The 53402-nt window shown below is 63.5% G+C and carries 60 protein-coding genes, 5 pseudogenes and 1 riboswitch (2 of these 66 only partly in view); of the genes and pseudogenes, 40 read left to right on the top strand and 25 right to left on the bottom strand.

Annotation, left to right across the window (positions count from 1 at the left end):
* A protein-coding gene (locus QA640_RS11935) for a DUF983 domain-containing protein (RefSeq protein WP_283040819.1) crosses the window boundary here: on the bottom strand, positions 1–10 show its 5' end (the start). 431 nt of this gene lie to the left of the window's left edge; the window shows 10 of its 441 coding nt (coding positions 1–10); the start codon lies at positions 8–10; the stop codon falls past the left edge of the window.
* 78 nt (positions 11–88) lie between these two features.
* On the opposite strand from QA640_RS11935, the gene QA640_RS11930 reads away from it, so the two are divergent.
* Entirely contained in the window at positions 89–1465 is a 1377-nt protein-coding gene (locus tag QA640_RS11930) for a PLP-dependent aminotransferase family protein (protein WP_283040818.1), read from the top strand.
* 30 nt (positions 1466–1495) lie between these two features.
* Positions 1496–2233 carry a sulfite exporter TauE/SafE family protein gene (locus QA640_RS11925; protein ID WP_283040817.1) on the top strand — a complete coding sequence of 246 codons (738 nt, stop codon included), beginning with the start codon at positions 1496–1498 and terminating at the stop codon, positions 2231–2233.
* A gap of 346 nt (positions 2234–2579) precedes the next feature.
* Here QA640_RS11925 and QA640_RS11920 read toward each other — a convergent pair.
* The 3 genes and pseudogenes from QA640_RS11920 to QA640_RS11910 all read right to left on the bottom strand — a co-directional run.
* Positions 2580–3770, bottom strand: a pseudogene (locus tag QA640_RS11920) (ATP-binding cassette domain-containing protein); the annotation flags it as partial.
* A gap of 7 nt (positions 3771–3777) precedes the next feature.
* Positions 3778–5361 (bottom strand): DHA2 family efflux MFS transporter permease subunit, encoded by a 1584-nt coding sequence (locus tag QA640_RS11915; RefSeq protein WP_283040816.1) that lies wholly within the window; start codon positions 5359–5361, stop codon positions 3778–3780.
* Positions 5362–5553: 192 nt separating this feature from the next.
* Positions 5554–6879 (bottom strand): HlyD family secretion protein, encoded by a 1326-nt coding sequence (locus tag QA640_RS11910; protein WP_283040815.1) that lies wholly within the window; start codon positions 6877–6879, stop codon positions 5554–5556.
* Between the two features lie 183 nt (positions 6880–7062).
* Here QA640_RS11910 and QA640_RS11905 point away from each other — a divergent pair, with 183 nt between their 5' ends.
* From QA640_RS11905 to QA640_RS11885, 5 genes are all read left to right on the top strand, one after another.
* Positions 7063–7698, top strand: a complete 636-nt coding sequence (locus QA640_RS11905) for a TetR/AcrR family transcriptional regulator (RefSeq protein WP_283040814.1) — start codon at positions 7063–7065, stop codon at positions 7696–7698.
* A 176-nt stretch (positions 7699–7874) separates the two neighbouring features.
* Positions 7875–8234, top strand: a complete 360-nt coding sequence (locus QA640_RS11900; protein WP_283040813.1) for a DUF6665 family protein — start codon at positions 7875–7877, stop codon at positions 8232–8234.
* A 226-nt stretch (positions 8235–8460) separates the two neighbouring features.
* Positions 8461–8655, top strand: a complete 195-nt coding sequence (locus QA640_RS11895; RefSeq protein WP_283040812.1) for a lanthionine synthetase LanC family protein — start codon at positions 8461–8463, stop codon at positions 8653–8655.
* Positions 8612–8758: a hypothetical protein gene (locus QA640_RS11890; protein WP_283043151.1), complete on the top strand. Its 147-nt coding sequence runs from the start codon at positions 8612–8614 to the stop codon at positions 8756–8758. Before QA640_RS11895 ends, QA640_RS11890 begins: the two co-directional genes overlap by 44 nt.
* Before the next feature lie 805 nt (positions 8759–9563).
* Positions 9564–9758 (top strand): hypothetical protein, encoded by a 195-nt coding sequence (locus QA640_RS11885; protein WP_283040811.1) that lies wholly within the window; start codon positions 9564–9566, stop codon positions 9756–9758.
* 28 nt (positions 9759–9786) lie between these two features.
* Here the strand turns inward: QA640_RS11885 and QA640_RS11880 are convergent, their stop codons facing one another.
* From QA640_RS11880 to QA640_RS11870, 3 genes are all read right to left on the bottom strand, one after another.
* Positions 9787–11007, bottom strand: a complete 1221-nt coding sequence (locus QA640_RS11880; protein ID WP_283040810.1) for an extensin family protein — start codon at positions 11005–11007, stop codon at positions 9787–9789.
* Positions 11008–11055: 48 nt separating this feature from the next.
* The gene (locus QA640_RS11875) at positions 11056–11376 is read right to left on the bottom strand and encodes a hypothetical protein (protein WP_283040809.1); all 321 of its coding nucleotides are present in this window, start codon (positions 11374–11376) and stop codon (positions 11056–11058) included.
* A gap of 64 nt (positions 11377–11440) precedes the next feature.
* Positions 11441–11578, bottom strand: coding sequence for a hypothetical protein (locus QA640_RS11870; RefSeq protein WP_283040808.1), 138 nt, complete (start codon positions 11576–11578; stop codon positions 11441–11443).
* Positions 11579–11801: 223 nt separating this feature from the next.
* Here QA640_RS11870 and QA640_RS11865 point away from each other — a divergent pair, with 223 nt between their 5' ends.
* Both QA640_RS11865 and QA640_RS11860 read left to right on the top strand, forming a co-directional pair.
* Positions 11802–12572, top strand: coding sequence for a DUF2147 domain-containing protein (locus tag QA640_RS11865; protein WP_283040807.1), 771 nt, complete (start codon positions 11802–11804; stop codon positions 12570–12572).
* A 53-nt stretch (positions 12573–12625) separates the two neighbouring features.
* Positions 12626–13675, top strand: a pseudogene (locus QA640_RS11860) (iron dicitrate transport regulator FecR); the annotation flags it as partial.
* Positions 13676–13870: 195 nt separating this feature from the next.
* Here the strand turns inward: QA640_RS11860 and QA640_RS11855 are convergent.
* Together QA640_RS11855 and asd are read right to left on the bottom strand one after the other, a co-directional pair.
* A complete protein-coding gene (locus QA640_RS11855; RefSeq protein WP_283040806.1) occupies positions 13871–14434 on the bottom strand; it encodes an NUDIX hydrolase in 564 nt (187 codons plus the stop codon).
* A gap of 72 nt (positions 14435–14506) precedes the next feature.
* Entirely contained in the window at positions 14507–15370 is an 864-nt protein-coding gene (gene asd / locus QA640_RS11850; protein ID WP_283040805.1) for an archaetidylserine decarboxylase, read from the bottom strand.
* Positions 15371–15405: 35 nt separating this feature from the next.
* On the opposite strand from asd, the gene QA640_RS11845 reads away from it, so the two are divergent.
* Positions 15406–17070, top strand: a complete 1665-nt coding sequence (locus QA640_RS11845; protein ID WP_283040804.1) for an aminotransferase class III-fold pyridoxal phosphate-dependent enzyme — start codon at positions 15406–15408, stop codon at positions 17068–17070.
* 275 nt (positions 17071–17345) lie between these two features.
* Here the strand turns inward: QA640_RS11845 and QA640_RS11840 are convergent, their stop codons facing one another.
* The 3 genes from QA640_RS11840 to QA640_RS11830 all read right to left on the bottom strand — a co-directional run bounded on the left by QA640_RS11840 (position 17346) and on the right by QA640_RS11830 (position 20024).
* Complete coding sequence (locus QA640_RS11840) at positions 17346–18005, bottom strand: hypothetical protein (RefSeq protein ID WP_283040803.1); 660 nt, start codon at positions 18003–18005, stop codon at positions 17346–17348.
* Positions 18006–18247: 242 nt separating this feature from the next.
* Positions 18248–18937: a methyltransferase domain-containing protein gene (locus QA640_RS11835; protein WP_283040802.1), complete on the bottom strand. Its 690-nt coding sequence runs from the start codon at positions 18935–18937 to the stop codon at positions 18248–18250.
* 34 nt (positions 18938–18971) lie between these two features.
* Positions 18972–20024: a glycosyltransferase family 1 protein gene (locus QA640_RS11830; RefSeq protein WP_283040801.1), complete on the bottom strand. Its 1053-nt coding sequence runs from the start codon at positions 20022–20024 to the stop codon at positions 18972–18974.
* A gap of 264 nt (positions 20025–20288) precedes the next feature.
* On the opposite strand from QA640_RS11830, the gene QA640_RS11825 reads away from it, so the two are divergent.
* Positions 20289–21008, top strand: a complete 720-nt coding sequence (locus QA640_RS11825; protein ID WP_283040800.1) for a L,D-transpeptidase — start codon at positions 20289–20291, stop codon at positions 21006–21008.
* A 306-nt stretch (positions 21009–21314) separates the two neighbouring features.
* Here QA640_RS11825 and QA640_RS11820 read toward each other — a convergent pair whose 3' ends face one another.
* Positions 21315–22646 (bottom strand): IS1182 family transposase, encoded by a 1332-nt coding sequence (locus QA640_RS11820; RefSeq protein WP_283035864.1) that lies wholly within the window; start codon positions 22644–22646, stop codon positions 21315–21317.
* A 612-nt stretch (positions 22647–23258) separates the two neighbouring features.
* Positions 23259–24614, bottom strand: a complete 1356-nt coding sequence (pcaB, locus tag QA640_RS11810) for a 3-carboxy-cis,cis-muconate cycloisomerase (RefSeq protein ID WP_283040799.1) — start codon at positions 24612–24614, stop codon at positions 23259–23261.
* Between the two features lie 98 nt (positions 24615–24712).
* Here pcaB and QA640_RS11805 point away from each other — a divergent pair, with 98 nt between their 5' ends.
* From QA640_RS11805 to QA640_RS11795, 3 genes are all read left to right on the top strand, one after another.
* On the top strand, positions 24713–25078 hold the full coding sequence (locus QA640_RS11805; protein WP_283040798.1) for a hypothetical protein: 366 nt from the start codon (positions 24713–24715) through the stop codon (positions 25076–25078).
* 113 nt (positions 25079–25191) lie between these two features.
* A complete protein-coding gene (locus QA640_RS11800) occupies positions 25192–26760 on the top strand; it encodes a DUF4403 family protein (protein WP_283040797.1) in 1569 nt (522 codons plus the stop codon).
* 82 nt (positions 26761–26842) lie between these two features.
* Positions 26843–27232: a response regulator gene (locus QA640_RS11795; protein ID WP_283042772.1), complete on the top strand. Its 390-nt coding sequence runs from the start codon at positions 26843–26845 to the stop codon at positions 27230–27232.
* Between the two features lie 389 nt (positions 27233–27621).
* Here the strand turns inward: QA640_RS11795 and QA640_RS11790 are convergent, their stop codons facing one another.
* A complete protein-coding gene (locus tag QA640_RS11790) occupies positions 27622–28332 on the bottom strand; it encodes a Crp/Fnr family transcriptional regulator (protein WP_283040796.1) in 711 nt (236 codons plus the stop codon).
* Positions 28333–28489: 157 nt separating this feature from the next.
* On the opposite strand from QA640_RS11790, the gene QA640_RS11785 reads away from it, so the two are divergent.
* Positions 28490–29764, top strand: coding sequence for an IS256 family transposase (locus QA640_RS11785; protein ID WP_283037679.1), 1275 nt, complete (start codon positions 28490–28492; stop codon positions 29762–29764).
* Between the two features lie 325 nt (positions 29765–30089).
* Positions 30090–30455, top strand: a complete 366-nt coding sequence (locus QA640_RS11780) for a PRC-barrel domain-containing protein (protein WP_283040795.1) — start codon at positions 30090–30092, stop codon at positions 30453–30455.
* 69 nt (positions 30456–30524) lie between these two features.
* Here QA640_RS11780 and QA640_RS11775 read toward each other — a convergent pair whose 3' ends face one another.
* On the bottom strand, positions 30525–30716 hold the full coding sequence (locus QA640_RS11775; RefSeq protein WP_283040794.1) for a hypothetical protein: 192 nt from the start codon (positions 30714–30716) through the stop codon (positions 30525–30527).
* A gap of 291 nt (positions 30717–31007) precedes the next feature.
* Between QA640_RS11775 and QA640_RS11770 the strand changes: the two genes are divergently transcribed.
* Together QA640_RS11770 and QA640_RS11765 are read left to right on the top strand one after the other, a co-directional pair.
* Entirely contained in the window at positions 31008–31478 is a 471-nt protein-coding gene (locus tag QA640_RS11770) for a DNA ligase (RefSeq protein WP_349253713.1), read from the top strand.
* A gap of 845 nt (positions 31479–32323) precedes the next feature.
* Positions 32324–32836 (top strand): MOSC domain-containing protein, encoded by a 513-nt coding sequence (locus QA640_RS11765; RefSeq protein WP_283040793.1) that lies wholly within the window; start codon positions 32324–32326, stop codon positions 32834–32836.
* Between the two features lie 256 nt (positions 32837–33092).
* On the opposite strand, the gene QA640_RS11760 is transcribed toward QA640_RS11765, so the two are convergent.
* Positions 33093–33956, bottom strand: a complete 864-nt coding sequence (locus tag QA640_RS11760; protein WP_283040792.1) for a hypothetical protein — start codon at positions 33954–33956, stop codon at positions 33093–33095.
* Between the two features lie 160 nt (positions 33957–34116).
* Between QA640_RS11760 and QA640_RS11755 the strand changes: the two genes are divergently transcribed.
* The 6 genes and pseudogenes from QA640_RS11755 (at position 34117) to QA640_RS11730 (ending at position 38408) form a co-directional block, all read left to right on the top strand.
* On the top strand, positions 34117–34329 hold the full coding sequence (locus QA640_RS11755) for a hypothetical protein (protein ID WP_283043150.1): 213 nt from the start codon (positions 34117–34119) through the stop codon (positions 34327–34329).
* Positions 34283–34416 (top strand): annotated as a pseudogene (locus QA640_RS11750) (SOS response-associated peptidase); the annotation flags it as partial. The gene QA640_RS11755 and the pseudogene QA640_RS11750, both read left to right, overlap by 47 nt.
* Before the next feature lie 488 nt (positions 34417–34904).
* Entirely contained in the window at positions 34905–35105 is a 201-nt protein-coding gene (locus QA640_RS11745) for a hypothetical protein (RefSeq protein ID WP_283040791.1), read from the top strand.
* Positions 35106–35582: 477 nt separating this feature from the next.
* Complete coding sequence (locus QA640_RS11740) at positions 35583–36053, top strand: GreA/GreB family elongation factor (protein ID WP_283040790.1); 471 nt, start codon at positions 35583–35585, stop codon at positions 36051–36053.
* A gap of 16 nt (positions 36054–36069) precedes the next feature.
* Entirely contained in the window at positions 36070–36483 is a 414-nt protein-coding gene (rnk, locus tag QA640_RS11735; protein WP_283040789.1) for a nucleoside diphosphate kinase regulator, read from the top strand.
* A 713-nt stretch (positions 36484–37196) separates the two neighbouring features.
* Complete coding sequence (locus QA640_RS11730; RefSeq protein ID WP_283040788.1) at positions 37197–38408, top strand: ABC transporter substrate-binding protein; 1212 nt, start codon at positions 37197–37199, stop codon at positions 38406–38408.
* 91 nt (positions 38409–38499) lie between these two features.
* Here the strand turns inward: QA640_RS11730 and QA640_RS11725 are convergent, their stop codons facing one another.
* On the bottom strand, positions 38500–39027 hold the full coding sequence (locus tag QA640_RS11725; protein WP_283040787.1) for a PRC-barrel domain-containing protein: 528 nt from the start codon (positions 39025–39027) through the stop codon (positions 38500–38502).
* Between the two features lie 300 nt (positions 39028–39327).
* Here QA640_RS11725 and QA640_RS11720 point away from each other — a divergent pair.
* Positions 39328–39826: pseudogene (locus tag QA640_RS11720) on the top strand (ATP-binding protein); the annotation flags it as partial.
* 25 nt (positions 39827–39851) lie between these two features.
* Here QA640_RS11720 and QA640_RS11715 read toward each other — a convergent pair.
* Complete coding sequence (locus QA640_RS11715; protein WP_283040786.1) at positions 39852–40079, bottom strand: hypothetical protein; 228 nt, start codon at positions 40077–40079, stop codon at positions 39852–39854.
* Between the two features lie 240 nt (positions 40080–40319).
* On the opposite strand from QA640_RS11715, the gene QA640_RS11710 reads away from it, so the two are divergent.
* The 8 genes and pseudogenes from QA640_RS11710 to QA640_RS11675 all read left to right on the top strand — a co-directional run.
* Complete coding sequence (locus tag QA640_RS11710; RefSeq protein ID WP_283040785.1) at positions 40320–40853, top strand: transglycosylase SLT domain-containing protein; 534 nt, start codon at positions 40320–40322, stop codon at positions 40851–40853.
* Between the two features lie 157 nt (positions 40854–41010).
* A riboswitch (TPP riboswitch) is annotated at positions 41011–41139 on the top strand.
* A complete protein-coding gene (locus QA640_RS11705; RefSeq protein ID WP_283040784.1) occupies positions 41127–42137 on the top strand; it encodes an FAD-dependent oxidoreductase in 1011 nt (336 codons plus the stop codon). (Overlaps the previous riboswitch by 13 nt.)
* A gap of 7 nt (positions 42138–42144) precedes the next feature.
* Positions 42145–42342 carry a sulfur carrier protein ThiS gene (gene thiS, locus QA640_RS11700; RefSeq protein ID WP_283040783.1) on the top strand — a complete coding sequence of 66 codons (198 nt, stop codon included), beginning with the start codon at positions 42145–42147 and terminating at the stop codon, positions 42340–42342.
* A 159-nt stretch (positions 42343–42501) separates the two neighbouring features.
* On the top strand, positions 42502–43284 hold the full coding sequence (locus QA640_RS11695; RefSeq protein WP_283040782.1) for a thiazole synthase: 783 nt from the start codon (positions 42502–42504) through the stop codon (positions 43282–43284).
* Positions 43271–43915 (top strand): thiamine phosphate synthase, encoded by a 645-nt coding sequence (locus QA640_RS11690; protein WP_283040781.1) that lies wholly within the window; start codon positions 43271–43273, stop codon positions 43913–43915. The genes QA640_RS11695 and QA640_RS11690 overlap by 14 nt, the downstream gene beginning before the upstream one ends.
* Positions 43916–43992: 77 nt before the next feature.
* The gene (locus tag QA640_RS11685) at positions 43993–44268 is read left to right on the top strand and encodes a hypothetical protein (protein ID WP_283040780.1); all 276 of its coding nucleotides are present in this window, start codon (positions 43993–43995) and stop codon (positions 44266–44268) included.
* Between the two features lie 10 nt (positions 44269–44278).
* Entirely contained in the window at positions 44279–46177 is a 1899-nt protein-coding gene (gene thiC, locus QA640_RS11680; RefSeq protein ID WP_283040779.1) for a phosphomethylpyrimidine synthase ThiC, read from the top strand.
* A gap of 104 nt (positions 46178–46281) precedes the next feature.
* Positions 46282–46542: pseudogene (locus QA640_RS11675) on the top strand (mismatch-specific DNA-glycosylase); the annotation flags it as partial.
* 167 nt (positions 46543–46709) lie between these two features.
* On the opposite strand, the gene QA640_RS11670 reads toward QA640_RS11675, so the two are convergent.
* Positions 46710–47054 (bottom strand): hypothetical protein, encoded by a 345-nt coding sequence (locus tag QA640_RS11670; protein WP_283040778.1) that lies wholly within the window; start codon positions 47052–47054, stop codon positions 46710–46712.
* Between the two features lie 257 nt (positions 47055–47311).
* Here QA640_RS11670 and QA640_RS11665 point away from each other — a divergent pair, with 257 nt between their 5' ends.
* Positions 47312–48007 (top strand): glutathione S-transferase family protein, encoded by a 696-nt coding sequence (locus tag QA640_RS11665; protein WP_283040777.1) that lies wholly within the window; start codon positions 47312–47314, stop codon positions 48005–48007.
* Positions 48008–48119: 112 nt separating this feature from the next.
* Here QA640_RS11665 and QA640_RS11660 read toward each other — a convergent pair whose 3' ends face one another.
* Positions 48120–48554 (bottom strand): hypothetical protein, encoded by a 435-nt coding sequence (locus QA640_RS11660; RefSeq protein WP_283040776.1) that lies wholly within the window; start codon positions 48552–48554, stop codon positions 48120–48122.
* Between the two features lie 382 nt (positions 48555–48936).
* Here QA640_RS11660 and QA640_RS11655 point away from each other — a divergent pair, with 382 nt between their 5' ends.
* The 3 genes from QA640_RS11655 (at position 48937) to QA640_RS11645 (ending at position 50266) form a co-directional block, all read left to right on the top strand.
* On the top strand, positions 48937–49320 hold the full coding sequence (locus tag QA640_RS11655) for a RidA family protein (protein ID WP_283040775.1): 384 nt from the start codon (positions 48937–48939) through the stop codon (positions 49318–49320).
* A gap of 193 nt (positions 49321–49513) precedes the next feature.
* Positions 49514–49771 carry a hypothetical protein gene (locus QA640_RS11650; protein ID WP_283040774.1) on the top strand — a complete coding sequence of 86 codons (258 nt, stop codon included), beginning with the start codon at positions 49514–49516 and terminating at the stop codon, positions 49769–49771.
* 243 nt (positions 49772–50014) lie between these two features.
* Positions 50015–50266 (top strand): hypothetical protein, encoded by a 252-nt coding sequence (locus QA640_RS11645; RefSeq protein WP_283040773.1) that lies wholly within the window; start codon positions 50015–50017, stop codon positions 50264–50266.
* A gap of 212 nt (positions 50267–50478) precedes the next feature.
* Here QA640_RS11645 and QA640_RS11640 read toward each other — a convergent pair whose 3' ends face one another.
* Positions 50479–50967, bottom strand: a complete 489-nt coding sequence (locus QA640_RS11640) for a J domain-containing protein (RefSeq protein ID WP_283040772.1) — start codon at positions 50965–50967, stop codon at positions 50479–50481.
* A gap of 89 nt (positions 50968–51056) precedes the next feature.
* On the opposite strand from QA640_RS11640, the gene QA640_RS11635 reads away from it, so the two are divergent.
* The 3 genes from QA640_RS11635 (at position 51057) to QA640_RS11625 (ending at position 52314) form a co-directional block, all read left to right on the top strand.
* Positions 51057–51224: an SDR family oxidoreductase gene (locus QA640_RS11635; RefSeq protein WP_283040771.1), complete on the top strand. Its 168-nt coding sequence runs from the start codon at positions 51057–51059 to the stop codon at positions 51222–51224.
* Between the two features lie 195 nt (positions 51225–51419).
* Positions 51420–51665: a helix-turn-helix domain-containing protein gene (locus QA640_RS11630; protein ID WP_283040770.1), complete on the top strand. Its 246-nt coding sequence runs from the start codon at positions 51420–51422 to the stop codon at positions 51663–51665.
* Positions 51666–51786: 121 nt separating this feature from the next.
* Positions 51787–52314 carry a collagen-like protein gene (locus QA640_RS11625; RefSeq protein ID WP_283040769.1) on the top strand — a complete coding sequence of 176 codons (528 nt, stop codon included), beginning with the start codon at positions 51787–51789 and terminating at the stop codon, positions 52312–52314.
* A gap of 11 nt (positions 52315–52325) precedes the next feature.
* Here the strand turns inward: QA640_RS11625 and QA640_RS11620 are convergent, their stop codons facing one another.
* From QA640_RS11620 to bfr, 3 genes are all read right to left on the bottom strand, one after another.
* Complete coding sequence (locus tag QA640_RS11620; RefSeq protein ID WP_283040768.1) at positions 52326–52541, bottom strand: hypothetical protein; 216 nt, start codon at positions 52539–52541, stop codon at positions 52326–52328.
* Positions 52542–52629: 88 nt separating this feature from the next.
* On the bottom strand, positions 52630–52896 hold the full coding sequence (locus QA640_RS11615) for a DUF2277 domain-containing protein (RefSeq protein ID WP_283040767.1): 267 nt from the start codon (positions 52894–52896) through the stop codon (positions 52630–52632).
* A 465-nt stretch (positions 52897–53361) separates the two neighbouring features.
* Positions 53362–53402: the 3' portion of a bacterioferritin gene (gene bfr / locus QA640_RS11610; RefSeq protein WP_279659570.1), read on the bottom strand. It continues 448 nt past the right edge of the window; 41 of the gene's 489 nt are visible here — the last part of the coding sequence; its start codon lies off the right edge, out of view; its stop codon occupies positions 53362–53364.

Below are 53402 nucleotides of genomic sequence, written 5' to 3'. Positions count from 1 at the left end.
CGGTCGCCATGACCACACCTCTTTCTTTCCAACGATCCATACAATAATATCTTGCATCCATACATTCAAAGAAAATGGTCAAATTTGCATGGATTGGGTCCCTACAATCGCCGAGCTCAGCGGCCCGCGCTATCAGCGCATCGTCGACGCCATGGAGGCCGACATCGCCGCAGGGAGGCTGGTGCGCGGCCAGCAACTGCCGACGCAGCGCGCGCTGGCGAAAGCACTTCGCCTCGATCTCACCACGGTGACGCGTGCCTATACCGAGGCACGGCGGCGCGGGATTTTGGAAGCACGGGTCGGACAGGGCTCGTTCGTGTCGCAGACGAGCGCGCGCCGCACTATCGACCTGCCGCACCCGGTCACGATTGATCTGTCGATGAACGTGCCGCCGCATCCGCTGGAGGCGCAGCTCGATGAACGCATCCTTGCCGGTCTCGAGGCGATCCGCCAGCAATCCGGGCTGACCGCCTATCTCAACTACCAGCCGCCTGGCGGCAGCCCGCACGAGCTCGATGTCGTCGCGAAGTGGATGCGGACGCGCGTTCCCGATGTCCGCGCCGACCGGCTCGTGGTCTTTCCCGGCACGCAGACGATCCTGTTCAACCTCATCGCCTATCTCGCCGGGCCGGGCGACGTCGTGTTGACGGAAGCCCTCACCTTCCCCGGCATCAGAGCGGTCGCCGCGCGGCTCGGCGTCAAGCTCATCGGCGTCGCGATGGATGAAGGCGGCATCCTTCCTGACGCACTGGCCAGGGCGTGCCGCGAGCACAGGCCGAAGGCCGTCTATCTCATTCCGACGCTGCACAATCCGACCACCGCGACGCTTTCGACTGAGCGGCGAAGCGCAATTGCGAAGATCATCCTTGACGCCGACACGACGCTGATCGAGGACGATGCCTATGGTCTGCTGGACCGTTCGGCCTCGCCGATCGCCAACCTCATTCCAGAACGGACCTATCTTGCGACCACGCTGTCCAAATGCATCGCGCCGGCATTGCGCGTGGCCTATCTGGTGACATCAGACGCTGCCGCGCAGCAACGGATGCGTAGCTATCTTCAGGCGACAGTGCAGATGCCCGCGCCCCTGATGGTTGCGCTCGTCACCCATTGGCTCGAGACCGGTGTTGCGGATCGCATCATCACCGCGATCCGCAACGAGGCGATCGGCCGTCAGCAGCTCGCACAGCGCGCGCTGAAAGGCTTTCAGTTCCTGGCCAAACCTGCTGCGCATCACCTCTGGCTCCGCCTGCCGGAGGGGCGGAGCCGGACGGAGGTTACAGCGCAACTGCTGCGCAACGGGCTTGCGGTTATCGCCAGCGACGCCTTCGTGGTCGGCGATCATCCGCCGCATGCGGCGCGACTATCGCTTGGCGCGGCGCGTAATCGCGCCGAGCTCGGCCAGGCGTTGCAAATTCTGGTAGGCGCGCTGCACAGACAGGTCGACGCCCGGCAGATCGTCTAGTACACCGCCGATTACAACAAGGACATTGGTGTGGATACGCTCAACTACGCGCTGTTGCTTTTCGGCGCATTGGCCGGCGGCTTCGTCTCGGGGCTGGCCGGCTTCGGCACCGCGCTGATGGCGCTTGGCATCTGGCTCTACGTGCTGCCGCCGTCGCTCGCAGTGCCGCTGGTGCTGATCTGCTCGGTCGTCGCGCAAGTCTCGACGCTGCCGTCGATGTGGAAGAGCTTCGACCTGTCGCTGGTCTGGCCGTTCCTGATCGGCGGGCTTGCCGGCGTGCCGCTGGGGACCATGATGGTCGCCCAGGCCGATCCAAAGGTGTTCAAGCTCAGCATCGGCGTGTTGTTGCTGATCTTTCCGACCGCGCTCTACCTCAACCAGCGGCCGCTCGCCCTCAAGTTCGGCGGCCGGATCGCCGATGGCGCGATCGGTTTCGCCGGCGGCATTTTGGGTGGCCTCGCCGGATTGTCAGGACCGTTGCCGATCCTATGGGCCAACATCCGCGGCTGGAACAAGCATGAGCGGCGCGGCATCTTCCAGCTCTTCAATTTCACGGTGCTGGCCGCCGCGCTGGCGTTGCAGACGGCGTCAGGCCTGGTCGCGACGCAGGTGATCTGGCTCGCGCTGATTGCGTTTCCGGGCACGCTGGTCGGCGCCTGGTGCGGCGCGCGCATCTATCACGCCCTTAGCGACAAGCATTTTGGCGACGTCGTGCTCGGCCTGTTGTTCCTATCGGGTGTCGGTCTCGTCTGGAACAGTTTTCGCTAGCGCGAGCGCCATGGTCGTCCGTCCCTCGTCTGCCCGCGGCCATGGACAGGGCGGGCGAGGGACAAGCGCATCTACCTATTCCGCCGCCGCTGCGCGCGCGGAAGGTGCCGCCGGCTGAGGTCCGACCTGCATTGGAGCAACCTCCGGCGTTTGCCCCGTCCGGAGACGAAATAAAGATCGACGAGCTGGCAGATCATGATCGTGATCATGCCGACCACGATCGGGGGCGCCATGGACAGGATGTGGCTTACAATGGAGCCGCGTGTCAGGTGTCAGGTCTCTCATGTCATTTCCATTTCCGGCGGCGTGCCTTCCGGACAGGCTCCGTCAGCCACGCGCCACCTCCTCATCCCACCGCTGCACTCGGTCCGAACTCGATCACCTGACGTTCGAACAGGCCGCGATAAAGGCCGCCTGGCCGCGCCGTCAGCGCCTTGTGGGTGCCCTGCTCGACGATCTCGCCGCGGTCGAACACCAGGATGCGATCGAGGCTCTTCACCGTCGACAGGCGGTGCGCGATCACGATCGAGGTGCGGCCCTTCATCAGCCGCTCCATCGCCTGCTGGATCAAAGCCTCCGATTCAGAATCCAGGCTCGAGGTCGCCTCGTCCAGGATCAGCACCGGCGCATCCGCCAGGAAGGCGCGCGCCAGCGCGACGCGCTGCCTCTCGCCACCCGACAGTTTCACACCGCGCTCGCCGACCAGGGTGCCGTAGCCCTTGGGCAGGCGCAGGATGAAGTCGTGCGCGTTCGCAAGACGCGCGGCCTGCTCGATCGCCTCCAGGCTGGCGCCAGGCCGGCCGTAGGCGATGTTCTCGGCGAGCGACCGGTGGAACAGGATCGGCTCCTGCTGCACGATCGCGATCTGGCTGCGCAGCGATTGCTGCGTCGCTTTCGCAACGTCCTGCCCGTCGATCAGCACGCGGCCGCCGGTGACGTCGTAAAGCCGCTGCACCAGCTTGACGAAGGTGGTCTTGCCGGAGCCGGAGCGGCCGACCAGACCGACCCGTTCACCGGCGCGGATCGTCAGCGACAGCCCGTCATAGAGCGGCATGCGATGGCCGCCGTAATGGAAGGTGACGTCGTCGAACACGATCTCGCCGCGCTCGATCGCGATCAGTCGCGCATCAGCGGCATCGGCAATCCCGATCGGCTCGTCATGGATCGCCACCAGTTCGTCCATGTCGTTGACGGAGCGCTGGAGGTTGTTGATGTGCATGCCGACGTCGCGCAAATAGGCGTGGATCACGTAGTAGCTCGTCAGCACATAGGTCACGTCACCGGGCGAGGCGTGCCCGGACATCCACAACAGCACCGAGCCGCCGATCACGGAGGCACGCAGGCACAGCAGCAGCGAAAACTGCGCCATGGCCGTGTAGTTGTAGCGCAGCCATGTCCGCCGCACGCGCACGCGCCAGCGGTTGATGACCCGGGCGAGGCGCGCTTGACCGGGCATCCAGTACACCGCGGCCTCTCCGCATACGACTGACGTCTCTACTGGATCGCTGGCCTTCGCGGGCGATGACACCGTGCGTGTGATTTGGCTAATGCGCGTCACCGCCGCCCGCGAGGGACGCTGGCTTGTTCAGCAGCGTCACCAGGAGGCTCAGGCCGAGATAGAACAGCGTCAGCATGAAGAAGGCGTCGCCATAGCCCATCACGACGGCCTGGCGGTGCACGATCTGGGTGAGCTGCTTCATCGCCATCAGCGTGGCATCGCCCAGGCCCTGGAACTTCTGCATGAAGGTGTTGAGCGTTTCGGTCGCCGTCGCGTTGCCCCAGGTCACGCGCTCCTGCAGACGCGTAATGTGCAGATCGGTGCGATTGTTGAGCACGGTGTTGATCACGGCGAGGCCGACGGCGCCGCCGAGATTGCGCATCAGGTTGAACAGGCCGGAGGCGTTCTTGACCCGGTCCGGGGGCAGCGTGCCGAGCGCGATGTTGTTGGTCGGCACCATCGCGAACATCATGCCGATGCCGCGCAGGATCTGCGGCAGCAGCAGCTCGTAGAAATCGAAGTCGCGGGTGATCCAGGTCATCTGGTAGGAGCCGATCGCGAACACGATCAGCCCGAACGCGATCATGAAGCGCATGTCGAACTTCAGCATCAAACGGCCGACCAGCGGCGCGACCATGAACATGGTGGCGCCCGAAACGAACATGGTCTCGCCGATCATCAGCGCGCTGTAGCCGCGCACTTCGGCGAGATAGCGCGGATAGATATAGGTCAGGCCGTAGAGCCCGATGCCGATGCAGAACTGGAGCACGCAGCCGACCGCAAAATTGCGGTTGCTGAATGTGCGCAGGTTGACGATCGGTTCAGCGGCGGTGAACACGCGCCAGAAGAAGGCGATCGCCGAGATGGCGCAGACCCAGGCGAAGATGGCGACGGACGTATCCTGGAGCCACTCATATTGCGGTCCTTCCTCGAGCACATATTCCAGCGAGCCGAGGAAGCCGGCCATGAAGAGCAGCCCCCACCAGTCGAAGCGATCCAGCAACTCGAGATGCGGCTGGTCGAAATCGACCAGCGCCAGTACGCCCAGCGTGATGCCGATGCCGGGCACGACGTTGATGAAAAACAACCAGTGCCAGGACATGATGTCGGTGATGTAGCCGCCGACGGTCGGACCCACGGTCGGCGCCAGCGTCGCGACGAGACCGATGATGGGGCCGACGATGTGGAACTTCGTGCGCGGAAACACGGTGTAGGCGGAGGCGAACACCGTCGGGATCATGCCGGCGCCCAAAAATCCCTGGAGCGCGCGCCATAAAATCATCTCCTCGATCGAGGAGGCGAAGCCGCAGAGCAGGCTCGAGAGCGTGAAGCCGGCCGCCGAGATCGCAAACAGCAGCCTCGTGCCAAGCGCGCGCGACAAGAATCCCGACAGCGGGATCGCGATCACTTCGGCGATCAGATAGGCGGTCTGCACCCAGGAGACTTCGCTCTGGCTCGCCGACAGGCCTGCCTGGATCTCGGACAGCGAGGCCGAGACGATCTGGATGTCCAGGATCGACATGAACATCCCGAACACCATGATGATGAAAGCGAACAGCCGCTTCGGCTCGATGCGCTCCGAAGCAGGGTTCGCCATCATGGCGGGATTGGCAGTCGTGGCGTTCGCCATGGTGTCAGCTCTGGCCCGGTTCACCTCTCCCGCTTGCGGGAGAGGTCGGCGCGAAGCGCCGGGTGAGGGCTCTCTCCGCTTGGAGATTGTCCCGTTGCGGAGGCACCCTCTCCCCAACCCTCCCCCACAGGCGGGGGAGGGAGCGCACCTGCGCTTGGGGCAAGAGTGCATCGAGTCTCATATCACCGCGACCTACTGCGGATGGATCATCGTGGGATCGTCGAGATCGACTTCGCTGTCGGCGTCGGCCGCGCCCTTGTTGGTGTCCACCGTTGCGTAGACCGACATGCCGGCGCGGAGCAGGTTCTGCCTTGCGACCGATTTCGGCACGCGGATACGGACCGGCAGGCGCTGCACGATCTTGGTGAAATTGCCGGTGGCATTGTCGGGCGGCAGCAAGGTGAACACCGAGCCGGCGGCCGGCGAGATGCTGTCGACTATGCCGGAGAACTTGCGGAAGCCGTAGGCATCGACCTTGATCGTCACCGGCTGGCCGGGACGGATGCGCTTGAGCTGGGTTTCCTTGAAATTGGCGTCGATATAGACCTTGTCGAGCGGCACGATGTTGCCGAGCCGCTGGCCGACCGCGACGAAGTCGCCGGTGTTGACGAGGCGGTTGGAGAAGGTGCCGTCGACCGGTGCGCGCACCGCGGTGAAGTTGAGGTCGCGCTCGGCTTTCGCAAGCGTGGTCTTCAACTCCGCAAGCTGCGCCTGCGCCTCGGCCTGCTGTGCCTTGGCAACGTCGACATTGCTGACTGCGACGTCGTAGGCGGCCTGCGCGGCCTTGACCGCGGCAGCGCCCTGGTCGCGTCCGGCTTCCGAGGTTTCGAACGTGGCGCGCGAGGCAAAGCCCTTGCTGCTCAGCGCCTGCTGGCGCTCATAGTCGAGATCGGCGCGCTTGAGGGCCGCTTCGGCGGAGACGAGCTGCGCCTTGGCCTGCGCGACCTGGCTGTCGAGGGCTGCGACCTGGCGGCCGATGCGATCGATGGTGGCCTGCTGGGTCGCGATCTTGGTCGCGGCGGCGTCGACTGCGATCTTGTAGTCGCCGTCGTCGATGCGGAAGACAACGTCGCCGGCATGCACCAGCGTGTTGTCGCCGGGCAGGATCGACGAGATGTGGCCGGCAACGCGTGCTCCCAGCATGGTGTTGTTGGCGCGCACATAGGCGTCGTCGGTCGAGACGTAGAAACGGCCGATCAGCGTGTAGTAGCCGGCATAGCTCGCAGCCGCGAGCGCAAGCAGAAGGCCGACGCCCATCAGGACGAATTTGCGCCTGCCGGATTTCGGCTGGGCGAATGCTGCTGCTGGCGCGACACTTGCCGGCGTGCCTGGGGCGGGCTTCTCGATTGCCGGCTTCTCCGGTGTTTCGGCCGTGCGGCGCTTGCCCTCTTCGGCGACGGTCCGCAACTGCTCAGCCAGTGCCGCCGGATTGTCGCTCGCGGCTTCGCCCTGAGCCGGCGCTTGGTCCAGGGAATCCTGGCGAAGGACGCGCGCGGCCTGGTCTCTCGATACGGCCATAAAGGCCTCCCCACAAAACACGCGATCGGGCGGGCCGCGACGCGGCCCCTCTCCTTCGCCAAAACCACGAATATCATTGACCGAACCGTTCGGTCAATATAGATTATTCCCCGCTGGGACCCTAGCGACACCAATCCTTTCTTTGGGTTTCCGGCGCCAAAAACCCCGGGAAACCCTGAATCAATGGTTGAAGCCGTTCACGACAGCGTCGCCATCGTCTCGGAAGACGACAGCTCCAAGCGTCGCCAGATCCTCGATGGCGCCCGCAAGGTGTTCATGGACCTCGGCTTCGACGGCGCCAGCATGGGCGAGATCGCGCGCGCGGCCGCCGTCTCCAAGGGCACGCTCTACGTCTACTTCGCCGACAAATGCGCGCTGTTCGAAGCCATTCTCGAGCAGGAGGCGCTCCAGCACGGCCAGGTTGTGTTCAACTTCGACCCCGCGCGCGATGCCGAGACCACGCTGAAGGAGTTCGGCCAGGCTTACATCCATTTGCTCTGCCGACCCGGCGGGGGATCGGCGATCCGCACCGTGATGGCGATCGCCGAGCGCATGCCCGATGTCGGCCGCCGCTACTATGGGCGCGTTCTGGACAAGACCATCAACCGGCTCGCGGATTATCTGAAGGCTCATGTTGCCTCCGGTGATCTTGCGATCGACGACTGCGATCTTGCCGCCTCCCAGTTCATGGAATTGTGCAAGGCCTCGCTGTTCCTGCCCTTCGTCTTCCAGGCCGCGCCGGCGCCATCGGAAGAGCGCATGACCGAGGTGGTCGACAGCGCGACGCGGATGTTTCTGGCGGCCTACCGGGGGAAGTGAGGCGGCGGCGCGCGCCGTAGCGCAGGGCATCTCCAACCACGTCATTGCGAGTTGAGCACCGGCCGAGGGCCGACCCGCCCTTGATGTAAAGCAATCCAGACTATCTCCGCGGAATGACGGAGCGGGTCAGAGCCGCCTCGTTGCACGTGTGGCCCCCGTGACGCTATACATAAGCCATGTCCCGCGATCTTCGCCTTCACCGCACACCGGTCGACGTTCTCAACTATGAGATCGTCCAGGAGCAGGCCTCTGCATTCGGACGAATGGGACGCGCGCTGGAACAAGCGCTCGCGAAGCTGCGCGACTTCGACACCACCCATCCGGCCTCGGACGCGCCAACATCAATTCGGCAAGCACGACGCGCCCTGGTGATGGAGGCCGGCCACGCGCTCTGGATGTTCGTGGTGCAGCGGGAAGCGTGCGGCGTGCGCGACAGCCGCCCCGTCATGCGCGACTACAACGTGCCGGGCGAGGTGCAGCGCTGCATGGGGCTGGTCCCACCGCCATCAACGCATGCCGCAAAACCCAGATCATGATCAGCCTCGGTCGCCATCGCGCGCTTGTGCGCGACTCCTGGAGCGAGTTGGCTGTCCGCAAGTCTGGCGGCGAATGCGTGGCGCTCCGAAGTAGGAACAACCTGGGGTGCGAAAAGCAAGCGCGAGACGCCGCCGACCTTGTGTCAGCACTGCCACGGCGCACCGGGCATGGTGACGACCCTTTGCTGACGCGCCGTTCGCGACCTCTGACTTTGACGAGCTTCTCTTGGATGGCGGCCGCTTCACCTGGGCCGCCGGACCGCTGACCAAGGGTTCAAACCTGTGCCACGGCACCGGCGGCAACGGCTACGCATTCCTCAAGCTTTACCGGCGCACAAACGATCCCGGTCTGGCTCGACCGCGCACGCCAATTCGCCATGACGGCCATTGTCCAATATCGCGGCGCCAAGGTCGTCGTTGACCGCGGACGCTATTCGCTTTGGACCGGCGACGTCGGCTTGGCGATATACCATTGGGACTGCGTCACCGGCGAGCCCCGTTTTCCGATGATCGACGCGTTCTGATCCGAGGTGTGCAGGCTCGTGGGGCTGTTGCCGAACTCATCGACCCGTCCGGATGGACGGGTGCCGCGCGCGTCCACCGCTTACCAGGCCCCGACCGCGATCAAGACGACAATGGTCAGGCACGAGGCGCAAGCGACCGCCACGGTATAGCATTCGGGCGTGTTCATTGTTGTCTCCCGAGCGGATTGAAAACAATCTTGATCTGCCCGCCTACCAAGCGCCAACGGCAATCAAGACGATAATGGTCAGCATAAAAATGCAGACGATCGTCGCAGGGACGGTAAGCCAATCGGGTGTCATCGTTGCCTCCCGAGCGGTTCTGTCCAAAGCTTAAATGGTCGGCTCGACGGAGACTATGAAGTAGCCGACACCCTGCAACTGAACTGCATTTTCAATCTGAGGACGCTCAGCATCACCTCATGCGCTGCTGGTTGATCGCGCGCACCGTGTGGTGCGAGCTTCAACGTGCCGCAAATTGATTCGGTGCATTTGCCGCATGTCGGATTGCATCCAATGACTCATGCAGTCGGAGATGAGTCATTTCGCGCTGTAGTTGGATTTTTCAGTCGCGCGGTGCTCTCCTGAGTTGTCCAACGAAGTCGTCCTGAAACAGAGAGCTGTTATCTTAGGGATCGTCGGCTCTGCTCCTTTGCACCGACAAATCAACTGATCGCTCCTTGGAGGTTTGGAATTGGCGCAGCCTGTGAACGCGCCATATCGGCGCAGCTGTCCAACGGGTCGGTCAACCGGTCAATTCGTGGTGGGAATATCTTCAGCCAGTGATAGTCAAACGACGGGGGTGATCATGCCCGCCATATTCGATCTGCTCTACCGCGAATATTGCCGCGCCCGCCTCGCTGAAATGCGCAAACAGCTCCTGATCGCCGGTGCGAGTGCTGAAGGTCCACAAGCGGATTGCGATGTCGCCGACGAGACTGATCCGGCTCATGTCGGCGGGACAGACACGCAGTACGAAATCGGTCGCGGCGCGCCAAACTGACGGAACCATCGTCCGCCCACCATGCCACCTACTCGTCCTCGAACTCGTCTTCCTCGTTGACTTTCGCGCGCTTGCTCTTGCGACCGAGCGAGCCGGTCACGTACGGGTCGCGGGAGTTGGCGTAAGGATTGCGCTGCTGCGCGCGAGCGGCGACCTCGTCGCCGGAGACCGCGGCCGGCTGGCAGATAAGGCGGCGGCTGGCGCGGCGCATCAAATCGACGTGGATATGATCGTAGTGATAGACGTTGGAGCCAGGCGCGAGCACCGTGGTGAAATGCGCACAGGCGCCTGACTGCACATCGCGCAGAAAACCCTGCTCCTCCGGCAGCCCGCGCCAGCCGTCCTTCACCGAGATGCGGCGGCCATCTGCGAGCGTGAAGGCGGCGATGTCGAGCGCATTGCCGAAGGCGTGCTCGGAAATATGGGCGTGCGGATTGCCGTTCATGCCGCGGCAGGAATAGGCGGAGATCTGCTTGATCTCGACCACGCGCTGGCCGAACCAGCGCATCGCCGAGGGTTGTACCGTGTCGGCGAACCAGCGGTCGAGCTCGGAGACGATCGGGCAGGCCAGCGTCGCGGTCGGCTTCACCGCGACCGGGCCCACGGAGCCGACGGAACTGCCCTGCGCAGGACCAAGCCGCGGCAAGGGCTGCTGCTCGGGGCGCTGTGAATAAGATGGCTGCGATTGCGAGGAGGAATTTGGCCTTGCTGGATAACTCGGCGCGTTCATGTAGCGCGCCGCTCCCGCCGCATCGGTGCCCTCTGGCGGCAGGTCGATCTCGTCCTCCTGCGGCGGTGCGACGCCGGGCGCGCTGAGCGAGATCGGGCCTGAGGCCGCGCCATAGCCGGACGGCTGGCTTTGGTGCTGCGGATAGCTCGAAGCGTTCGGATAGGCTTGGTTCGGATAGCTCTGGCCTTGCGGATAGCCCGGCTGGGTTCCCGGCCAGCGCGGCTGGTTGCCGATGCTCGCCGGCGGGCGCAGCTCCTCATCGGCAAAGCCAAAGCTGCTGGAGGCTTCGCCGATGGCGGCTACCTTCAGCGGAAATTCGGCGCCGCAGGCGCCGGGGCCTGAGATCGGATCGATGCGAACGATCTCGGCGCTCTCTTTCACCGCGCCGGATTTCAGGCAGGCGGCTTCAGCCTCGGCCCGCCACGGTTCGCGCTCGGCCTGGAAGAAGCCGCGTCCGCAACCCGCTAGCGAAACAAGGACGATGGAGCCGACGAGATACAAACGAACTCCGCGCGTCATGCACGCAGGTTCGGTGAATTTATTTAAGGACTCTTCAACGCGTTGATTTTACGTTTCTTTAACCATGCGGGCGACCCGCGGTGGCGGGCGCGGCGGCCGAGCGACAGCAAGGCTGACTTTTTCGCTGACAGATTCGCTGTTAACTTTGTCAGTTGCGCGCAAAGACGCGCAAACAGAGGGAGCAGCCCTATGACGTTCGTCGGCAGACTGAGCGTTGTTACCGCGTACCTCGCAATGGCTTTTGTCGGCGCTATCGTTCTTGGTGTGATCTAGTTTCCAGACATCGACGACGGCTGGCGGGACTCGCGCGATTTCGAGCGCGTGGGTCATGGCGCGCCGAGCCAGGCGCGGCGTGCTTTGAGACTTCATGGAGCATTCCGCCACACCGATGCGGCCCGGCCGGTGGATTCGTCGCGCGGCCTTGCCGTCAAGTTCAGTCGTAGTTCGAGCACTCCGATCCCGTGATGCCGCCGATCTTGAAATCGCGGCACATCATGCCGGGATTGTCGGGATCGGGATAAGCGTTCGTTCTTCCGACGAATGGTGTGGCCGAGGCGCCAGCCGACAGCATGCAGCGCATGCACTCCCGCGAGGTTCACCGTGCCGTTCTGCGGCTCGCCCAACTGCGCGTTCACCATCCATTTGCAATTCGTCGTGGCCGCCCCCCGACAGCGCCGACGCCTGTGACTTCCGTCACGGAAGCCACGGCGGAGCTGCGCGTAGGGTCGAACCACATTCGACGGACGACCGACCATCCGTCCACACCGTTTCCACGCTGCATTTGGGAGGCTGCCATGACCAGGCTTTCTGCCGCCGCTACCGCGCTCTTGCTCGCTTCGACTGCCGTTGCCCATGCCGGCAACGCGATCTCCTTCGAGATCGAAGGGCAGCGCATCCATATCCAGGCCCCGCGGAATTGCGCGTCGCTGGACTGCGTCACCATCGTGGCGCCCGGGCTGTCGAACAAGCCGATCAGGCTGAACAACGTCAACCTCAACGGTTTTGGCTCCAAGGACGATGACGACGTCACGCCGAGCACGACGACCACCGCGCCGCCGGCAAACGCTGCACAACAACCGGCGCCGCAGCCCCAGGTCCAGGCGACCACGCCTGCCGCGCCCGTCGTGACTGCGCCGTCCACGACAGTTGCCTCACCGACCACCACCGCGGCCATCGATGCCAACATCGCGCCACAGGTGGCGCCCGTTGCACCGCCGGCACCCGTTGCCGCACCGGTCGCGACCGCGCCGGCGCCTGTCGCGGCTGCGCCCGCCGCGGCTCCGACCACGCCGCTCGGCCTGTGGGCGACCGAGGAGAACAAGGGCAATGTGCGCGTCGAACAATGCGGCGCCAATCTCTGCGGCTATGCCGAGAAGACCAACGAGAAGATCCTGATCAACATGAGGCCCGATGGCGCCCAGTGGAGCGGCCGCATCCACGATCCCGACTCCGGGCGCAACTACGACTCCAGGATCGCGATGAAGGGCCCGAACCTGCTGCGCGTGCAGGGCTGCGCCTTCGGCGGCCTGTTCTGCGGCGGCCAGACCTGGAAGCGCGTGGGCTGACACGACGACGCGGTTACTCACCGCGCCCGCTGGCAAGCCTTCTTGTTCTTATGATCGACAACTACGTCTACGAGGACGGCAGCAAGCAGAACTCCGCGATCTTCGACGTCGGCAAGGGCACGGTTGTGTTCGTCGCCGCGGCGGTGGCCAAGACCGGCGACATGAAGATCACGACTCCGACAGCGACGCTCGGCATCCGCGGTACCACCGGCGTCATCGACGTGCCGGCAAATGCGACGGCGGCGGCCGCCGCCAACAACGTCAACATCAAGCTCTATCCCGACGCCGACGGCAGGGTCGGCCACATCGAGGTCAACGACCGCACCAGCGGCGCGCGGCTCGGCGCGCTGACGCAAGGCGCAAGCGGCTTTGCGATCCGACCCGGCACCGGCGGGGCGCGCTTTGCCGCGGTGCCGATCACGATCGCGCCGCAGCAGATCGCGCGCGACCGCGTCTTCGTGAGCCAGGTGCATCAGGCGCAGACCACCGGCCGGCAGATCGTCACCGAGCAGCGCGAATTCCGCAGGGCCAATCCGACCGCGCCCCCGCGCATTCCGCGGCCGGTCCAGCCGGCTCAACCGCAGCAGCAACAGCCGCGGCCGAATGGTCAGCCCGGCCAACAGCCGCAGCGGCCGAATGGTCAGCCCGGACAGAACAATCGTCCGGGGCAGCAGCAGCAACCAGGTGCGCCGAACCGCCCAGGCACGCAGCAACCAGGCACGCAGCAACCAGGCACGCAGCAACCGCAGCGCCAAGGACAAGGCGGCACCGTGCAGCCGGGCACGCCGCGCCCCGGGCAAGGCCAGCAACAGGGCGCGCCGCGCGCCGGACAGACATCGCCCGGCGGCGCGACTCATCCGCCAGCACCGCGCAGCGGACAGGCTCCGTCGTCGCAGCCAGGCACGATGCCACAGCAAGGCGCAACGCCCGCGCCGCAGTCACCACGCCGCGGCCAGCAGAGTCAACCCACCCCGCCCGCCGTCCAGCCACAGCAAGGCGGTTTGCAGCGGCAACCCGGACTGCAGCAGCTGCTGCCGGGCGCGACGCGACCCGCTCCGCGCAAGCCAGTGCCTGCTCCGAAGGAGAAAAAGGAGCGGAGGTAGAGTGAGGTGCCGCTGCAAGGGGCGCTGCACTCCCTCGCCCCGTTATTGCGGGGCCGCGACGAGCTTCGCTCGCGCTGAGAGGGCTGGGGTAAGGGCTGCTTCATGAGAGACAGTCTCGCGGAGACTCCCCTCGCCCGGATTGCATCTTCAATGCAATCCAACCTCTCCCCGCAAGCGGGGCGAGGTGAGGAGAGCTCACGCCTCGCCGCGGAGCCAGGCTTTCACTTTCTGCAGCAGGCCGTGGCGCAGCTCCTCGACCGAGGCCGCCTCCGCAGGCGTCAGCGTCTGCATCGCGGCGTCGACGTCGTCCATGGCAAGGGGCGGCATGGCTTCCACTCCAGTCGGCTCGACGCCGGCGGCGGCGAGAGCGATCGGGCCGACCTGCATCAGGAACGCGCGCTCATATTCGCGCGACAGCCGCGCGACCGCATCCTCGAGCGGCAGCCAGTCGACCGCCTTGATGTCGTTCATCAGCTTGCGGACCGGGTCGCCGTCCGCTTCCATGCGCCAGAAATGCACGACCTTGGAACGGCCGCCGGATGGATAGGCGAGCGTGCCCAGAAATTCGTGGATGGCGACGTCGTGGCCGGTCTCCTCCAGCACCTCGCGATGCGCGGCCTCCCGCGGCGTCTCGCCATCGTCGAGCTTGCCCTTGGGCAGCACCCATTCATTGCGCTTGCGCTGGCGCACCACGGCGATCAGCGGCGCGTCACGCCGCAGCACAATTCCCCCTGCCGCCAGAACCGGCGCCCGCGCCATAACTCGTTACCCGCCGTGTCGAAAGAATCGTCCCCGCGGACGATATAGGTCGCCGACACGGCGGAATGAAGACTACTTCCGGCGCAATAGCGCCTGCCCCGCGCGGATGCGCGCGCCCTCGGCGATCCCGTCGCAGAACGCGAAATCGCCGGGCGCGAGGATGATGATGGTCGAGCCGTGTTCGAACCAGCCGAGCTCCTCGCCTTTCGTCACGTTGACGTCGCAGGGGAAGTTGACCGGCCCCCTGGTCTGCGCATTCAGCACCATGTCGAGGAAGTGCAGCCGGATGCTCGCAACCAGGATGGCCGCCACCGGCACCAGCGTCACCGCCTCGCCGGTCGACAAATGCGTACGGATCACCGCGCGCTCGTTCTTGCAGAACAGGCGCTCGACCCGCTTCAGCGCGATCGGGTTGACGTTCCAGACGTCGCCATGGATCAGTGTGACGCGTTCGACATGCGCGTCATAAGGCGCATGGAAGCGGTGATACATGCTCGAGGTCAGCCGCAGCGTGACGAAAGAGCCGTTGCGATGCTGCTCGACCAGCGCGGGATCGCCGAGGAGATCGAGCAGCGAATAGGGCGCGCCCTTGACCTGGAACAGCTCGGTGTCGGCGATCTTGCCGTGCGCACCGACGATGCCGTCCGAGGGACTGGCGACGATCGCGGGATCCGGATCGTAAGGTCGCAGGCCCGGCTTGAGCTCCCGCGTGAAGCAGTCGTGCAGGCTCCTGAAATGGGTCTTGCGCGCCTCCGACAGATCGAGGTCGGAGAACAGCTTCCACAGCGCGATCGAGCCGTCCCGCACCAGCGGGTTCTCGATCTTGGAGAACCAGCCCATGAAGCGAGTCAGTGCCGCGCGGGGGATGCGGTTTGTCAGCAGGAAATTGAGGTCTTCCTGCTGGGTGAAAGAGGCGATGAGGGCTTTGACTGTCATGAATCTGTCAGCAGGTCCGGTTAGCGCTTGTTGTCATGGAAACGACACTCCCGATTCTCTCATTGTCCGTGGCCGCCGCAGCGTCCGCTGCCGCCGCCTTCCCGAAGCTGAAGGCGCGGATCGAGCTGTCCCGCGCAAAGCACCGCTCGCTCTCCGGGCACTCCAAGATGTCGCGCCGGGTGGCGCGGCTGATCCCGTTCTACGAGTTCGAGGGCGACGACTATTTCGCCTGTGACGGCGCGCCCGCCAACGTCGCGGCGCAGCGTCATGACGGCTTCTTCCGTCTCGCTGACCTCTACGCCCAGCGCTACGCCAAGGGGCGCGCGCTGACCAAGGAGGCGGCAGAGAGAATCTCCGACCTGCAATTCACCGAAAGCTACCGGGTGCCGTTCCAGTTCTCGCGCCTGGTGCGCGAGAACCTGGGCACCTCGAGCTTCATGCAGTCGTCCAGTGGCGTCACCGTCACCGATCTCGACGGCAACGTCTCCTACGACCTCACGGGATCCTACGGCGTCAACATCTTTGGCAACGACTTCTACAAGGAGTGCATCGGGGAAGGCGAAAAGCGCGCCCATGCGCTCGGTCCTGTGCTTGGTCCCTACCATCCCGTGATCGCCGAGAACGTGGCGCGGCTCTGCCGGATCTCGGGCCTCGACGAAGTCTCCTTCCACATGTCCGGCACCGAAGCCGTGATGCAGGCGGTGCGCCTCGCGCGCTACCACACCAAGCGTACGCATCTGGTGCGGTTCGCCGGCGCCTATCACGGCTGGTGGGGCGACGTGCAGCCCGGCGTCGGCAACCCGACTGCCGCGCACGAGACCTACACGCTCGCCGAGATGTCGGAGAAGACGCTGCACGTGCTGCGCACGCGACGCGACATCGCCTGCGTGCTGGTCAATCCGCTCCAGGCGCTGCATCCGAACGCGAACGCGCCGGGCGATTCCTCGCTGGTCGATAGCTCGCGCGGCGGCAATTTCGACCGCGACGCTTACACCGACTGGCTGAAGAAGCTGCGCGAGGTCTGCACCGAACGCGGCATCGTCCTGATCTTCGACGAGGTCTTCGTCGGCTTCCGTCTCGCCGCCGGCGGCGCCCAGGAATATTTTGGCGTCCGCGCCGACATGGTGACCTACGGCAAGAGCCTCGCCGGCGGCCTCCCCGTCGGCGTGGTCTGCGGCCGCAAGGACCTGATGCGCCGCTTCCGCGACGATCGTCCCGCCGACGTCTGCTTCGCCCGCGGCACCTTCAACTCGCATCCCTACGTCATGACGGCGATGGACGAGTTCCTGAGCCGGCTGTCGAGCCCCAACTTCCGTGCAATCTATGACGGGTTGGATGCGACCTGGAACGGCCGCGCGCAAAAGCTCAACCAGATGCTGACCGATGCCGATCTGCCGGTGCGGGTTGCCAACCTGTCCTCGATCTGGACGGTGACGTACACACAGCCGTCGCGCTACAATTGGATGCTGCAATACTACCTGCGCGCCGAGGGCCTCGCCTTGAGCTGGGTCGGCACCGGACGGCTGATCTTCAGCCTCAATTACACCGATGCCGATTTCACCGAGGTCGCCGAACGCTTCGTCCACGCCGCGGAGAAGATGAAGGCCGACGGCTTCTGGTGGCACGATGCCGGCCTCACCAACAAGCGCATCAAGCGGCGGATCCTGAAAGAGATGCTGGCCAGGCGCTTCGGGCGCTGAGGCTTCACCTTCCATCATAATCCTCCCGGGACGCGGCCTCTCCTCCCCCTCTCCCCGCTTGCGGGGAGAGGGTTGGGGTGAGGGGGAGTCTCCACGGGGACGGTAGGAGAGAGACCCGCGGAGACTCCCCCTCACCCGGATCGCATCTGCGATGCGATCCGGCCTCTCCCCGCACGCGGGGAGAGGCAAAGAAGCACTCAACACGTGGATGCCCGGGACGAGCCCGGGCATGACGTAACCTTTGGACATCGGAGTATTGGGCGAGAGCTGCGCGCTCAGGCGTGCTGCTCTTCGAGCGTGTGCTCGGGGATGAAGCCCAGCGTGTGCTCGGGAATCAGATGCAAGCCCGGGTCCATCAGCTCGCCGCGCATGAGCGCGAGCGGCGCCTTGCGGTAGAGCATCAGGTCGTGGAACGGGTCTGTCAGGATCTTGGTCATCCAGACGAGGCCGGTCTCGATGTCGCGGATGAAGAACAGGTGCACGGTGCGGAACAACAAGCCACCGGCGCCGACCGCGAGCCAGATCTTTGCGACCTGCCGCATGAAATCGGTTGCGCTCGCGAACGGCTTGAACAGGCCGAACAGCGTCGGATCGAGGACCAGCACCAGCGGCGACAGCGCCCAGATCGTCATCAGCACGACCTTGCGCTGAAGGTTGTAGCCGACCTTGATCTCTTCCTTGTGCTCGTGGGTCGCCTGGTTGATGTGGTCGTAGCCCTTCGGCTCGAAGAAGAAGTGACCGGCCTGGCGCGAGGTCATCGAGACCAGCCAGCCGACCAGTCCCGAGACCACGGGGTCGATGAACAGCCAGACATAGGCGAGCAGGAAGCTCAGCGCGCTGACGAAGTGCAGGCTCTGATTGATGCGGCTGTGGTGATAGTAGCGGTGGTCGTCCCAGCGCTGGATGCGCAGCTGCTCAAGAAACTCTTTGATCATTCTTTCCCCCAAGAGGCTTCGGGTCAGGAGATACAGGGATTCGATGTAGGGCGTGTGACATCATCAATTTGTCATATGACGATGTGCGCGACGCGGTGACGCACGGTTACTCTATCCCCTCACCCCGAGGAGCTTGCGAAGCAAGCGTCTCGAGGGGCGAGGCCCGCCTGGCGACAGCCGGGCCTCAATGGTTCGAGACGGCGCTGACGCGCCTCCTCACCATGAGGGGCAACAACACACATTCAGGCCGCCTTGGCGACCTGAACTTTACGGAAGCGGACCAGCGAGAAATGGCCGAGCGGCGGAATCAGGCGGCGCTCGGCGAGCTCCATGCCATGCGCACTCGCGAGCCACTTGGCGTAGCGCGACCAGGCGAACTCGGCGGTGCGGAAGCCGAGGTGACGTACCACCGGCTGGAGCTTCTGCTCGATGAAGCGGCGCATACCGTCGTCCGCACTGACGCGGGTCAGGATGATCAATTCGCCGCCGGGACGCAGCACGCGCGCGAACTCGTCCAGCGCGACTTCCGGATTGGGCACGGCGGTGACGACATATTGCGCCATCACGACGTCGAAGGAATCGTCGGGAAATTCGAGCTTCTCGGCGTCCATCACCGCGAGGCCCTCGACGTTCTTCAACTTGAGCTCGCTGACGCGGCGGCGCGCCTTGTCGAGCATCGCCTCCGAAATGTCGGTGCCGAAGATACGCACGTTCGGCGCATACATCGGCAGCGAGATGCCGGTACCGACGCCGACCTCGAGCACGCGGCCGCCGAGCTTGTTGGTCGCTGATATCGCGGCCTGCCGGCCCTTGGCGAACACGCCGCCGAACACGAGGTCATAGACCGGCGCCCACCGGTCATAGGCCTGCTCGACCGTGCCGCGGTCGAGGTCGAGCTGCTGCGACTCTTCAAACTTCATGATCTTGGCCATTAGCAAAGTCCCGTTTGGTTCAGAATGTTCATGGTCAGCCGCGCACCGGCCGCCGCGCCATGACGGGCGTCGGACGCAGGATGCGGCTGGGCTGGAGTGAGGTGAGGTTTCCGACGAACTGACGCGCGCTGTTTTCCCAGGAGCGCGCCAGAGCGAAGTTGCGGCAGGTCTCGCGCGACATGGAGAGCGCGCGCAGGCACGCGGCGCGCAAATCGTCGTCGATCGCGCCGATCGGATGGTCGGCGATGACGTCCTTCGGACCCGTCACCGGAAACGCAGCGACTGGCGTGCCACAGGCCAGCGCCTCGAGTTGCACCACGCCAAAGGTGTCGGTGAGGCTCGGGAACACGAAGACGTCGGCGGCCGCGAGATGCGAGGTGAGGTCGGCGCCCTTTTTCTCGCCGAGGAAGACCGCATCGGGATATTTGCGCATCAGCTGCGGCTTCTGCGGCCCATCGCCGACCACGACCTTCGTGCCGGGCAGATCGAGCGAGAGGAACGCGTCGAGATTCTTCTCCACGGCCACGCGGCCCATCGCCATGAAGATCGGCCGCGGCAGGTCGAGCTTGGCAGGATCGTCGGGATGAAACAGCGTGGTGTCGACGCCGCGGGTCCAGAAGCCGAGCCGCTTGAAGCCGCGCTCGGAGAGCTCCTGTCGCAGCGACGGCGTCGCCACCATCGTCATGGCGGCGGCATCGTGGAAGTGCCGCAGCACGGCGTAGCCGACGCTCGCCGGAATGCCTGATCGCACCGAGACATATTCCGGAAAGCGCGTGGTGTAGGAGGTGGTGAAGGCGAGCCCGCGACGGCGGCAGTAGGCGCGCGCCGCCCAGCCGATCGGACCTTCTGTCGCGATGTGCAGCGCTTCCGGAGCCGCCGCTTCGATCCGCCGGGCGATCTCGCGTCCGCTTGGCAGCGCGATGCGCAGGCCCGGGTAGGTCGGCAGCGGCAACGATGGAAAGCCGTCCGGCGTCAGGAATTCGACCTCGACGTCGAGCGCCTTGGCGGCGGCGGCAAGCGAGGTCAGCGTCCGCACCACACCGTTAACCTGCGGATGCCAGGCGTCAGTCGCAATTAATACCCGCATGGGAAAATCCCGAGAGTTTGATGATTCTCGGCTTTCGACCATCAACCATGGATATTTCAGGCGTGTGACGTCACAGAACTGTCGACAGAGTGTTTTGTTCGCCTTGAGGCTCGTGGAAGCCACGAAACTGTCATGAAACAATCCTTGCCGCGACGAAACCGTTTTGGCTCGCCCGCGCAAACGTCTCGAAACTTTTCGCCGTTACGAGTTTAGGCAACGGAGCACCGGTAGCGGTCAAAAACACCGATCAAACAGGGGCGATAAATGTTCAATCTGGACACGTTCAGGACGTATTCGCGCGCCGTTGGCTGCGGCGCAGTTGCGATCGCCGCGATCGCATTTGCCGGTCCGGCGCATGCCGCGCCCGTGCAGCTCTTCCCCTTCTTTGCGCCGCCGCCCGGCTTCGTCGCGCCGCAGCCCCTGCAACCCTATCAGCCCTACCAGCCGGCGCCGTCCTACCAGACCGCACCGTCGGAGGATCAGGACAGCGTCGAGATGCCCGCCCGCTTCCGGCGCCAGGTCGTCGCTTACGCGACGCGCGAGGCGCCGGGGACCATCATCATCGATACGCCGAACACGTATCTCTACTATGTGCTCGGTAACGGCCAGGCCGTGCGCTACGGCATCGGCGTCGGCCGCGACGGCTTCACCTGGTCCGGTGTCCAATCGGTGAGCAAGAAGGCCGAGTGGCCGGACTGGACCCCGCCGCCGGAGATGATTGCCCGCCAGCCGTACCTGCCGCGCCACATGGCCGGCGGCCCCGGCAACCCGTTAGGGGCCCGCGCCATGTATCTTGGCGGCACCGTCTACCGCATCCACGGCACCAACGCCCCCGAGACGATCGGTAAGCACGTCTCCTCCGGCTGCATCCGCCTGACCAATGAGGACGTCACCGACCTCTACTCCCGCGTCAACGTCGGCACCAAGGTCGTCGTGCTTCCGATGACCGACCGCCGTGCCGACCTCGGCAGCGCAACGCGGTAAGCAACGCGACATTGTAACGCAAACGGCCCAGCAACCCACCGGGGCCGTTCCCGCTTAGCGCCGGAGAATATGGCCATCCTTCGAGACGCCCGCCTTCGGCGGGCTCCTCAGGATGAGGGCGAAATCCGGGGCCGCAGAGCACACGCAGTGCTTGTACAAGTGCACAGATGCTAGTTAGCCTCATCCTGAGAGCTTGCCAATCTTTCTCGTTTTGCGTGGTCATCGAAGGATGTGGCAGTTCCTCGTCGTGGCAACGCGTGGGCTGGGCGGCTGTGGCGAGGTTGGGGGATGTCGATGAACGCTCCTCTATGCGCTAGCGAGGCGGTTGCCTTGCAGGATGTTGTTGGCGAGGGCGTACCAGAGCACGACGGCGCGGACCTTTTCGAGGCCGCGCACGGTCAATTGGCGCAGGTCCCAGTTGCGCCAGCGGGCATGTATGCACTCGCAAATCGACCGGGGCTTGTATCGGGCCTTGCCCTCTTCGCTCGCCATGCGCGCACGCCAGGCCAACACCCCCGGGCCGTCGCCGCGTCGCGGTAGATGGGGATCGGTGCCGTGCTTGGATTGAGTGGGCGGGCAAAAGATATCGATGCCCTCGGCGTGCGCCCACTCGATGTCCTCGGCACTGCCAAAGCCGCCATCGACGAGATGGTCCTTGGGCAACCCGCCAGGACGCGCGCGCTGCCGCTCCAGCATGGGCCGCATCAGGCCGCGGTCGGACCCGGTGTTGCAGACCTTGATGTCAACGACGATCGGCTGGCCGGCGGCACTCGTCACCTGCACGTTGTAGGCGGGGCGGAAGCCGCCGTCGGCCATCTTCATGACCCGTGCGTCGGCGTCCGTCGTGGAGGCCCGCGGCTCTTTCGGCTTCTTGCCGTTGCCGCGCTTTTCTTCGCGCTCCTTGCGCTGCTGCTTGATTTCGGCGAGCGCCGTCTGCGCCGCTTTGACGCGCGCTCTGCGCTCACGCGCGGCGCGCTCCTTGGCGGCCTTCATGCGCTGATTGCTAGCATCCGAACGAGCGTCAACCTCGCGTTTGAGGTCTTCCACCACCGCCTCAGCCAAGGCCAGGTGCCGATCGAGCGTCGCCTCCCGCCGGAACGAAGCGGCCCCGGCGCTGGCCCGGACCCGAACACCGTCCTGCGCCAGCGTTTCCAGATTGACGAGGCCGACCTTCGCCAGCACCGCCAAATGCTCGCAAAGCAGCCGGTCGAGCAGGTCGGCGCAACCGACCCGGAAGTCCGCCAGCGTGTGATGGTTCACCGACACCCCGCCACACAGCCAACGATAGGCGTCATGGCTCTCGCAAAGCCGCTCCAACGCGCGCGCGCTGCCGACGCCCTCGCTGGTGGCATAGAGCCACAGCGCCAGCAAAAGCCGCGGCGATGTCGCGGGGTGACCGGGCCGATCGCCCCGCGCTTTGATCCGGTTCTCCAGCTCACTCAGGTCGAGTTCCTCGACATAGGACCAGATCAGGCGCACCGGATGGTCTTCCCCGATCAGGCTCTCGATATCCACTGCTCGCAACTCGATTTGATCGCGTTGGGGCTCACGAAGTCGCGGCGCTGCGAGCGGCGCCGCACCGGCTTGCGGCTTTGCCTGCTCCGGCAGATCCCCAAACAATTCATCAGCGGCCATCATCCCTCCTGCGAATCCATCACCGCAAGAGAATCACACAGCACCAGCTTTCGGCTATACCGCTTGCGAGCAGTCAAAAAGATTCACAGCCTCTGAGGAGACCGCGAAGCGGTCGTCTCGAAGGATGGGGCGGGCACGATGACAGAGGGTGCGTATCTCTACATTCTCAAATGTGCCGATGGTAGCTACTACATTGGAACGACGCGAACCGAGCTTGAGCTCAGGATCCGCGCAACACAATGCCGGCACGTTCGGCGGATACACGTCCTCGCGCAGGCCCGTGACGCTCGTCTTCTAGCAGTGGTTCGATCGGATAACCGACGCGATCGAATGCGAACGGAAGCTCAAAAAATGGAGCCGAGCCAAGAAGGAAGCATTCATGCGCGGTGATCTTGCCGAGCTCCAAGAGCTGGCGGAGCGCCAGTCCCCCATCCTTCGAGACGTTCGCCTTCGGCGAGCTCCTCAGGATGAGGACGGAATCCGCGGGTCACCCTGCCTTAAAGCATGATCCGGAAAAGTGCGAAGCGGCCTTCCCTCGCGACAAACGCGGAACGCGTTTGCGCGGAGATCATGCGCAAACAACAACCTAAAGCGCGATGACGATTCATCCTGATCTCATCGCGCTTTAGGCGAAAGGCCGAGCACGCGGTCGACCATCTGGCCGGATAGGCCGAGATAGTTCGCAGGGTCGCAGTGCCGCCGGATGGCATCGACGCCGCCGAGCGCGGCCACGATCGCGGGAACGCCGGACAGGATGTCGGCGAGATCGCCGCCGCCTTCGATCGCCTTGCGGCAGGCATCGTAGACGACGTCATGCGCGTGTTGCCGGCCGAGTTCTGGCGCCGCGGCCATCATCACGGCTTCGGCGACGATGAGGCCGTGCGTCAGGCCGAGATTTTCGCGCATGCGGTCTTCATGCACGACGAGGCCAGCCAGCATGAATTTCGCGTTGGCAAGCGAGGACGCCGTGAGCAGAAAACTCTCCGGCAGCGATACCCATTCGAGATGCCAGGGACCTGTCGCGCGCTCGAAATCGTGGATCATGCCGTCGAGCATGGTCGCGACGTGCTGCCGAACGGCCTTGGCGGCGGCGAGCATCAGCTCGCTGGAGATCGGGTTGCGCTTCTGCGGCATGGTGGAGGAAGCGCCGCGGCCATGCACGAAAGGCTCGGAGAGCTCGCCGAACTCGGTCGCACACATCAACATCACGTCGGTGGCGATCTTGCCGAGCGTCCCGGTGATGAGACCGAGCAGCGTCACCGCTTCAGCGATGCCGTCGCGCGCCACGTGCCAGGTGATGGGCGGCTGGTTGAGGCCCAGCTCTTCACAAAAGAGACGCTGCATCTCGAGGCCGCCATCGCCAACCGAGGCAAGCGTGCCAGCAGCGCCCGAGAACTCGCCGAGCAGGATGCGCGGCCGCGCCTGGTCGACGCGCTCGATGTGGCGGTCGATCGAGGACAGCCAGATCGCGGCCTTGTAGCCGAAGGTCACCGGCAGGGCCTGCTGGAGATGGGTGCGGCCAGCCATCGGCGTATCGCGATGCTTGCGCGCGAGGTCGGCGAGGATCGTGCGCAGCTCGTTCAGGTCGCGCGCAACGATGTCGAGCGCCGCGCGGATCTGGAGCACGTTGGCGGTGTCCATGATGTCCTGGGTGGTCGCGCCCCAATGGACGTAACGTCCGGCATCGCCGGCGGCCTCGGAGAGCTGATGGACCAGCGGCAGGATCGGATAGCCGACGATCTCGGTCTCGTGGCGGAGCTTGTCGAAGTCGAGCTTGATGCCGCGGGAGGCGGCATCGATCGCAGCCGCGGCCTCCTTCGGCACGACGCCGGCGCGGCCTTGCGCGCGGGCGAGCGCAGCCTCGGTTTCCAGATAGCGACCGACCAGAGCCTCGTCCGAAAACACCGCGCGCATCTCCGCGGTGCCAAACATGTCGCGGAACAGGGCCGAATCGAAGACGGTGCTCGCCATGGCGTTTCCCTTGATGTGTTCGTACGTCGATCCATGTACGAACAAACGTTGCCTTGGTGCAACCTGTATGGTCAGCTCGCCCGGCGAAGGACGTCAACATGAAAAAGACTGTTCTTGGATATCGCGATCGCAGCTCCGAGCTTCAGGGCACTCTCGTCGCCGATGACTCCGCCGCCAGCCACCGCCCTGGCGTGGTGCTGTTCCCGGACGCGCGCGGCATTGGCACCCATGCGGTTGCGCGTGCAGGTGAAGACGCCCTCATCCGCATCGATCGCGATGGACGCGAGCGGCAGCGCATCAACGTTCCCGGACGCCGCGGCATTGCATGCGCGCTCGGCGACGCTGGCCGCAGAACGCTGTTCTGCATCAGCGCGGCGACATCGCCGGAGGAGCTGAGACAAGGGAAATCGTCGGCGCGGATCGATGTCGTCGAGGTGGAGACGCCCGGCTCGGGTTATCCTTGATCCATCACATATCCGCGCGCGGCGCGCCGCCCCAATTCCACCCCATCGCTGCGCTCTAGCGCACCCCTCACCTGCCCTATAGACTCTCCGATCGGGGCCGGTTCGGGGGATCGATGCGTCTGACGTTGAACTTGAAGACTATCCTGATCGCGATCGCGGTGATCGCGGTGTCGTTTTTCGTGAGCCTGAAGGCCATGGACTGGCTGTCGCCGCGCGGCGCAGAGACCGCGCCCGCAGTCGCGCAGTTGCCGCCGCTGCCACCGGTCTCGAAAAGCTCGATCGTGGTGGCGCCGGTTGCGATCGCGCTGTCCGCGATCCGCGAAGCCGCCGACAAGAGCACGGTGCGCAATCTCACCGGCAAGGCCGACAATCCGATCTCGCAGATCCTGCAGAACGGCGAGATCGGCTGGACCGCCTCGCGCGGGCCGATTGCCGCGAGCGGCGACAAGGACGTGCTGACGCTGTCGACACCTCTCACCGGCAAGCTCAACGTCACGGGATCGCTGTCCTCGAAAGCGACCGGCGCGCTCGGCGAGGCGCTCGGTAGCGTGCTCGGCAACAACGCCGCCAAGCAGATCGGCGCCGTCAACATCAAGAACCTGAATGCCAGCGCCGAGATCAATGGCAACGTGGTCGTCACCTCGCGCCCGAAGCTCGCCGCCAACTGGCACCTCGAGCCCAATCTCGGCGCGCAGGTCAATCTCGGCGACACCAACCTCTCGATCGCCGGCGCCAAGGTCAACGTGCCGGCGCAGGTCAAACCGCTGATCGACAAGACCGTCGGCGATCAGCTCAATGTGGTCGCTGAACGCATCCGCAACGATCCGAGCCTGCGCGAGAATGCGAAAGCGCAGTGGATCAAGGCCTGCCGCTCGATGTCGCTGCAAGGTTCGGGATCTTCGGCCGCATTGCCGCCGCTCTGGCTGGAGATGAAGCCGATCCGCGCGATCGCGGCACAGCCGCGCGTCGATGCGCAGGCCGTGACGCTGCTGCTCGGCATCGAGGCCGAGACCCGCGTCACCACGACCCAGACCAAGCCCGAATGCCCGTTCCCCGACAAGATCTCGATCGTGCCGCCGACCGGCACGGGCGTGAACATCGGCGTGCCCATCGACGTGCCCTTCACCGAGATCAACAAGCTCATCGAAGCCCAAATGGTCGGCCATACCTATCCGGAAGACGGCTCGGGTCCGGTCGACGTCACCGTCAGAAACGTCAACGTGATCCCCTCAGGCGATCGGCTGCTGATCTCGCTCCTGGTGCGCGCCAAGGAGAAGAAGAGCTGGTTCGGCCTCGGCGCCGAAGCAACCGTGCACATCTGGGGGCGGCCGATGCTCGACCAGGCGCAGCAGACGCTGCGGCTCGCCGACATCCAACTCGCGGTGGAATCCGAGGCCGCGTTCGGGCTGCTCGGGGCCGCGGCGCGCGCGGTGGTGCCGCAGCTCCAGCAGGCGCTGATGCAGAAGGCGACGCTCGACCTGAAGCCGATCGCCGCCAATGCGCGCGACAAGATCGCGGCCGCGATCGCCGACTATCAGAAGACCGAGGATGGCCTGCGCGTCGAGGCCAACATCGACAGCCTGACGCTCTCCGACATCGCCTTCGATTCCAAGACGCTCCGCATCATCGCAGAAGCCGGCGGCTCGCTGAACGTATTTGTGACGAAGCTGCAGGGGATGTAGATCGAGGAACTTGGAACCAGGTCAAGGAACGCTTTCGTTGCTTCGCGCTTTGACGTAGCAGGGAGAACGAGAGGTGGAACCGATGACCCACCACAGCGAGCCCTGCCGCGTTCTGATCATTGAGGACGAGTACCTCCTTGGAGATGATCTAGCAAAGGCTCTTCGACTGCTCGGCGTCCATGTGATCGGACCGATTACCGAGTTCTCCGACGCGATGTCTGTCGAACTCGACGGCTTTGATGTAGCCGTAATCGACATCAATCTGCGTGGACATTCCGCCTATCCCATAGCGGACGAATGCATGCGCATGGGAAAGCCGTTCATCTTTACGACCGGCTATGGCGAAGAGAGCATTCCTCACCGCTTCCGGCACGTGCAGCGATGGGAGAAACCATATGAGATTGAGAAAGTCACAGCTAACGTCGCCGAGCTGTGTGCGCGAGCCCCGGGCCTAATAACCTCAGCAGCTTGAGGTTACTCGGCTACCCGTGCAGCTTACCCAGTTGCTCGATGCTTTCGCAACTTGCATGTTTTTCCCGGTGAAAATTAGTATGTGATATGGCGGTCCACCGCGCAGACTGGCAGCGTTGCCGAAGAATTGGGGCGCTGTCGGGAGCCATAAAAATGAACAACGGGAAGTCTCAAACTCGGTTCTTAGTTCGGGAAGGGGGCAAAGGGTGGATGGTTTACGATCGGGAACGGAAAGGCCCAGCACTGATTGGGACTGATTTGGCCGCCAACCTGACGAGAGAACAAGCCAAACACGTAGAGCGTGACCTTATCGATGGGGGAAACCTGAAGGGCATCTCGCGTTTGAACACCGAGCACCCGTGACGGTCCGCTCACCAAGAGCGGCTTTGTCTAAAGCTCCTCACCATACATGCGATCTATCCTGCGTCGCATTACGGTGTAGCATTCGCAGGCAACGCTCTCCAGTCCTGTTCGCTTGATCTCCAGCATACCGCGACGGTCCGCCTTGATAGCGCCGGCTGCACGAAGCCTGCTCATCGTCAGCGTCACCGTCGTCCGTCTCACTCCGAGTAACTGCGCAAGCGCGTCCTGCGTTAGTTGAATTGTCTCACCCCCGACGCGATCGTGCAGTTCGAGCAGCCATCGCGCCATTCGGCATTCGACGGGATGCACTGCGTTGCAAGCCGCCACATTTTGAAGTTGGAGGAGTTGTGTGCGGAGATGAAGTCGCAGAATGCGCTTGACCGCGGCGCTTCGGTCAAACGCCAACTGCAATTGTGAAACGGGTATCTGAAATGCACTTCCAGCGGCATAAGCCCTTGCAGTCACAGGCGACTGTGAGGGACTTAGAACCGAGAGTACGCCGACTGCTCCTTCGGACCCCATGAGCGTGGAAGCCACAATGTGTCCATCCAGCATTTCAACTAGAAAGGCAATGGCTCCGCTCATGGGAAAATAGACCTGTTTGAATTCATCTCCGGTCCGCACCAATACGGCATCGAACCCGAAGGACATTTTTTGAAGGTGCGGCGCGAGCAAGTCGAAGTCCGCAGGAGGCAATGCCGCCAAAAGCCTATTCCCAGAGCTGGTTGGGAGGGCCATGGTCGATGCCACCTCGCCGAAACACACATAACACCGAACCCTGAACACCCGTTCGCGCGGGGATGTCCCGGGTTCTGTTGAATTTCTGAAGAGGTCGGCGTTGCCCACCTTGAGCCGGTAGGCTCGGGGTGCTGATTCCACAAAGGAGAGCAACGCCATGACGAGAGATATCACACCGGCTGGTTGGCCGGCGACCGGGGCTGTGGACGAAGCGTTTGCAGAAGTGCGGGCGAGCTTCGATCGGTTCTGCCTTGCGGCAGGGATCGAGGCGCTCGGCACGATGATGGAGGCGGATGTCACGGCGGCCTGCGGGCCGCGCCACGGTCGCGACGCGGCGCGGCGGGCGCACCGTTGGGGCCGAACGCGGGGACGGATCGGCTTCCACGGCGGCAAGATCGAGGTCGAGCGCCCGCGGGTCCGGGGCGTGGACGGCCGCGAGGTCACGATCCCGAGCTGGGAAACGGCGGCGGAGGAGGACTGGCTCGGTCGCTGGGCGATGAACCTGATGCTGATCAATGTGTCGACGCGCCGGTTCGGCCGCGCTGTCCGGCTGCCCGAGGGTGACGTGCCGGCACCGCCCGGATCGGGGGTTTCGAAGTCGGCGGCCTCGCGGAGGTTCGTAGCGCTGTCGGCGGCGCGGCTGGCCGACTTCATGGCTGCCGATCTGTCCGCGCTCGACCTTCTGGTGGTCCAAATCGACGGGCTGCATCTCGGCGACGATCTCGTGCTGGTGGCCGCGATCGGGGTTGACGGCGAAGGCAACAAGCATCCGCTGGCGCTGGTGGAAGGGGCGACCGAGAACGCCGCAACGGTTCAGGCCCTGCTGGACAACCTGGTCTCGCGCGGGCTCGACCCGACGGTGCCAAGACTGTTCATCGCCGACGGCGCGAAGGCGTTGTCGAAGGCGATCCGCCGCACCTTCGGTTCGGCCGCTGCGATCCAGCGCTGCCAGATCCACAAGGCGCGCAACATCATGGAACGCCTGCCGAAAGAGCATCATGCGGCCACCCGTCGGGTGCTGCGCCAGGCCTGGGAGCTCGATGACGCCGACAAGGCTGAAAAATTGATCCGCAATCTCGCGCGTCGACTCGACCAGCAATGGCCCGGCGTAGCGGCCAGCATCCTCGAAGGCCTCGACGAAATCCTGACTGTCGTCCGGTTGAAGCTGCCGAAGGAGCTTCGTCGATCGCTCGCTTGTACCAACATCGCCGAGAACATGATGGGCACCATTCGCCGCGTCACGCGCAACGTCAAACGCTGGCGGGATGCCGGCATGGCCTTGCGATGGGTCGCGGCCGGCATGATCGAGGCCAACAAGGGCTTCCGACGATTGAAGGCGCATAAGCAATTGTCGGTTTTGCGTGCGGCCCTTCAAGCTCGCCACAATCGCATGACGATCAACCCCGTTGCCCACGTCACGAGGGCCGCGTAACATTCATTCCGGCAACGTCGGCCCGACGTAGTTCAACAGCGATCGGGACATCCCCGTTCGCGCAACATGTTCCTTTTAGTCAAACGGACGGAGATGCTGATCGATCTGAGAAAGCCCCTCAATGCAAATCGTAGCGATGCCTCCACGCACGAATGTGGACCGATGCCCGAACGATGTTGAATAGTCGCGGATCTGGGGCTTGGCGCACTATCGCGGAAGCCGGTTATGACGAGGGCAGTTTAACGACGTGCCGAACTGATGGCGGCATACTGAGGAACGAGCGAATGAGCCAGGGGTTGACCTTCCCATCAAAGGAGGACTTCGCATGGCTTATGAAAAGCGCGAAACAGGAAGTTTGATCGGCAGCGACAAGGTCGAAGGTACGGCCGTCTATGGCGCTGACAAGGAGCGCATTGGTTCGGTCGAACGGGTCATGATCGACAAGGTCAGCGGCAAGGTCGCTTACGCGGTGCTAGGCTTCGGCGGTTTCCTTGGCATTGGCGACGACCATTACCCGCTGCCATGGCAATCACTCAAGTACGACACCAACCTCGGCGGCTACGTCACCGGCATGACCGATAAGCAGCTAAGCGGTGCGCCAAAATACAGGAATGAGAGTAGCTGGAATTGGTCGGACCCTTCGGTGGCCAGGTCGGTCGACGACTATTACCGCGGCATTCCGGCGCCGTGAGTGCGGTCGCAGCGAGCTGCAAGCTGAGCAACGATGCTCGCTGCGTTCCCCCCAAAACGCAACCAGCATCTACTTGGGTGGCTGCAAGCCCGGTGATGTCAGCCATTCATTTATGTTGGAGGCAGTTTCGATCTGACGGAGTTTGCGTTCCAGCAGATCGCGCTGGGGTCCGGGTTCTACATTTTCAAATACTGCTTCGAGACGCGCTTTCTCGGCGCTCAACTTCTCGTCGAATGAATGGGGCTGCGAGCGTCGTCTCATGGCGCTCTCCTTTCCCTTCTGTGCTTCGGGCGGGAGCGCAACTTTGCGATCTCATCACCGATAGTTGCCACGAACCGCACGGCGACAAATGACAATTCGGCTCGATGCTGAAAGGTTGCTGGATTTTCCAAAGACGGAACTAGGGCAATCTCTATCGTGCGCGCCTAGTTTTCCGATGTTTTCATTCGAGTTTTGCATGCCTAGCAAAGGCGCGGCGGTCCCGAGCGGACCCGGCTTCACGAAGTAAAATACGATGGGTATCGCCTCTGCCTGGAGCGCGATGGCGACCGCGTGCGCCTGATCACGCGCGGTGACTGCAATTGGACCAGCCGCTATCCCTGGATCGTCGAGGCCGCGCGTAAGGTCCGCCAGAAGCACTTCGTGCTCGACGGCGAAGCGGTCGTGCTCGGCGTCGTCGATGGCGTCTCCGATTTTGACGCGCTGCACTCGCGCAAGCACGATCACGAGGTGCAGCTCTACGCCTTAGACATTCTCGCGATGGGCGGCGACGATCTGCGCTCTCTGCCCTTGCACCTGCGCAAGATCAGGTTAGAGGGGCTTCTAGCGCGGCGCCCGGATGGCATCGCGGTGGCGCCGTTCGAGCGGGGAGAGATCGGTCCCGATCTCTTCCGCGCTGCGTGCCGCATGGGGCTTGAGGGCTTTATCTCGAAACATCGCGATCGACCGTACCCCGGCGGCCGGCAGAAGCACTGGGTCAGGGTCAAGAAGCGGCAGCATCCGGCGATGGAGCGGGAGCTGTAAACCCCGAGGCAGGCCGCACTGTCTCGCTTTATCTAACCGAATTACATTCTTGGAAGTAGGACGACAGCTCAAGGTGAGCGAGGTGCTCCCAGTATTCTGCTTCGGCGAGGAGCCTCCACTTATTCATGCTGTTATACGCGGCCTGTTGACGACACAGCGAGCCCATCGCGCGTAAGCGTCGCACCTTCTCCACTGCGAACCTCCCTTCGGGCATTGTTTTCACGAGCCCGTTGTTTGTGCTGTCTGAGTTAAAGTCTCGCAGATTGACACGACAAGTAATAGCCCGGTGTTTGACGGCCAACGATGACAGCGCAATCGTCTGACTTTTTGCCTTGAGGCCGAGCGTTGACGAGATAGAAAAGCGCAGCGCAGAATGAAGGCGCTCTTCCGAGCCGCAAGCCCCCCAATGTCGGAAGCGCTGATTAGGAAGGTGACGGCTCCAGTCCCACAACTGGAGCCGTCCTTTTTTGGGCCCCGGACAAGCAAAGGCCGCTCGTCACGTGCGCACCAGCAAAGCGCACTCTTCATTTCAGAACTGCAACTATATTTGTGAGGCAGCTTCCGTTGGATGATGGTTACCTTGTGATCACGCCGGGCCGTGCACGTTTGATCCCGATCTATTTTGGCTCGGCGCATTGCACTAAAAAGACCGCCTTCCGGGCGGTCTTTTTTGCGCGTGCCTAGGGCGATTGGCAGGCGGCAAAGAGAGACCATAAGTTCGCCCCCTGACCCGCAGCACATAGGCGACCGGATCGGGTTCGCCACTAACCCAGAAGAGTTACTTACCTATTTTCTCCCGCACTGGTGGCGACCGGGCGTAGGCTACTATTCTCAGGGGACGTGCGATGCTGGACAAGACCACCCACGGACGGGCGCAGACATCTGTCAAACTCGGATGGACCGGCGTGATCCGCTTCATCCACGTAACTTCGCGCGCGTTTCTGCCAATGCGCGCCGTGTCGGAGGTCACTTTGATCGCCGGCAAAGGCATTGAGGGCGATCGCTACTTGATGAAGGAAGGGTTTTATTCGCCCCTGCGCAAGGAGGGCGACCAGATCACCTTGTTCGAGTTCGAGACGTTGATCGCACTCAGGCACGAGCTTGGGATCGAGCTCGGCCCAGAGGAGCACCGGCGCAACGTGACAGTCGAGGGCGTGCCGCTAAACCATCTGGTGGGCCGTCGCTTCTGGCTCGGCGAAACAATGTTGGAAGGGACCGAGCTTGTGGAGCCGTGTGGGCATGTCGAGAAGATCACCGGCAAGACGATCTCCAGACACTTGATCAATCGCGGTGGGCTGTACTGCAAGATCTTGCAGGGCGGCCTTGTCAGGGTCGGCGACCCCGTTCGGAGTGTATGACCGTAGTTGCCTTTCTGGTGAGATAGATCCTTGCCATACGAGCCCAAACCAATACCCATCGACCACCTGCCCGCGAGAAATGCGAGCGCGAGATGATGCTGCGATGGCGGCGATGCTCGGCCTCCCCCTGCCGGAGGTCATCTTCGGTCGCGAGTGGAAGCTGCTGAGGCGGCGGCGCGACATCGGACTGGGTGTCCGTCATCGCTAACGGCGGCGGCGCGCCCACATGGCGTGCTCTGCGGCAGCACCTTACCCTTTAGCAGCCTCGGCAAATCGTGAGATTGGGCTTCAGTTTCTCAATTTCTGCTTGATCGCCCAGCGACTGTATCGCCGATGGTCCCTCGGCAATATCGGGCTTTTGCCTGACCTTGGACTGTTTTGGGCGAGGCCTTATGGGCGGCGGCTGGCCTGTCTCCTCGCCGTCGTCGATACCTACGGTAAAGCCATCGGGACCGGGCTCCTGTGACGGAGACGGCTTGCCGATGCGCGGGTTGGGCAAAATATTGTAGATGCCCGGCGTGGGTAAAATGTTGTCGATGGCCGGTGCCGGCGCGTGTTTGTCATTGGCAGGCGGTGGCGAGTTCTTGGCGGCTGCGGATCGTGACGAACCTTTGGCGGTCGCTGTTCGCGCTGGAACGTCGTCGGTCGCCATTGGCGGAGAAACGTTTTTGGTGGCCGGTGGCGGCGAACTTTTGGCGGTCGCCGTTCGCGCTGGAACTTCGTCGGTCGCCTTTGGTGGAAAAACGTTTTTGGTGGCCGATGGCGACGAACCTTTGGCGGCCGCCGATGGCGGCGAGGCAAGGATCACGGGCGGCGGATACATCGGAACTTCTGGCGCCATTGTCGGCGGAGGCGACGAACCTTTGCCTGTCGCCGGGTTGCTGCACACATTGAGACCGCCCCAGTGGCACGTAGCCGCTGGTGGCGAACCTTGGTCGGTCACCGGGGGCGGCGGGGCCAGTGAAGTTTGACATCGAGCGCCGCCATGCAGCCAAAAACTGACAAACAACAACCCAACGGCAAATAATGCAGCGCTTTTCAATCGCATTCTGCAATCCGCTTCGCTGTTGAAATCATTGGCCCTTAGCTGCGAGCAATATTGGCTCTTAGCTGCGGGCAATATTGACTACTCACATCGCGATCAAAAGGTGACCAAAATAGGGAGAATGCACTGGGACCGATGCGGGTTACTGGCATCCTGAAGTACGCCTGGCCTTCTGCATCGCTGAGACGCAAGCCATCGCGGGAAGGCCGCACTTCGTGTCGGGGATCATCGGCGGGTGGGTACATCGTCCGACAAGGCGATGCCGGTGATCCCGACGCCGCCAAGCGCGATCGCGATCGTTCGCGTCTCGGGCACAGAGACCAGCCAGGTTCTGATGCGACTGGCGGGAGAGTTGCCGAAGCCGCGGCTTGCCCACCGGGTGCTGCTGCGGGACGCGACCAACGACCGACGAGGAGCGCGACGTGTGGATGCGCGCGCTGTGGGATGAAGCGAAGGCGTTGCAACGGCCTTGCCGGATGATGCGCTCAAGATTGTGATGCGTGGGGCGGAGAAGGAAGATCGGGCGGCGGCTTAGGTCGTCGCTCTTTGATTTAGATCAACGTGCTCGACTTTTGTCGGGTGACTTGTCGGGGCATGAAGCTGGGCGAAGAACCACATCACCCGGGAGAGGACAAGTCGCCACCCAAGCCATCGCGACGAGAAGAGGTTCGCCGGATCATCGAACAGTACGCCGCAGACCTTCGAGGGATCGTCAAGAACCTTCGCCGGAAGCTCAATTAGCGGTCGCGCTCTTCCGCGTGGCGCTTCGTCGGCAACTTGCAGCCGATGCCCGGCATCCTCCCAACTATCCAGCGCCAGTAATCCGCAACACTTCAGCCGGAGATGATGCTAATGCGCTGGGGCTTGCTTCAGCGCGTTCCTGACCCGGAACACGGTGAAGAAGAAAGTGACGAGCGTTGCACATTTACAAGCCGGGGAGACATCCCAGATACTAAGCTGATCGGTCAAGACGGAAAACTATTTGATAATTGCTTCACTATGATTTTGCGGGGGGAGTGAAAGATGTTTGATGTCTATCGCAATGATAAGCGCGACTTGCTCGTCTTAAGCAAAGGCTCTGCGATACCTACTCTCAGCTCTAGGCATAAGTGGCGAAAGAGCAGAAGAAGCGTTTCCAAAGTCAGCGACGAGATAAGGTCAGCCGTTCAGCGACAAGGGTATTACGTCCGTAGCTTGCGAGCTATCAAGAAGGGGACGATCTAGGTCCGAGTACGCCAGGCATCGTCGGAAAACGGGAAAATTGCAACTTTAGCCTATGGCTTCCTGACGACCACGCCGAATGCCGTGGTCGAGCCGATCCAGCCGAAGGCCATGCTGGTGATCCTGACGACCGACGAGGAGCGCGACGTCTGGATGCGCGCGACGTCTGGATGAAGCGAAGGACGTGTCCTCGCGTAGAACAGATCCTAGGCTCCCATCGGGAGCGCTGCGGGATTGTAAGGTATGCGCTCTTTGGTCGCGATACAGGACAAGGCGAAAGGTCCTATGGTCGCCACGACATGATACACGTCCTTGACATCGATCCGCGCATTGCGCGCCGTTGCTTGCACGCCGGACGCCTCCAAGCAGGAGCTTAGCCGGACGGTAGTCGGTGCCGTCCGGATACCCCCTTCCTTCATCAAACAGATTTGGTGTGTGGCTCTCCCGCGAGGGGAAGCCCAAACAAGGAGGCATGTCGTGATGACCCCCTACATCCCGGACATCACTCTTCCGGCGTCTGACCATCGTCGCTTGGAACGGCTCGCGCAGGTGGGCGCAGATCAAGGCGACGTGGACGCTCGTTTTCTGCTGAGTGAGATCAACCGTGCGGAAGTCGTCCCTGATCGTGCAGCCAGATTGGACAGCATCGTCACCATGGGTTCGTGGGTGACGTTCTGGATCAACTGGGGCTTCCCTCGCGAGACGAGGCAACTGGTGTACCCCGAAGACTACACGTCCGAGCGCACCCAAATCCCCGTGATGTCACCATTGGGCGCAGCATTGGTGGGACTGAAGGTTGGAAGCGAAATCCCCTTCTTCAACGCAGGGCGCACGAACGTCGTCAGGATCGAACGCGTCAGTCGAGCTGGGCCGGATGATGTCGTCAGGGCTCTTTTTAGCAAATCCGGTGAAGTCTTTGATGACGATGATCCAGGGCCATCAGCCGCTTAGGAAAGGAGAGAAGGTAATGAGCAAGTCCAATCGCAGGAACAACCCTGAAAGCGCATTGCCGCCTATCACGGTGCTGGAGGACGAGGCTAGGCGTCTCAACGCTCTCGCCAGTTCGAGCGCGATGCTCTTCCCGCGCGTGGCCCATTTCCTTGCACAGGAAATGGAACGCGCAAGTGTGGTGGCGGACAATTCCGATCTGCCGGGCGTGGTCCGCATGGGGTCGCAGGTCCGGTACTGCGATGACAAGTCCGGTGAAGTCCGGGACGTGGTGTTGGTGTATCCGCACGAAGCGGACATAACGCTAAAGCGCGTCTCGGTTCTTACGCCGGTCGGAGCTGCATTGATCGGCCTGTCGGTTGGCCAAGCCATCGAGTTTCAAACGCCGGGCCACAACAAGCGTTCGTTGACGGTGCTGGGCGTGTCCAACTGAAGGAGGCGTTGCTATGCGCGACGTTTCTACCAAACAGGCCGCCTTAACGGTCATCGGTATCACCGTCGTTTTGGCTGGCATGCTCTATCTTGCGACCTTCTTCAAGGTTTGAAAGTTCGACCTGCAACTTGGTCCCTCTCGGTCTATGATCGAGCTGGGGCCATTGGCGGAGGCTGGAATCAATAAGGCAAAGGTCGCGCTTTGGCGAACCAATGATCGGTGTCACTTGACAACAACCGCGCCCGCTCGCGGGCGCAAGCGCTTGCGTCGCGTGGGCGCGGGGGTTGATGCTCGCTTTCTCTGGCCGCTAGGACACTGGCACTATCGGCGCTGGCCCCGTCGGGCACTGGCACTATCGGCTCTGGTCCTACGGTCTTCGTGGTGCGAGAGGCCGTCTCGATCAACCCGACATTGATATAGACCCGCGCATGCGGCGGATCCAACTCACCACTAGGTGAGATGGGAGTTAGGTCTGCAGCTCGAGCTGCCCAGTCAGGAGGTATGCCCAACCGATGGATCGGAAGGCCCGGTGCGCCGCTGCGTGGCGAGAACCATCTCCCGCACGGTGTTCAGACCGGGAGATGGTTGGAACCCTGTCCCCTTCCCTTTTTGCATTCCGCCATGACGGGGAGTGCTTAGCTGCAGCCGCCGATAGCCGCTAGAACCGTTCCCGTAAAACGAAGCCAAAGAACAATCGAAAAGGGAGAACAACCATGCACAAACTGTTTGCCGCGGTCGCGGCATCCCTCGCACTTGCGGCCAGCGGTGGCGCAGCGCAGGCGCAGATCTCCGACGACCTCGTCAAGATCGGCGTGCTCACGGACATGTCGAGCCTCTATGCGGATGCCACCGGCAAGGGCTCGCTCGCTGCGGTGCAGATGGCGGTTGCCGATTATGGCGGCAAGGTCGCCGGCAAGCCGGTCGAGGTGGTCGCCGCCGACCACCAGAACAAGCCCGACGTCGGCGTCAACATCGCGCGAAACTGGTACGACAACGAGAAGGTCGATGCGATCTTCGACGTGCCGACCTCCTCGGTGGCCTTGCCGATCTCGGCGCTGACGCGCGAGAAGAACAAGATCAACATCAATTCCGGCGGCGGCTCCTCCGACATCACCGGCGTCGCCTGCTCACCCAACACGGTGCACTGGACCTACGATACCTATGCGCTGTCGAACGTCGCGGGCAAGGCGATGGTCAAGCGCGGCGAGGACACCTGGTTCTTCGTCACCGCCGACTACGCTTTCGGCCAGGCGCTGCAGCGCGACGCCGCCAACGTCGTGAAGGAAAGCGGCGGCAAAGTGCTCGGCGACGTCCGCCATCCGCTCAACTCCTCCGACTTCTCCTCCTTCCTGCTCCAGGCGCAGGCTTCCAAGGCCAAGGTGGTGGCGCTCGCCAATGCCGGCGGCGACACCACCAATGCGCTGAAGCAGGCGTCCGAGTTCGGCCTCACACAGGGCGGGCAGAAGATGATCGCCCTCTTGCAGGAGATCACCGACACGCATTCGCTCGGCATCAAGTCGACGCAGGGCCTGATCATCACCGATGCTTTTTATTGGGACATGAATGACGAGACGCGCGCCTTCTCAAGACGCTTCAACGACAAGGTCGGGCACATGCCGACCATGATCCAGGCCGGGCTCTATTCGGCCACCATGCACTATCTGAAGGCGATCGAGGCCATCAAGACCGACGAGGCGCCGAAGGTGATGGAGCAGATGCGCGCCACCCCGGTCAACGATTTCTTTGCCAAAAGTGGCAAGATCCGTATCGACGGCCGCATGGTGCACGACATGTATCTGTTCGAGGTCAAGAAGCCCGAGGAGTCCAAGGGCGATTGGGACCTCTACAAGCTGATCGCGACCGTGCCGGGCGACGAGGCGTTCCGCCCGCTCGACAAAGGCGGCTGCACGCTGGTGGGGAACTGACGTCTCTTGTCCCACTCGTGGAGCATGTGAGGTACGACAACGCGCCCGGACAAACCGGGCGCGTTGCGTTTGAGCGATCAGCTGAGCCGCATTACTCGGAGTACTTGAACTCCGGCATGTTCTTCAGCTCGTCCTTGGTCGCATTGAACACGGCGTGGTCCGGGTACCATTTCGATGTCGATGGCGCCGGGGCGGCCGGCGCGGTATTCGTCGCGGCGCCCGTGGTCGTCGACGATGGCGGGCTGCCAGGCGGCCTGGTGTTGCTGGCGGTGCCGCTATAGGAGACCGGCTCGGTCGAGAACTTCACCTTGTCGAATGGCACCGCGACGAGGTGCTCGCCCATGCCGAGGAAGCCGCCGACGCCGAGCACGACGAGCTTGATGTTGCCGCTCTTGTCCATCAACAGTTCGTTGATCGAGCCGACGCTCTCGTTGGCATCGTTATAGACCTTCAAGCCCACCACCTTCGAGGCGCGCCAGTCACCCGACGCCGAAGTCGTTGCCGTCGTCGTGGCGGCCGCGCTCGGTGCCTTGTCGGTAGTCGTCGGATTCTGGGCGAACGCGACAGTTACAAGCAGCGCGGAACCGGCAAGGCCGGCCGCGATCGATTTCATCAACATGATGTCCTCTCCTTGATCTCCACTGATCGAAAACTTGTGTGGAGAGAACCGCGCATATCGGCCAGCGGTTCCAAAGATGCGGCAATTTCGTCACGCGTTTCGCGCGCGTTGCATCGCGAAGCCAAGTTCCGCGCGAAGGAGATTTTTGGGTCGAACGCGAAGGCACGCACAGTTCCCCGTCGACTCGTCAGGCGCCCTGGGAGAGGTGTGAGAGGCGACGGGGACTGCACCGATCTGGTGTCGCGATCAGGTCTTGTAGTCGATGAGCAGTGCGGAGATCTGCGAGCCGCTCGACGAGCTGTTCGCGCGATGCTGGAATCGGTGCTCTCGCTGCTCTCGCTGCTCCGCAACGACCGCAAGATCGAGGCGGTGACGCTGGTCGACATCGTAAGCACGCATCGCCGACCAGTTCGCCGACATGGGCCACACCGTGCACTACGACGGTCCCGCGCAGGCGACCGCCGCGGCGCGTCCCGACGATCTGCATCGCGGCATCACCAACCTCGTCGAGAACGCGGTGCGCTTCGGCGCCGAGGTCACGATCCGCCTCGACGTCGCCGGCACCAAGCTGACCATCGATGTCGAGGACGACGGTCCCGGCATTTCCGACGCGCGCGAGCAGGAGATGCTGGAGCCGTTCGTGCGCGGCGACGACGCGCGCAACATGGACGACACCACCGGCTTCGGGCTCGGCCTCTCCATCGCACGCGCGATCGCGATCGCCCATGGCGGCGAGCTGTCGCTGCATGACAGGCAGCCGAGCGGCCTGATCGTGCGCATGCAGCTGCCGGTCTGGCAGCCCAACCGCTGGCCGCGTGAGTACTTCAGGCGGCGAGCGCGTGCTCGGGAGTCGGCTCGTCGTAGATCGCGATCGCCTCGAAGCGATAGCCGCAGGCGCGGCATTTCCAGAGATAGGAAACCCGGCCATTGCCCGGCTCGATCCAGTCAGGCTGCGCGATCGGCATGCCGCACTGGGCGCAGGGGTTTTGCCTGGGGATCTCGCCGATGTCCGCGTGAGTCAGGTCTGATTGCATCAAATCTGATCTGGTCATGGCACGTCTCCCGATACGTGTTTCTTATCTGTTGTTGGGCAGATGCGCGAATGGACAGGTCCGCTGTCGCGTGCGGCTCTCAGCCTGCTGCCAACACCTCACCTGCAGCAAACTTAACGCATGTTTAAGTCGTAAAGACGACGGCGCGACCGAAATCTTTGACGGCGTCGTTTCGCCACATCATCGCCGTGTTCCGCAGGCCTAACGCGGGCGCAGGTCAATTGAACCAAGAGATATTCGATGAAAGCTTTATTCGTTGCCGCCGCAATCGCGGCCGGACTGTCATTGTCGCACGCTGCAGTCGCGGGCGAAGCGGAGTACGCTGAGATGGTTGCGGCGCATGCGCGCGCGAACGGCGTGCCGGAAGCGCTGGTGCATCGCGTCATCATGCGAGAGAGCCGCTATCAGCCGCATCTCATCGGCCATGGCGGCACGATCGGGCTGATGCAGATCAAGCTCGCGACCGCCCGTGGGGTTGGCTACACCGGCGACGCCGCCGGCCTGCGCGATCCCCAGACTAACCTCACCTATGCCGTAAAATACCTCGCCGGCGCCTATCGCGCCGCCAATGGCGATTACGGCCGAGCCATTCGTTATTATGCAGGCGGCTATTACTATGCCGCAAAGCAGCAGCGGATGCAGATGGCGCAGCAGGCCGCTAGCTTCGACAATGCGTGGCTCGAGCCGAACGGCAATCCGCAGCCGGTGTTCGCCCCGCGGAAAAGGCTCGCGCGAAACGTCGCCAACGCCCGCGCGCAGGTTCCCCACAACTGATCGTCATTCCGGGGCGGTCCGCAGGACCGAACCCGGAATGACGAGATTCCACAATGCGCAACTGCGCATTGGGGTTCGATGCTGATGTATCGCCCCGGAATGACGGCAGTTGACTGCCGCGTATCCGTTGACACACAGCGTCACTGGCATACATTAGCGCCGTTCCGAGGGGTGCTCCGAGGAGGAGCTGAGATACCGCTAAATGGGCAAGCCCGCCCAGGACCGCGGTGACCCTTTGAACCTGATCCGGGTCATGCCGGCGAAGGGACAGGGATGTACCAGACGACCAGACGACCGGAATCACCGGTTTCCATCATCGGCGCAGGCATCGCAGGGGCTTGGCAGGCGCTGTTATTCGCGCAGGCCGGCCACGCTGTCACTCTGCACGAGCGCAGTGACGAGGGCCTGACGCACGCCACCAGCCACTGGGCCGGGGGCATGCTCGCACCTTATTGCGAGGCCGAGGTGGCCGAGCCCATCATCAGCCGGCTGGGCCTGCGCTCCCTCGACATCTGGCGGCGCGAATTGCCGGATACGCCATTCAACGGCTCGCTGGTCGTTGCGCTCCCTCGCGAGCGCAACGATTTCGAGCGCTTTGCAAAGATGACCGAAGGCCACCAGCGGCTCGATGCCGTCGGCCTTGCCGCGCTGGAGCCGTCGCTCGAAGGGCGCTTCCGCGAGGCGCTGTTCTTCCCGACCGAAGGTCATGTCGAGCCGCGCCGCGTGCTGCCGAAACTGCACGAGCGCATCCGCGCCGCCGGCGGCACCATCAAGTTTTCCAGCAACGTCAGCGCGAGCGATCTCGACGGCATCGTGATCGATTGCCGCGGCCTCATCGCACGCGACGAGCAGCCGGGCTTGCGCGGCGTCAAGGGCGAGATGATCCTGATCGAGACCAGCGAGGTGCAGCTCGCGCGCCCGGTCCGGCTGATTCATCCGCGCTGGCCGCTTTACGTGATCCCGCGCGAGGCGGGCCTGTTCATGCTCGGCGCGACCTCGATCGAGGCCGAGGACACCGGCGTCAGCGTCCGCTCGGCGCTCGAGCTCTTGGGCGCGGTCTATGCGGTGCACCCCGCTTTTGGCGAGGCGCGAATCGTCGAGTTCGGCTCGGGTCTTCGTCCCGCCTTCCCCGACAATCTGCCGCGCATCGGCGTTCGCGGCGACAGGATCGCGGTCAACGGGCTCTACCGCCACGGCTTCCTGATCGCGCCGGCGCTCGCCGAGCTGACGCTCGCCTATGTCGAGCGCGGCCAGATCGACAATGAGGTGATGCAATGTGCGTGATCGTCCAATGCGTTTGATCATCAACGGCGAGCAACGCGAGGTGAGCTCAGTCAGCGTCGACGCGCTGCTCACTGAGCTCGACTACGAAGGCACGCATTTCGCCATCGCGCTGAACTACGACGTGGTGCCGAAGAGCCGCTGGGCCGAGACCGAGCTCAAGGCCGGCGACGAGGTCGAGATCATCACGCCGCGGCAGGGAGGATGATGGGATGGACACAATGCGCTTTCCACACACTCCGCCGTCATCGCCCGGCTTGACCGGGCGATCCAGTACGCCGCGGCTTCTCCGCATCACGGCACGGCCTCTGGAATACTGGATCCCCGCTTTCGCGGGGATGACAGGGTCAATCGAGGAAACACCGTCATGGTGACCTTCTACGGCAAATCCTTCTCCTCCCGCCTTCTGATCGGCAGCGCGCTCTATCCTTCGCCGGCGATCATGCAGGCCGCGATCCGCGCATCTGGCTCGAACATCGTCACGGTATCGCTGCGGCGCGAGGCGGCCGGCGGCAAGACGGGCGACGCCTTCTGGAACCTGATCCGCGAGCTCGACGTCACGGTGCTGCCGAACACCGCCGGCTGCCGCAGCGTGCGCGAGGCGGTGACGACCGCGAAGCTCGCGCGCGAATTGTTCGGCACCTCCTGGATCAAGCTGGAGGTGATCGCCGACAACGACACGCTTCAGCCCGACGTCGTCGGCCTGGTTGAGGCCGCCACCATCCTGATCAAGGACGGCTTTGAGGTCTTCCCCTATTGCACCGAGGATCTCTCCGTCGCGAACCGGCTGGTCGATGCCGGCTGCAAGGTGGTGATGCCGTGGGCCGCGCCCATCGGCAGCGCGAAGGGCATCACCAACCGCGATGCGCTCAAACTGCTGCGCGAGCGGCTGCCTGACATCACGCTGGTGGTCGATGCCGGCCTCGGCGCACCGAGCCACGCGGCCCACGCGCTCGAACTCGGCTACGACGCCGTGCTGCTCAACACCGCGATTGCCAAGGCCGCAGATCCCGTCGCGATGGCCAACGCCTTCCGCCTCGGCGTCGAGGCCGGCCGCACCGCTCACGAGGCCGGGCTGATGGAAGCCCGCGACTTCGCCTCCCCGTCAACCCCTGTCGTTGGGACCCCGTTCTGGCATGCCGTATCCTGATCGCCACGCGTATCCCGATCGCCACGCGTATCCTGATCCCTTCTATGCGGTCGTCGACAGCCTCGCCTGGGTCGAGCGCCTGGCAAAGCTCGGCGTCGGCACGATCCAGCTCCGCGCCAAGAATCTGAACGATGCGGAAGCGCTCCAGATCGTCACCGACGCACTCGCGGTGACGAAGGGCACGCAAGCCAAGCTCGTCGTGAACGACTATTGGCGCGCGGCGATCGTCGCCGGCGCAAAGCATCTGCATCTCGGCCAGGAGGACCTGGTCGACGCCGACCTCAAGGCCATTCGCGACGCCGGCCTGACGCTCGGCATCTCGACCCATGACGACGACGAGCTCGCGACCGCCCTCGCCGCCAATCCCGACTACGTCGCGCTGGGCCCGATCTTCTTCACGACGCTGAAGTCGATGCGCTTCGAACCGCAGGGCATTCCAAAGATCACGGAATGGAAGCGGCGCGTCGGCAGCATCCCGCTGGTTGCGATCGGCGGAATCAAGTTCGAGCACGCCGCGGAGATCTTTGCTGCCGGTGCGGATTCCATAGCCGTCGTCAGCGACATCACGCAGAATGCCGACCCCGATGCGCGGGTGCGGCAATGGCTCGGTTACCGCAAGGAGGCCGCGTGATGCTCTCGCACCACCGTCATTGCGAGCGCAGCTGTCAGTCCCTCATCCTGAGGAGCGCGGAACGCGCGTCTCGAAGGATGAAGGCCCGGCTCTCGGCCTCGCCCTTCGAGACGCGCGGGAAGAGCGCGCTCCTCAGGGTGAGGGTCTACCAGTTTTTCTCGATTGCTCGACGGCCAGCGTTCCTCGCAATGACGGAAAAACATGCCGGCGTCATCGCCCGGCTTGACCGTGCGATCCAGTACGCCGCGGCCTATCCGTTCAACCGCACGGCCTCTGGAATACTGGATCCCCGCTTTCGCGGGGATGACAGCGTATATTGTGTCTCGCGCAGCGATGCCAACGAATTGAGTTAAGGAGGATCTCATGAACATCCACTCCAACCCCGACAAGACCGTCCCCGCCGTCACCACCGGCCCGCTGCCCTCCTCGCGAAAAATCTTTGCTTCGCCCGATGCGGCGCCTGATCTGCGCGTGCCGCTCCGCGAGATCATCCTTTCCGAAGGCGCCGGCGAGCCGAACCTGCCGGTCTACGACACCTCCGGCCCCTACACCGATCCGTCCGTCACCATCGACGTCAACGCCGGCCTTGCCCGCAACCGCAAGGCCTGGGTGTTGGAGCGCGGCGGCGTCGAGGAATATGAAGGCCGCACGATCAAGCCGGAGGACAATGGCGGCGTCTCCACCGAGAAAGCCGCGCGCGCCTTCTCGGCCTATCACAAGCCGCTGCGCGGCCTCCCCGGCCACAAGATCACGCAGCTCGAATTCGCCCGCGCCGGAATCATCACCAAGGAGATGATCTACGTCGCGGCGCGCGAAAACCTCGGCCGCAAGCAGCAGCACGAGCGCGCGGAGCAAGCGCTGGCTGACGGCGAAAGCTTTGGCGCCGCGGTACCGGCCTTCATCACGCCCGAGTTCGTGCGCTCCGAGATCGCGCGCGGCCGCGCGATCATTCCGAGCAACATCAACCACTCCGAGCTCGAGCCGATGATCATCGGCCGTAACTTCCTGACGAAGATCAACGCCAATATCGGCAACTCGGCGGTGACGTCGTCGGTGGAGGAAGAGGTCGAGAAGATGGTGTGGGCGATCCGCTGGGGCGCCGACACCGTGATGGACCTTTCGACGGGCCGCAACATCCACACCACACGCGAATGGATCTTGCGCAACTCGCCGGTGCCGATCGGCACAGTGCCGATCTATCAGGCGCTGGAGAAGTGCAACGGCGATCCGGTGAAACTCACCTGGGAGCTCTACAAGGACACGCTGATCGAGCAGTGCGAACAGGGCGTCGACTACTTCACCATCCACGCCGGCGTGCGCCTGCAATACATCCACCTCACCGCCAACCGCGTCACCGGCATCGTCTCGCGCGGCGGCTCGATCATGGCGAAGTGGTGCCTGGCGCATCACAAGGAGAGCTTTCTCTACACGCATTTCGACGAGATCTGCGACCTCATGCGCAGATATGACGTCTCGTTCTCGCTCGGCGACGGCCTTCGCCCGGGCTCGATCGCGGATGCCAACGACCGCGCGCAGTTCGCCGAACTGGAGACGCTCGGCGAACTGACAAAAGTCGCGTGGGACAAGGGCTGCCAGGTCATGATCGAAGGCCCCGGCCACGTGCCGATGCACAAGATCAAGATCAACATGGACAAGCAGTTCAAGGAGTGCGGCGAAGCGCCGTTCTACACCCTCGGGCCGCTGACCACCGACATCGCGCCGGGCTATGACCACATCACCTCAGGGATCGGTGCGGCCATGATCGGCTGGTTCGGCTGCGCCATGCTCTGCTACGTGACCCCGAAGGAGCATCTCGGCCTTCCCGACCGCAACGACGTCAAGACCGGCGTCATCACCTACAAGATCGCCGCCCACGCCGCCGATCTCGCCAAGGGCCACCCGGCCGCGCAACTGCGCGACGACGCGCTCTCCCGCGCCCGTTTCGAATTCCGCTGGACCGACCAGTTCAACCTCGGCCTCGACCCCGACACCGCCAAGAGCTTCCACGACGAGACCCTGCCGAAGGAAGCCCACAAGGTCGCGCATTTCTGCTCGATGTGCGGCCCCAAATTCTGCTCGATGAAGATCACCCAGGACGTGCGGGATTACGCGGCGACGCTGAACGATCCGGCGGCGGTGGGCATGTCGATGGCCGGCACCATCGAGGACGGCATGGCCAAGATGAGCGAGAAGTTCAAGGAGATGGGGAGCAACGTGTATCTGGATGCGGAGACGGTGAAGGAGAGCAACAGGGCGTTGTGATGACGACCGCTCTCGGTATCCCATGCAAGCAAGGCCGGGCTTAAGCCCGGCCTTTTTCCAGCTGAAGAATGTGGCGCCGATCCCAACCACGCAAACCATCTGTTCACCAGATCCAGGCAGCATCGATCGACGTGCCGGGGTTTCGGATCAAGATGGAGAGGTATCGTCCGAAGACGATCGCCTTCACCAGCAAGAAGGCAGCGGGCCTGTTTTACGGAAAGCCATCCGCGGCGATCTCGCTGGGGAGGCAGCAATCGGACGGGCAATTTCCCGAAATGTTCGTGCTCGCCTCACCATCCGGCGCCGCGTCCGGTCATTGGACGTTGCAGCCATGGCGCGACCTTGCAGCGTGGGTCGCAGCGTAGGGTGAGGTAGGTAGCCCGCGGATGCGCGAAGCGCAGTCCGCTAGGCGTAGCACCCACCACTGTCGATCTCCGCGAAAGCAGAAGAGTGAGCTACGCCCTTGCGCCTTCATTCGTAGAGAGACCGAACTTGTCAGCGGCTAACCCAGCCTTACTCACTGTCACGTTTGTCAGGGCACCTTGATCTGCTTGCGCGACGTCGCACCGATCACCTCGATGCCGAGTTTGCCGCGCGCATGGGAAATGTCTAGGCTGACATGATAGGGGGCTTGCATGGGCAGTCCGATACCGCTTTGACATCCGACGACCTCGATCCCCCAGTATTCCGGCTGGTGAATGTAGATCAGCGGCTGCAACTCGACCTTCATGGTCGCCCATGGCTTAATGCCACTGACGATCAGGAAGAATGTATTGGGCACGATCCCAGGGACCACGTCGGCATCTTTGAATGATATGAGCCTGCAAGTGCTTGAATGAGGTAGCGCTTCCAGCTCCTTGAGATCACTCTCTTTCATGGAAAGCTCCTACTGAAATCGATGACCATGGGCTGCTTTCGCCGCACACTAATACAATCTTTGATTGCATTCAAGGATTATCGCCCGCAGTACGGCTGTGGCTGATTCATCATACTACGCGGTGAAATCCTGGCGGTGGGGCGCCGCCCTACGGCGCATCTCGAACGAAGATGCCGAGCAATGGCGTGCGCTGATGGGGCATTGCTTCAGCCGCCAAGCACCCGCATGATGGTTCCGCAGACCGATGGATCCCGCACATGCTGACCCTCTATTCCTACCCGGAACTGTTCGGTGTCGCCGACAACAACGGCTACGGCCTCAAGGTCTACGCCTTCTTCAAACTCGCGGGCGTGCCGTTCGTGCATGAACACGTGTTCGATGCATCCGCCGCGCCGCGCGGACAATTGCCCTATATCGTCGACGACGGCGAGACGATCGGCGACAGCGAGACGATCATCGCGCATGCAATCGCAAAATATCGCCTGACGATCGATGCCGCGCTGTCACCGGAGCAGCGGCGCACCGATCACCTCATGACGCGCATGTTAGATGATCTCTACTGGGTGATCTCGTATTCGCGCTGGAAGGACGAGCGCTACTATCCGGCGTTTCGCGACGCCTTCATCGCGCAGCATCCGCAGATCAATGCCGAGGGGCTGGAGCAGGCGAAGGCCTACAACGCGCAGCGCTATCATTTCCAGGGCATCGGGCGCTACACGCCCGATCAGGCCTATGCGCGGGGGCTCACCGATCTGAAGGTGCTGGCGGAGATCGTGCCTGCGAGTGGCTTCGTGCATGGCTCGTCGCCGACCAGCATCGATGCCGGCATCTACGGCTTCATTGCGAACATCTACTTCTTTCCGATCCCGACGCCGCTGAAGGCGTTCGTCGATGCGCACCAGAATCTTGTTGCGCATTGCGAGAAAATTCATGCAGAGGTGAGCGGATCGTGAATCGTAGGAGTGAATCGTAGGGCGGGTTAGCCGAAGCGTAACCCACCTCTTGTCTCGAAGCGCGGAAGGCAAAGAGGTGGGTCACGCTTCGGCTAACCCGCCCTACGCACCGCTATCGCATCGTGATCGCAAGGCCGCTGAGGTCCGCATTCGCCATCAGGCCTACTTGCGTGCCGGACAATTCCAGCACGGCGCCCTTCTGGTTGGTGAGCACGATGGCGCGAGCGCCGGCCCCCACGGCCAGGCCGGCACCGGCGGCGCCGTAGACGCCGGCGACATCGGAGGGCCGGAAGATGTTGGAAACGCGGCCGCGCAGCACGGTCTTGGAGCCGCCGAACACGAGGCCATAGTCGAGGCCGCCGGTCGAGAGCGGATAGGCGCGGCCGCGGAAGTTGAGAACGCCCGAGCCGCCCGAGCCGCCGATGATCCAGCCCGCCTTGTAGATCGTCAGCGTCACGAAGCCGCTGTCGGCCTGCGCGGCCGTGGAAAGACCGGCGAAGGCGATGACGGCGACGAGCGCGGCGCGCAAGGTGGATGCGAACTTCATGGGATGGCTCCGGACATGGTTTGGCAGGGGAAAGCGAATCAGGACGCGAGACTCTATCCGCTGGATCGCGGCGGCAAGATGTTCGGGGGGTGCGCGTCCCTCGTCCCACTGCGGGGACAGGGGGAAGGATGAAGCGCCATGATGACATTTTGCCGGTGATTTGCCCGACGCGTCAAGTCATTTTCGTAAAATCCGCAACGACAAGCCGACCCATCGACTCCTTTGCATGGGGTTGTTTTCGATTTTTTGGTCGGCGCGGGCCGGCGCCGGGTTTGCGGGGCGGTCTTTCCCGGCGATCGGGAGCGGCAAATGCGGTTGCAACGGCCCGGCATGTCGCTACGCTCATACGGGCGACGCCACCGTCCATGATCCGAGGTGACCCATGCCGATCCAGCATTTTGCACCGCCGCCGCACGTCAAGGCGCCGCCGCTGTCCTTCGCCACCCGCGTCGGCGACTTGCTGTTCATCTCGGGGATTCCCGGCTTCGATGCCCATGGTGCCTTGCCCGAGGGCTTCGAGGCGCAGTTCGCCAACGTCGTCATCAACATCAAGCGGGTGCTGACGGAAGCGGGCGCGACCACGCATGATCTCGCCAAGGTCAACGTGCTGCTGACACGCGCCTCCGACGTCGCGCCGATGAACGCGCTCTATGCCGGCGCGTTCGGTCCGCCGCCCTATCCGGCACGCACCACTTGCGTGGTGCATGCGCTGCCCGACCCGAGAATGCTGATCGAGATCGAGGCAGTCGCGTCGCTGGCGAAGTGAGGCACGGCCTGCGCGCGAACGAAGGCGCGTTCTCATTGTCGTCCTTGCTTTCTCCGGAACGCCCCCGAAAGAACCGCGTCGTTACTTCCCCGCAACTGACATATGCGTGAACGACGGCGGCATCGGCTTGCAACGAGCCCGCTTTTGCCGCACGAGTTTTTGCGGACTTTCACGCGTCAAAAGGGGATATTCAATGCGTCGCGTTCTCTCTGTTTGTGCCGTCGCCGGCATTGCCTCGTCGGTCTTTGCCGTGCCGGCGTCCGCCAAGGTCGGCTATTATGTGATCCGCTGGGACAACACCGGCATCTGCCAGATCTGGAACGAGGACCTCCGTTACAAGCCGACGGAATGGCCGTCGACCTACAAGGTGGTCAGCAAGTCATTCCCGACGTTCACGGCCGCCAATGACGTGCAGCTCAAGCTGCGGGCCGAGCGCCGCTGCACGCTGTAAGCGGAAAGCAGAGATCATCGATCTCAAGGGGCGGATGCGCGAGAGCGTCATCCGCCTTTTCGTTGACGGCCTCGTTGACCCTCATTTCCAGCCACATTTCCTGCGTTCCTGCGACCCGGCTTTGAACCTGTTGCGCCCAGGGAACTACTCACCAGTTGTCCGGGCCACATCCTCCAACGGCCCGCACCACCTCCCCGGACATTGTCGGGAGGAGCATCACATCTTTCATTTGAGGAGCTATCCATGCGTCGTTTTTTCATGCTCTGTGCCGCTGTCGGCGTTGCTGCTGCCGCCTTCGTCGCGACCAGCCCCGCTGAGGCCGGCTATCACCTGATCCGCTGGCAGAACACCGGGGTCTGTCAGATCTGGGACGAGGGCATTCCGACCACACCGTGGCCGTCCGACTTTCATCGCGTCAGCCACTCCGTGCCAACCTTCGTCGACGCGCTCGCCCTGAAGGAGCATGCGCTGAAGAGGGGTCACTGCACCCTCTAGGCTTTCGTCGATCTGCGGATTCTTTGGGAAGCCGGGCAAGGGCGCGAGCCGCGTCCTTGCCCATTCGCGTTTTTGACAGGGACAGTTCGATGCGCATTGCAATGACGAGGGCTGCGGTTCTCGGTCTGTCGCTTCCAGGGCTCGTGGCGCCGGCGCAGGCGGAGGCGCCGCAATCCTTCCGCGCTACGTCTGTGTGAACAGGAGCTGGAGCCTCATGCGTCCTTGTGCGCACCGGGATGGATCAAGACGTCCCGCGCGGCGGCGAGGTCGAGGAAGGCCTGCTCGCTGCCGCCGCGGTCGGGATGCATGGTCTTGGCGAGCCGGCGATAGGCCTGATGGATGTCGTCGCACGTGAGCTGCACCGCGAGCGGCAGGCCGAGCGTGCGGCGCGCACGTTCTTCGCTGGTCAGCTTCTTCGGCGGCGCGTTGCGGCGGCCGAAGCGCGGCGCGGTCAGGCCGTGGATCACCTCGAGCACGACACCGAGGCGGCGCTGCGCCGCGACCGTGATGTCGTGGGCTTCGCCGTCATGGGCGGCCTGACGCAGGATCGGAATCGCCTGCTCTGCGGCCTGGCGCAGCGTCGTGTCGGTGCTTACACGTGCGATCTCGGCCGCAAGCCGGCCGGCCTCGTCCCAGTCGACGGTGTGGGCGGTCCGCAAGCGTTCGAGGGCCAGCTTCCAGGATTCAATCCGGTCCATCATGCGCGCAACATCTAGCAACGAAAGCGAGTATGCCAAGCGCGGCGTTTCCGACGTCTTAATTTCGGGTTAGCCTTTCGCGAAACTTCGACATGAATCCGGCTCCCTCGCTGGTGCAGACGTTCCTCAGGCACACCCCGCTCGGACGCACCGGCAAGCCCGCGGATATCGTCGGACCTGCGAACTTCCTGGCATCGGATCTGTCGGCCTACGTCGCCGGCACAATCGTGATGATGGATGGCGGCTGCAGGACGGTGTGATCGTGGCACAGAACGCTGCGCAGCTTCTGCCAATCGCGGCCGCTTTGCGGCTATCCAAAGGTCATCTTGGTGCATTCGGCCGCTGTTAACCATTCATTAACCAAACCCGGTCACCGTAGAACTACGTACTTTTGGCTTGTTTGTTCTCGATCCGCTTCCAACGATGGAAACGGGCGTTGGTCGGGAGGTGTATTGATGACCACTGTTCATGTCGCGTCGCCGCAGGGCGCGCAATTTCTTGCTCCCAATGAAATCGTACCGCTCCTGATCGGTGCGACCGTCGGCGAGGTCGAGCGCGAGCTTGTGCTGCAGACGCTCGCCCGCTGCGACGGCAACCGCACGCGTGCCGCGCGCGTGCTCGGCCTCTCCGTGCGCACGCTGCGCAACAAGATCCGGATCTACGCGGCCGAAGGCATCGACGTGCCGGCATATCAGGATTAACGCGTGGCACGTCGGCGTCCCTCGTGTTTGATGTTAATCGGACTCGTCGGACCGGCCCCGCGCAATTGCTGCTGTCGTGAAACGCCGCTAATTAACGGGCTTCTGGATCAGGAGCAGCGGCGTGGCAGACGATCAAAGACGTCAGGGACCTCCGGGTCCGCGTGGGCGGCAGGGCGAGCCGGGACGGCCGGGCCCGCAGGGACATCCCGGACGGCGTGGCCCTGACGGCACACGCGGCAAGCCCGGGCCGCAGGGCAAGCCAGGACCGGTCGGGAAGGTCGGACCGCAGGGCAAACCCGGTGCGCAGGGCAAGCTGGGCGAGGCCGGTCCGCGCGGACCTGCCGGTGCGCAAGGGGCGGCCGGACCGCAGGGACCGGTCGGTCCGCAAGGCCCGCGCGGCGAGGCCGGGCCGGCCGGTCAGTTGCCCTCGATCGAGCAGGTGCTGCCATGGCTGGAGCGGCTTTTCGATGCGTGGGATGAGCGGCGACGCCAGCGCGAGCGTGAAGCCGCCGAGCGCGAGGTGCTGGAAACTGCCGTCCAGGACGACGGCGATGCCGATATCTTCGCTGACGACGCGAGCGAGGAGACGGACGAGGACAACCACAGGAAAAAGAAGAAAAAGAAGAAGCGCGATCACAAGGACAAGTAGGCGCGGCCCGCCTACCGCAAAGGATCATCCTTGTGCGGCAGCATCCCCATGCGCTCGAACTGCCAGCGCATGGCGCGGTACCAGACATAGCCGACCACCGCGCCGCAGATCGCCAGGATGACGAGGTTCGCGCTGCTGTAGGAACCGCTCCACCACATCATCCAGGTGGTCCACAGCACCGTGAAGACGACGGCTCCGGCTTTCAGGGAGATCAGGGGGCGGCTCATGGTCGTGCTCCGGGTTCGCTCGAAAACCCCGGCGATCATCATCGCGCCTCACACAGCGTGGGACCGTGAGCCAGATCACGCAAAGCCCTTAACCGAAGCGCAACCGTGAGCGCTCCTTCGCCTTCTCGGCCTCCACCGCGCGATCACGCGTTGGCGCATGGGTGTGCAGCGAGGTCAGAAGCCGCCGCGCCGCCTCCGACACCTCCGTCACCGCGCGATCGAACGCCGCCTCATTGGCCTGCGACGGCTTGTTGAAGCCGGACAGTTTTCGCACGAATTGCAGCGCGCTAGCGTGAATCTCGTCCTCCGTCGCCGGCGGCTCGAAGTTGAACAGCGTCTTGATGTTGCGGCACATGAGTTCCTCCTGAAAGGCATTCCCGTTCAAGGACGATCGGCGTCTGCCCGATGCTACATGCCGGATCCGCGGGCGTCATCCGCCGCCGGCATCCCCGACGCCGCGTGTCAGAACGGAATTGGGACGCCGAGCCGTTCGAAAAAGGCGCGTCCTTTTGGCGTGAGACGAAGCGCACGTGAAGACCCCGACCGGAATCGGTACGCACTTGGTTTGCTCAAGCAGGAATGAGCCGACAGCTCGTTCGACGGCCGACGAAAATATTCCGCTTGCGCGACCAAGCCGAGCCCGCGCGTGATCGCGAAAGCACGTCCCGAGATCGACGTGCACACCAGGAAGTTCATCGAGAGTCGCCGTTCTGCGTGCTGGCGATGTCGGGCACGGACGGCAGCGTCGACGCCTCGCCGCGCGGCGGCGGTCCTGGCCACGAGCCCTGGACGACAATGCAGTGTGTGGCGGCCTCAGTACTTAATGCCCCTCGCCCTCGAGTCCGCCGACATGCTTCTGGG

Origin of the sequence: Bradyrhizobium sp. CB82 (assembly GCF_029714405.1) — a bacterium.
Taxonomy (GTDB): Bacteria; Pseudomonadota; Alphaproteobacteria; order Rhizobiales; family Xanthobacteraceae; genus Bradyrhizobium.
Note: the sequence above shows the minus strand (reverse complement) of the source record. Positions and strands in the feature narration are given on the sequence as shown.

Excerpts from the sequence above, each read along its gene's own strand:
- QA640_RS11875 (WP_283040809.1), bottom strand. The coding sequence starts at position 11,376 with ATGAAGTCTCAAAGCACGCCGCGCCTGGCTCGGCGCGCCATGACCCAC.
- QA640_RS11790 (WP_283040796.1), bottom strand. The coding sequence starts at position 28,332 with ATGGCCCTCCCAACCAGCTCTGGGAATAGGCTTTTGGCGGCATTGCCT.
- QA640_RS11660 (WP_283040776.1), bottom strand. The coding sequence starts at position 48,554 with ATGAAGTTCGCATCCACCTTGCGCGCCGCGCTCGTCGCCGTCATCGCC.
- QA640_RS11765 (WP_283040793.1), top strand. The coding sequence starts at position 32,324 with ATGCTGGACAAGACCACCCACGGACGGGCGCAGACATCTGTCAAACTC.
- QA640_RS11635 (WP_283040771.1), top strand. The coding sequence starts at position 51,057 with ATGAATCCGGCTCCCTCGCTGGTGCAGACGTTCCTCAGGCACACCCCG.
- QA640_RS11915 (WP_283040816.1), bottom strand. The coding sequence starts at position 5,361 with ATGGCGAACGCCACGACTGCCAATCCCGCCATGATGGCGAACCCTGCT.
- QA640_RS11825 (WP_283040800.1), top strand. The coding sequence starts at position 20,289 with ATGTTCAATCTGGACACGTTCAGGACGTATTCGCGCGCCGTTGGCTGC.
- QA640_RS11835 (WP_283040802.1), bottom strand. The coding sequence starts at position 18,937 with ATGGCCAAGATCATGAAGTTTGAAGAGTCGCAGCAGCTCGACCTCGAC.
- QA640_RS11910 (WP_283040815.1), bottom strand. The coding sequence starts at position 6,879 with ATGGCCGTATCGAGAGACCAGGCCGCGCGCGTCCTTCGCCAGGATTCC.
- QA640_RS11650 (WP_283040774.1), top strand. The coding sequence starts at position 49,514 with ATGCGTCGCGTTCTCTCTGTTTGTGCCGTCGCCGGCATTGCCTCGTCG.
- QA640_RS11710 (WP_283040785.1), top strand. The coding sequence starts at position 40,320 with ATGAAAGCTTTATTCGTTGCCGCCGCAATCGCGGCCGGACTGTCATTG.
- QA640_RS11740 (WP_283040790.1), top strand. The coding sequence starts at position 35,583 with ATGACCCCCTACATCCCGGACATCACTCTTCCGGCGTCTGACCATCGT.
- QA640_RS11845 (WP_283040804.1), top strand. The coding sequence starts at position 15,406 with ATGGAAACGACACTCCCGATTCTCTCATTGTCCGTGGCCGCCGCAGCG.
- QA640_RS11795 (WP_283042772.1), top strand. The coding sequence starts at position 26,843 with ATGACCCACCACAGCGAGCCCTGCCGCGTTCTGATCATTGAGGACGAG.
- QA640_RS11840 (WP_283040803.1), bottom strand. The coding sequence starts at position 18,005 with ATGATCAAAGAGTTTCTTGAGCAGCTGCGCATCCAGCGCTGGGACGAC.
- QA640_RS11775 (WP_283040794.1), bottom strand. The coding sequence starts at position 30,716 with ATGAGACGACGCTCGCAGCCCCATTCATTCGACGAGAAGTTGAGCGCC.
- QA640_RS11900 (WP_283040813.1), top strand. The coding sequence starts at position 7,875 with ATGTCCCGCGATCTTCGCCTTCACCGCACACCGGTCGACGTTCTCAAC.
- asd (WP_283040805.1), bottom strand. The coding sequence starts at position 15,370 with ATGACAGTCAAAGCCCTCATCGCCTCTTTCACCCAGCAGGAAGACCTC.
- QA640_RS11730 (WP_283040788.1), top strand. The coding sequence starts at position 37,197 with ATGCACAAACTGTTTGCCGCGGTCGCGGCATCCCTCGCACTTGCGGCC.
- QA640_RS11870 (WP_283040808.1), bottom strand. The coding sequence starts at position 11,578 with ATGCTGTCGGCTGGCGCCTCGGCCACACCATTCGTCGGAAGAACGAAC.
- QA640_RS11615 (WP_283040767.1), bottom strand. The coding sequence starts at position 52,896 with ATGTGCCGCAACATCAAGACGCTGTTCAACTTCGAGCCGCCGGCGACG.
- QA640_RS11640 (WP_283040772.1), bottom strand. The coding sequence starts at position 50,967 with ATGATGGACCGGATTGAATCCTGGAAGCTGGCCCTCGAACGCTTGCGG.
- QA640_RS11705 (WP_283040784.1), top strand. The coding sequence starts at position 41,127 with ATGTACCAGACGACCAGACGACCGGAATCACCGGTTTCCATCATCGGC.
- QA640_RS11670 (WP_283040778.1), bottom strand. The coding sequence starts at position 47,054 with ATGAAAGAGAGTGATCTCAAGGAGCTGGAAGCGCTACCTCATTCAAGC.
- QA640_RS11865 (WP_283040807.1), top strand. The coding sequence starts at position 11,802 with ATGACCAGGCTTTCTGCCGCCGCTACCGCGCTCTTGCTCGCTTCGACT.
- QA640_RS11880 (WP_283040810.1), bottom strand. The coding sequence starts at position 11,007 with ATGACGCGCGGAGTTCGTTTGTATCTCGTCGGCTCCATCGTCCTTGTT.
- QA640_RS11745 (WP_283040791.1), top strand. The coding sequence starts at position 34,905 with ATGTTTGATGTCTATCGCAATGATAAGCGCGACTTGCTCGTCTTAAGC.
- QA640_RS11665 (WP_283040777.1), top strand. The coding sequence starts at position 47,312 with ATGCTGACCCTCTATTCCTACCCGGAACTGTTCGGTGTCGCCGACAAC.
- thiS (WP_283040783.1), top strand. The coding sequence starts at position 42,145 with ATGCGTTTGATCATCAACGGCGAGCAACGCGAGGTGAGCTCAGTCAGC.
- QA640_RS11630 (WP_283040770.1), top strand. The coding sequence starts at position 51,420 with ATGACCACTGTTCATGTCGCGTCGCCGCAGGGCGCGCAATTTCTTGCT.
- QA640_RS11930 (WP_283040818.1), top strand. The coding sequence starts at position 89 with ATGGATTGGGTCCCTACAATCGCCGAGCTCAGCGGCCCGCGCTATCAG.
- QA640_RS11830 (WP_283040801.1), bottom strand. The coding sequence starts at position 20,024 with ATGCGGGTATTAATTGCGACTGACGCCTGGCATCCGCAGGTTAACGGT.
- QA640_RS11820 (WP_283035864.1), bottom strand. The coding sequence starts at position 22,646 with ATGATGGCCGCTGATGAATTGTTTGGGGATCTGCCGGAGCAGGCAAAG.
- QA640_RS11645 (WP_283040773.1), top strand. The coding sequence starts at position 50,015 with ATGCGTCGTTTTTTCATGCTCTGTGCCGCTGTCGGCGTTGCTGCTGCC.
- QA640_RS11885 (WP_283040811.1), top strand. The coding sequence starts at position 9,564 with ATGCCCGCCATATTCGATCTGCTCTACCGCGAATATTGCCGCGCCCGC.
- QA640_RS11780 (WP_283040795.1), top strand. The coding sequence starts at position 30,090 with ATGGCTTATGAAAAGCGCGAAACAGGAAGTTTGATCGGCAGCGACAAG.
- QA640_RS11655 (WP_283040775.1), top strand. The coding sequence starts at position 48,937 with ATGCCGATCCAGCATTTTGCACCGCCGCCGCACGTCAAGGCGCCGCCG.
- QA640_RS11855 (WP_283040806.1), bottom strand. The coding sequence starts at position 14,434 with ATGGCGCGGGCGCCGGTTCTGGCGGCAGGGGGAATTGTGCTGCGGCGT.
- QA640_RS11805 (WP_283040798.1), top strand. The coding sequence starts at position 24,713 with ATGAAAAAGACTGTTCTTGGATATCGCGATCGCAGCTCCGAGCTTCAG.
- pcaB (WP_283040799.1), bottom strand. The coding sequence starts at position 24,614 with ATGGCGAGCACCGTCTTCGATTCGGCCCTGTTCCGCGACATGTTTGGC.
- QA640_RS11685 (WP_283040780.1), top strand. The coding sequence starts at position 43,993 with ATGAAGGCCCGGCTCTCGGCCTCGCCCTTCGAGACGCGCGGGAAGAGC.
- QA640_RS11800 (WP_283040797.1), top strand. The coding sequence starts at position 25,192 with ATGCGTCTGACGTTGAACTTGAAGACTATCCTGATCGCGATCGCGGTG.
- thiC (WP_283040779.1), top strand. The coding sequence starts at position 44,279 with ATGAACATCCACTCCAACCCCGACAAGACCGTCCCCGCCGTCACCACC.
- QA640_RS11620 (WP_283040768.1), bottom strand. The coding sequence starts at position 52,541 with ATGAGCCGCCCCCTGATCTCCCTGAAAGCCGGAGCCGTCGTCTTCACG.
- QA640_RS11785 (WP_283037679.1), top strand. The coding sequence starts at position 28,490 with ATGACGAGAGATATCACACCGGCTGGTTGGCCGGCGACCGGGGCTGTG.
- rnk (WP_283040789.1), top strand. The coding sequence starts at position 36,070 with ATGAGCAAGTCCAATCGCAGGAACAACCCTGAAAGCGCATTGCCGCCT.
- QA640_RS11695 (WP_283040782.1), top strand. The coding sequence starts at position 42,502 with ATGGTGACCTTCTACGGCAAATCCTTCTCCTCCCGCCTTCTGATCGGC.
- QA640_RS11725 (WP_283040787.1), bottom strand. The coding sequence starts at position 39,027 with ATGTTGATGAAATCGATCGCGGCCGGCCTTGCCGGTTCCGCGCTGCTT.
- QA640_RS11905 (WP_283040814.1), top strand. The coding sequence starts at position 7,063 with ATGGTTGAAGCCGTTCACGACAGCGTCGCCATCGTCTCGGAAGACGAC.
- QA640_RS11715 (WP_283040786.1), bottom strand. The coding sequence starts at position 40,079 with ATGACCAGATCAGATTTGATGCAATCAGACCTGACTCACGCGGACATC.
- QA640_RS11890 (WP_283043151.1), top strand. The coding sequence starts at position 8,612 with ATGACGGCCATTGTCCAATATCGCGGCGCCAAGGTCGTCGTTGACCGC.
- QA640_RS11690 (WP_283040781.1), top strand. The coding sequence starts at position 43,271 with ATGCCGTATCCTGATCGCCACGCGTATCCCGATCGCCACGCGTATCCT.